This window comes from Lentzea sp. NPDC059081 (genome assembly GCF_042738015.1).
Lineage (GTDB): Bacteria > Actinomycetota > Actinomycetes > Mycobacteriales > Pseudonocardiaceae > Lentzea.
Window position 1 is genome coordinate 55,172 of the sequence record NZ_JBHYGW010000027.1, and the last position, 50,433, is coordinate 105,604.

The 50,433-nt window shown below is 69.3% G+C and carries 42 protein-coding genes, 1 pseudogene and 1 riboswitch (1 of these 44 running past the window's edge); of the genes and pseudogenes, 19 read left to right on the plus strand and 24 right to left on the minus strand.

Annotation, left to right across the window (positions count from 1 at the left end):
* From ACFWV3_RS37200 to ACFWV3_RS37235, 8 genes are all read right to left on the minus strand, one after another.
* Positions 1-23: the 5' portion of a DUF6104 family protein gene (locus ACFWV3_RS37200; protein WP_382418606.1), read on the minus strand. Its footprint begins 157 nt before the window's first position; only the first 23 of its 180 coding nucleotides appear in the window; it begins with the start codon at positions 21-23; its stop codon lies beyond the left edge, outside the window.
* 80 nt (positions 24-103) lie between these two features.
* Positions 104-3,811, minus strand: coding sequence for a multifunctional oxoglutarate decarboxylase/oxoglutarate dehydrogenase thiamine pyrophosphate-binding subunit/dihydrolipoyllysine-residue succinyltransferase subunit (locus ACFWV3_RS37205; protein WP_382418608.1), 3,708 nt, complete (start codon positions 3,809-3,811; stop codon positions 104-106).
* 281 nt (positions 3,812-4,092) lie between these two features.
* Entirely contained in the window at positions 4,093-4,908 is an 816-nt protein-coding gene (locus tag ACFWV3_RS37210; protein ID WP_382418610.1) for a hypothetical protein, read from the minus strand.
* 459 nt (positions 4,909-5,367) lie between these two features.
* Complete coding sequence (locus ACFWV3_RS37215; protein WP_382418612.1) at positions 5,368-9,108, minus strand: ABC transporter ATP-binding protein; 3,741 nt, start codon at positions 9,106-9,108, stop codon at positions 5,368-5,370.
* A gap of 26 nt (positions 9,109-9,134) precedes the next feature.
* A complete protein-coding gene (locus ACFWV3_RS37220) occupies positions 9,135-10,007 on the minus strand; it encodes a hypothetical protein (RefSeq protein ID WP_382418614.1) in 873 nt (290 codons plus the stop codon).
* Complete coding sequence (locus ACFWV3_RS37225; RefSeq protein WP_382418616.1) at positions 10,007-10,966, minus strand: ABC transporter ATP-binding protein; 960 nt, start codon at positions 10,964-10,966, stop codon at positions 10,007-10,009. The genes ACFWV3_RS37220 and ACFWV3_RS37225 overlap by 1 nt, the downstream gene beginning before the upstream one ends.
* Positions 10,967-10,988: 22 nt before the next feature.
* Complete coding sequence (locus tag ACFWV3_RS37230; protein ID WP_382418618.1) at positions 10,989-11,426, minus strand: hypothetical protein; 438 nt, start codon at positions 11,424-11,426, stop codon at positions 10,989-10,991.
* Complete coding sequence (locus ACFWV3_RS37235; RefSeq protein WP_045312139.1) at positions 11,426-11,608, minus strand: hypothetical protein; 183 nt, start codon at positions 11,606-11,608, stop codon at positions 11,426-11,428. The genes ACFWV3_RS37230 and ACFWV3_RS37235 overlap by 1 nt, the downstream gene beginning before the upstream one ends.
* Positions 11,609-11,954: 346 nt before the next feature.
* Here ACFWV3_RS37235 and ACFWV3_RS37240 point away from each other — a divergent pair, with 346 nt between their 5' ends.
* Both ACFWV3_RS37240 and ACFWV3_RS37245 read left to right on the plus strand, forming a co-directional pair.
* The gene (locus ACFWV3_RS37240) at positions 11,955-13,403 is read left to right on the plus strand and encodes an MFS transporter (RefSeq protein ID WP_382418620.1); all 1,449 of its coding nucleotides are present in this window, start codon (positions 11,955-11,957) and stop codon (positions 13,401-13,403) included.
* Positions 13,404-13,412: 9 nt separating this feature from the next.
* On the plus strand, positions 13,413-14,093 hold the full coding sequence (locus ACFWV3_RS37245; protein WP_382418622.1) for a TetR/AcrR family transcriptional regulator: 681 nt from the start codon (positions 13,413-13,415) through the stop codon (positions 14,091-14,093).
* Positions 14,094-14,148: 55 nt separating this feature from the next.
* Here ACFWV3_RS37245 and ald read toward each other — a convergent pair whose 3' ends face one another.
* Positions 14,149-15,261, minus strand: coding sequence for an alanine dehydrogenase (ald, locus tag ACFWV3_RS37250; protein ID WP_382418623.1), 1,113 nt, complete (start codon positions 15,259-15,261; stop codon positions 14,149-14,151).
* Positions 15,262-15,486: 225 nt separating this feature from the next.
* Positions 15,487-15,579: riboswitch (glycine riboswitch) on the plus strand.
* Positions 15,580-15,644: 65 nt separating this feature from the next.
* On the opposite strand from ald, the gene gcvH reads away from it, so the two are divergent.
* Both gcvH and ACFWV3_RS37260 read left to right on the plus strand, forming a co-directional pair.
* Positions 15,645-16,028: a glycine cleavage system protein GcvH gene (gene gcvH / locus ACFWV3_RS37255; protein ID WP_382418624.1), complete on the plus strand. Its 384-nt coding sequence runs from the start codon at positions 15,645-15,647 to the stop codon at positions 16,026-16,028.
* A 1-nt stretch (position 16,029) separates the two neighbouring features.
* Complete coding sequence (locus ACFWV3_RS37260) at positions 16,030-17,394, plus strand: L-serine ammonia-lyase (protein ID WP_382418625.1); 1,365 nt, start codon at positions 16,030-16,032, stop codon at positions 17,392-17,394.
* On the opposite strand, the gene ACFWV3_RS37265 is transcribed toward ACFWV3_RS37260, so the two are convergent.
* The 4 genes from ACFWV3_RS37265 to ACFWV3_RS37280 form a co-directional block, all read right to left on the minus strand.
* Positions 17,381-17,911, minus strand: a complete 531-nt coding sequence (locus ACFWV3_RS37265) for a hypothetical protein (protein ID WP_382418626.1) — start codon at positions 17,909-17,911, stop codon at positions 17,381-17,383. The two genes, ACFWV3_RS37260 and ACFWV3_RS37265, sit on opposite strands and share 14 nt — an antisense overlap.
* On the minus strand, positions 17,911-18,264 hold the full coding sequence (locus tag ACFWV3_RS37270; protein ID WP_382418627.1) for a winged helix-turn-helix transcriptional regulator: 354 nt from the start codon (positions 18,262-18,264) through the stop codon (positions 17,911-17,913). Before ACFWV3_RS37270 ends, ACFWV3_RS37265 begins: the two co-directional genes overlap by 1 nt.
* 78 nt (positions 18,265-18,342) lie before the next feature.
* Positions 18,343-19,932 (minus strand): TROVE domain-containing protein, encoded by a 1,590-nt coding sequence (locus ACFWV3_RS37275; RefSeq protein WP_382418628.1) that lies wholly within the window; start codon positions 19,930-19,932, stop codon positions 18,343-18,345.
* Positions 19,933-20,287: 355 nt separating this feature from the next.
* Positions 20,288-20,938, minus strand: a complete 651-nt coding sequence (locus tag ACFWV3_RS37280; RefSeq protein ID WP_382418629.1) for a TVP38/TMEM64 family protein — start codon at positions 20,936-20,938, stop codon at positions 20,288-20,290.
* Between the two features lie 71 nt (positions 20,939-21,009).
* Between ACFWV3_RS37280 and ACFWV3_RS37285 the strand changes: the two genes are divergently transcribed.
* Positions 21,010-21,414: a hypothetical protein gene (locus ACFWV3_RS37285; protein ID WP_382418630.1), complete on the plus strand. Its 405-nt coding sequence runs from the start codon at positions 21,010-21,012 to the stop codon at positions 21,412-21,414.
* A 9-nt stretch (positions 21,415-21,423) separates the two neighbouring features.
* Here ACFWV3_RS37285 and ACFWV3_RS37290 read toward each other — a convergent pair whose 3' ends face one another.
* The 3 genes from ACFWV3_RS37290 to ACFWV3_RS37300 form a co-directional block, all read right to left on the minus strand.
* Positions 21,424-22,665, minus strand: coding sequence for an AarF/UbiB family protein (locus tag ACFWV3_RS37290; RefSeq protein WP_382418631.1), 1,242 nt, complete (start codon positions 22,663-22,665; stop codon positions 21,424-21,426).
* 96 nt (positions 22,666-22,761) lie between these two features.
* Positions 22,762-23,160, minus strand: coding sequence for an SSI family serine proteinase inhibitor (locus ACFWV3_RS37295; protein ID WP_382418632.1), 399 nt, complete (start codon positions 23,158-23,160; stop codon positions 22,762-22,764).
* Between the two features lie 87 nt (positions 23,161-23,247).
* Positions 23,248-24,114 carry an SGNH/GDSL hydrolase family protein gene (locus tag ACFWV3_RS37300; RefSeq protein ID WP_382418633.1) on the minus strand — a complete coding sequence of 289 codons (867 nt, stop codon included), beginning with the start codon at positions 24,112-24,114 and terminating at the stop codon, positions 23,248-23,250.
* An 87-nt stretch (positions 24,115-24,201) separates the two neighbouring features.
* On the opposite strand from ACFWV3_RS37300, the gene ACFWV3_RS37305 reads away from it, so the two are divergent.
* Complete coding sequence (locus ACFWV3_RS37305; RefSeq protein WP_382418634.1) at positions 24,202-25,479, plus strand: MFS transporter; 1,278 nt, start codon at positions 24,202-24,204, stop codon at positions 25,477-25,479.
* Here ACFWV3_RS37305 and ACFWV3_RS37310 read toward each other — a convergent pair.
* Both ACFWV3_RS37310 and ACFWV3_RS37315 read right to left on the minus strand, forming a co-directional pair.
* The gene (locus tag ACFWV3_RS37310) at positions 25,411-26,262 is read right to left on the minus strand and encodes a hypothetical protein (protein ID WP_382418635.1); all 852 of its coding nucleotides are present in this window, start codon (positions 26,260-26,262) and stop codon (positions 25,411-25,413) included. The genes ACFWV3_RS37305 and ACFWV3_RS37310 overlap by 69 nt on opposite strands.
* Positions 26,259-27,206: an SPFH domain-containing protein gene (locus ACFWV3_RS37315; protein WP_382418636.1), complete on the minus strand. Its 948-nt coding sequence runs from the start codon at positions 27,204-27,206 to the stop codon at positions 26,259-26,261. The genes ACFWV3_RS37310 and ACFWV3_RS37315 overlap by 4 nt, the downstream gene beginning before the upstream one ends.
* Positions 27,207-27,264: 58 nt before the next feature.
* Here ACFWV3_RS37315 and ACFWV3_RS37320 point away from each other — a divergent pair, with 58 nt between their 5' ends.
* Complete coding sequence (locus ACFWV3_RS37320) at positions 27,265-27,942, plus strand: NUDIX domain-containing protein (RefSeq protein ID WP_382418637.1); 678 nt, start codon at positions 27,265-27,267, stop codon at positions 27,940-27,942.
* A gap of 337 nt (positions 27,943-28,279) precedes the next feature.
* On the opposite strand, the gene ACFWV3_RS37325 is transcribed toward ACFWV3_RS37320, so the two are convergent.
* Positions 28,280-29,287, minus strand: a complete 1,008-nt coding sequence (locus ACFWV3_RS37325) for a Gfo/Idh/MocA family oxidoreductase (RefSeq protein WP_382418638.1) — start codon at positions 29,285-29,287, stop codon at positions 28,280-28,282.
* Positions 29,288-29,477: 190 nt separating this feature from the next.
* Between ACFWV3_RS37325 and ACFWV3_RS37330 the strand changes: the two genes are divergently transcribed.
* On the plus strand, positions 29,478-30,764 hold the full coding sequence (locus tag ACFWV3_RS37330; RefSeq protein WP_382418639.1) for a bifunctional o-acetylhomoserine/o-acetylserine sulfhydrylase: 1,287 nt from the start codon (positions 29,478-29,480) through the stop codon (positions 30,762-30,764).
* The gene (locus ACFWV3_RS37335; RefSeq protein ID WP_382418640.1) at positions 30,764-31,819 is read left to right on the plus strand and encodes a homoserine O-acetyltransferase; all 1,056 of its coding nucleotides are present in this window, start codon (positions 30,764-30,766) and stop codon (positions 31,817-31,819) included. Before ACFWV3_RS37330 ends, ACFWV3_RS37335 begins: the two co-directional genes overlap by 1 nt.
* Here the strand turns inward: ACFWV3_RS37335 and ACFWV3_RS37340 are convergent.
* Positions 31,740-32,426 (minus strand): TioE family transcriptional regulator, encoded by a 687-nt coding sequence (locus ACFWV3_RS37340; protein WP_382418641.1) that lies wholly within the window; start codon positions 32,424-32,426, stop codon positions 31,740-31,742. The genes ACFWV3_RS37335 and ACFWV3_RS37340 overlap by 80 nt on opposite strands.
* A 79-nt stretch (positions 32,427-32,505) precedes the next feature.
* Between ACFWV3_RS37340 and ACFWV3_RS37345 the strand changes: the two genes are divergently transcribed.
* Complete coding sequence (locus ACFWV3_RS37345) at positions 32,506-33,618, plus strand: erythromycin esterase family protein (RefSeq protein ID WP_382418642.1); 1,113 nt, start codon at positions 32,506-32,508, stop codon at positions 33,616-33,618.
* Here ACFWV3_RS37345 and ACFWV3_RS37350 read toward each other — a convergent pair.
* Positions 33,590-34,096, minus strand: a complete 507-nt coding sequence (locus ACFWV3_RS37350; RefSeq protein ID WP_382418643.1) for a hypothetical protein — start codon at positions 34,094-34,096, stop codon at positions 33,590-33,592. The genes ACFWV3_RS37345 and ACFWV3_RS37350 overlap by 29 nt on opposite strands.
* Before the next feature lie 120 nt (positions 34,097-34,216).
* Between ACFWV3_RS37350 and ACFWV3_RS37355 the strand changes: the two genes are divergently transcribed.
* The 4 genes from ACFWV3_RS37355 (at position 34,217) to ACFWV3_RS37370 (ending at position 37,771) form a co-directional block, all read left to right on the plus strand.
* Positions 34,217-35,335, plus strand: a complete 1,119-nt coding sequence (locus ACFWV3_RS37355) for a sensor histidine kinase (RefSeq protein ID WP_382418644.1) — start codon at positions 34,217-34,219, stop codon at positions 35,333-35,335.
* On the plus strand, positions 35,332-35,985 hold the full coding sequence (locus ACFWV3_RS37360) for a response regulator (protein ID WP_382418645.1): 654 nt from the start codon (positions 35,332-35,334) through the stop codon (positions 35,983-35,985). Before ACFWV3_RS37355 ends, ACFWV3_RS37360 begins: the two co-directional genes overlap by 4 nt.
* Before the next feature lie 62 nt (positions 35,986-36,047).
* On the plus strand, positions 36,048-36,752 hold the full coding sequence (locus ACFWV3_RS37365) for an alpha/beta hydrolase (protein ID WP_382418646.1): 705 nt from the start codon (positions 36,048-36,050) through the stop codon (positions 36,750-36,752).
* Complete coding sequence (locus ACFWV3_RS37370) at positions 36,749-37,771, plus strand: acyltransferase family protein (protein ID WP_382418647.1); 1,023 nt, start codon at positions 36,749-36,751, stop codon at positions 37,769-37,771. Before ACFWV3_RS37365 ends, ACFWV3_RS37370 begins: the two co-directional genes overlap by 4 nt.
* 1,342 nt (positions 37,772-39,113) lie before the next feature.
* Here the strand turns inward: ACFWV3_RS37370 and ACFWV3_RS37375 are convergent.
* Positions 39,114-39,575, minus strand: a pseudogene (locus ACFWV3_RS37375) (hypothetical protein); the annotation flags it as partial.
* A 41-nt stretch (positions 39,576-39,616) separates the two neighbouring features.
* Positions 39,617-40,189: a TetR/AcrR family transcriptional regulator gene (locus ACFWV3_RS37380; protein WP_382418648.1), complete on the minus strand. Its 573-nt coding sequence runs from the start codon at positions 40,187-40,189 to the stop codon at positions 39,617-39,619.
* A gap of 645 nt (positions 40,190-40,834) precedes the next feature.
* Between ACFWV3_RS37380 and ACFWV3_RS37385 the strand changes: the two genes are divergently transcribed.
* The 4 genes from ACFWV3_RS37385 to ACFWV3_RS37400 all read left to right on the plus strand — a co-directional run bounded on the left by ACFWV3_RS37385 (position 40,835) and on the right by ACFWV3_RS37400 (position 46,445).
* The gene (locus ACFWV3_RS37385) at positions 40,835-41,638 is read left to right on the plus strand and encodes an SGNH/GDSL hydrolase family protein (RefSeq protein ID WP_382418649.1); all 804 of its coding nucleotides are present in this window, start codon (positions 40,835-40,837) and stop codon (positions 41,636-41,638) included.
* A gap of 141 nt (positions 41,639-41,779) precedes the next feature.
* The gene (locus ACFWV3_RS37390; protein ID WP_382418650.1) at positions 41,780-43,372 is read left to right on the plus strand and encodes a carboxyl transferase domain-containing protein; all 1,593 of its coding nucleotides are present in this window, start codon (positions 41,780-41,782) and stop codon (positions 43,370-43,372) included.
* A gap of 2 nt (positions 43,373-43,374) precedes the next feature.
* Positions 43,375-45,288: an acetyl/propionyl/methylcrotonyl-CoA carboxylase subunit alpha gene (locus tag ACFWV3_RS37395; protein ID WP_382418651.1), complete on the plus strand. Its 1,914-nt coding sequence runs from the start codon at positions 43,375-43,377 to the stop codon at positions 45,286-45,288.
* 5 nt (positions 45,289-45,293) lie between these two features.
* Positions 45,294-46,445, plus strand: coding sequence for an acyl-CoA dehydrogenase family protein (locus ACFWV3_RS37400; protein WP_382418652.1), 1,152 nt, complete (start codon positions 45,294-45,296; stop codon positions 46,443-46,445).
* Here the strand turns inward: ACFWV3_RS37400 and ACFWV3_RS37405 are convergent.
* Positions 46,442-47,320 carry a hypothetical protein gene (locus ACFWV3_RS37405; protein ID WP_382418653.1) on the minus strand — a complete coding sequence of 293 codons (879 nt, stop codon included), beginning with the start codon at positions 47,318-47,320 and terminating at the stop codon, positions 46,442-46,444. The genes ACFWV3_RS37400 and ACFWV3_RS37405 overlap by 4 nt on opposite strands.
* A gap of 212 nt (positions 47,321-47,532) precedes the next feature.
* Here ACFWV3_RS37405 and ACFWV3_RS37410 point away from each other — a divergent pair, with 212 nt between their 5' ends.
* On the plus strand, positions 47,533-50,271 hold the full coding sequence (locus tag ACFWV3_RS37410; RefSeq protein WP_382418654.1) for a hypothetical protein: 2,739 nt from the start codon (positions 47,533-47,535) through the stop codon (positions 50,269-50,271).
* The last annotated feature ends 162 nt before the right edge of the window (positions 50,272-50,433 follow it).

The window sequence follows — 50,433 nt, forward strand, 5'->3', positions numbered from 1 at the left end:
ATGCCGCGATCGGTGTGGTACATGGCGAAAACTCCTGTGGGGGCTGGAAAAACGAGCCGCCGGACCCGTGTGGATCCGGCGGCTCGTTTCGTTCAGACGGGGGTTACTCGAACGCGCGCGTGATGATCTCGCGCTGCTCGACCTCGTGCACCTTGCTCGAACCGGCCGACGGGGCTGCCATCGGGCGGCGGGACACGCGGCGGACGGTGCCCAGGTGCTCGGGCAGCAGCTCCGGCAGGGCCAGGCCGTAGAACGGCCAGGCGCCCTGGTTCGCCGGCTCCTCCTGCACCCAGCGGATGTCCTTCGCGTTCGGGTAGCGCTCCAGGGTCTCGGTCAGCTTGCGGGCCGGGACCGGGTAGAGCTGCTCGACGCGCACGATCGCCACGTCGCCGCCGCCGCGCTTCTCGCGCTCGGCGTGCAGCTCGTAGGAGATCTTGCCGCTGCACAGCAGGACCTTCGTGACCGCGTTCGGGTCCTTGATCGTCGGGTCGTCCATCACCGAGTGGAAGCGGTCGTTGATGAACTCGTCCGTGCCGCTGACGGCGGCCTTCAGGCGCAGCATCGACTTCGGCGTGAACACCACGAGCGGGCGGTCGACGCCGTCGAGGGCGTGGCGGCGCAGCAGGTGGAAGTAGTTCGCCGGGGTCGACGGGACGGCGACGGTCATGGAGCCCTCTGCGCACAGCTGCAGCCAGCGCTCGATGCGGCCCGACGTGTGGTCGGGGCCCTGGCCCTCGTGGCCGTGCGGCAGCAGGATCACGACGTCGGAACGCTGACCCCACTTCGCCTCACCGGACGAGATGAACTCGTCGATGATCGGCTGCGCGCCGTTGACGAAGTCGCCGAACTGCGCCTCCCACAGGACCAGCGCCTGCGGGTTCGCGACCGAGTAGCCGTACTCGAAGCCGAGCGCGGCGAACTCCGACAGCACCGAGTCGTAGACCATGAACTTGCCCTGGTCCGGCGACAGGTTCTGCAGCGGCGTGTAGTCGTCGCCGGTCTTGCGGTCGATCAGGGTCGCGTGGCGCTGCACGAACGTGCCGCGGCGCGAGTCCTGGCCGGCCAGGCGGATGTTGCGGCCCTCGATCGCGAGCGAGCCGAACGCGAGCAGCTCCGCGAACGCCCAGTCGATGCCGCCCTCGCGCGCCATCTTGGCGCGGCGGTCGAGCACCGGCTTGACGCGCGCGTGCGGCGTGAAGCCCTCCGGCAGGTCGACGTGCGCGTCGGCGATCTTCTCCAGCACCTCGCGGCTGATGTGCGTGGGCAGCTTCGCCGGGACCTGCTGCTCTGCCTCCACCGACGGGCTGACCGTCACCGGGTGCTTCTCGAGCTCGCGGACCTCGTTGAAGACGTGCTCCAGCTGGCTGGAGAAGTCCTGCAGCGCCTTCTCGGCCTCTTCGACCGTGATGTCGCCGCGGCCGATCAGGGACTCGGTGTAGGTCTTGCGCACCGAGCGCTTCTGGTCGATCACGTCGTACATCGCCGGCTGCGTCATCGAGGGGTCGTCGCCCTCGTTGTGGCCGCGGCGGCGGTAGCAGACCATGTCGATCACGACGTCCTTGGCGAACGCCTGGCGGTACTCGACGGCGAGCTTCGCGACCCAGTAGCAGGCCTCGGGGTCGTCGCCGTTCACGTGGAAGACCGGCGAGCCGATCATCTTCGCGACGTCGGTCGAGTACTTCGACGAGCGCGAGTGCTCGGGCGCAGTGGTGAAGCCGACCTGGTTGTTCACGACGATGTGGACCGTGCCACCGGTGCGGTAACCGCGGACCAGCGCCAGGTTCAGCGTCTCGGCCACGACACCCTGACCGGCGAACGCCGCGTCACCGTGCATGGCGACCGGCAGCACCGGGAAGGAGTCGCCGCCCTTGTCGAGCATGTCCTGCTTGGCGCGGACGATGCCCTCGAGGACCGGGTCGACGGCTTCGAGGTGCGACGGGTTGGCGGTCAGCGACACCTTGGTCTCGCCGTCGCCGAACATGCGGAAGTACTTGCCCTCGGCACCGAGGTGGTACTTCACGTCGCCGGAGCCGTGCGCCTGGCCGGGGTCGAGGTTGCCCTCGAACTCGCGGAAGATCTGCGAGATCGGCTTGCCGACGATGTTCGCGAGGACGTTCAGGCGGCCGCGGTGCGGCATGCCGATGACGACCTCGTCGAGCTCGTGCTCGGCGGCCTTGTCCAGGACGGCGTCGAGCAGCGGGATGACGGTCTCGCCGCCTTCCAGCGAGAAGCGCTTCTGGCCGACGTACTTCGTCTGCAGGAACGTCTCGAACGCCTCGGCCGCGTTCAGCTTGCTGAGGATGTACTTCTGCACGGTGGCCGGCGGCTTCTCGTGCGGAACCTCGACGCGCTCCTGGATCCAGCGGCGCTCTTCGGGCTCGAGGATGTGCATGTACTCGACGCCGACGGTGCGGCAGTACGAGTTGCGCAGCACGCCCAGGATGTCGCGGAGCTTCATCCGCTCCTTGCCCGCGAAGCCGCCGACGGGGAACTCGCGGTCGAGGTCCCACAGCGTCAGGCCGTGGCTGAGCACGTCCAGGTCGGCGTGGCTGCGCTGGCGGTAGTTCAGCGGGTCCGTGTCGGCCATCAGGTGGCCGCGCGTGCGGAACGCGTCGATCAGCTCGATGACGCGCGCGGTCTTGTCGACGGCGCCCTCTGGGATGTCCGCGACCCAGCGGATCGGCTCGTAGGGCAGCCGCAGCGACGCGAAGATGTCGTCGTAGAAGCCGTCCTCGCCGAGCAGCAGCTGGTGGATCCGCTTGAGGAACTCACCCGACTCCGCACCCTGGATGATGCGGTGGTCGTACGTGCTGGTCAGCGTGATGATCTTGCTGACGCCCATGTCGGTGAGCGCCTGCTCGCTGGTGCCCTGGAAGTGCGCGGGGTACTCCATCGCGCCGACGCCGACGATCGTGCCCTGACCCGCGGTGAGACGCGGCACCGAGTGGTTCGTGCCGATCGTACCGGGGTTGGTCAGCGAGATCGTCGTGCCGCCGAAGTCCTCGGCGGTCAGCGCGCCCGTGCGGGCCTTGCGGATCAGGTCCTCGTAGGCCTGCCAGAACTGCGTGAACGTCATGTTCTCGCAGCCCTTGACCGAGGCGACGACCAGCGTGCGGTTGCCGTCCTTGCCGGGCAGGTCGATCGCCAGGCCGAAGTTGACGTGCTCCGGCGTGACGACGAACGGCTTGCCGTCCACCTCGGCGAAGTGGCGGTTCATGTTCGGGAACGCCTGCAGCGCCCGGACGACCGCGTAGCCGATGACGTGCGTGAAGGAGACCTTCCCGCCGCGCGTCCGCTTCAGGTGGTTGTTGATGACGATGCGGTTGTCGGCCAGCAGCTTGGCGGGCACGGCGCGCACGCTGGTCGCGGTCGGAACGGTGAGCGACAGCTCCATGTTCTTCGCGATCGCGGCGGCGGCACCGCGCAGCTGCTTCTGCTCGGGCTCGGCGCTCTGCGTGACCGGCTTGGCCTTGGCGGCCTGCTGCGGCGCGGGCTTGCCGGTGGACGGCAACGAGGCCGCCTGCTTCGGCTGCGCCTGCTTGGGCTGCGGCTGCGCGGCAGGCTTGGGTGCGGCGGCGGGCGCGGGCTTGCCGTTGTCGGCCGCCGGCGGCGTCACGGTCGCGGTCGTGGTCGAACCACCCGCGGTCGCCGTGGCGGCGGCACTGCCGTTGCCGCCCGCACGCTTGTAGTCGGCAAAGAAGTCATGCCATGCCGGGTCTACGGATGACGGGTCCGCGAGGAACTGCTCGTACATCTCCTCGACGAGCCACTCGTTCGGCCCGAATTGTGACGCAGGACTGCTGCTGGACACGGCTGGCGCTCGCCTCTATCCATCTCGCTCTTGGTGTTGACTCATGCGGTCATCAGGTTAGTCCCCCTGGCACGGGCCTTCACACGCTGGAGGCACCTGGCAAGGAGTGCTCGGTCACAGGATCGATCAGGACGGGCCCGACGTCACCCGCAGTTGAGCATTTCTTGATGTGCGTCTCACCCGGTTCCTCGCTTTCTCGGTCTCTTGGACTGGCATACGCACCGAGCGCAGTGATCAGTTCACGATAGGTACACACCTGCCGCGTCGCGGATTGATCTTGTTCAGCCCAGTGAACGCAGGATCGAGCCGGTCATCGCCTCGACGAACCTCGCCCTGGTCTCGTCGGACGTGCGGTCCAGCGACAGGTACGGGTTCAGGTCCTCGAGCTCGACGAGCAGGAGCTCGCCCTCCTGGGTGCGGCAGGCGTCGACGCGCTGGACGCCGTGGTCCAGGTCGTTCCAGTCGATGAACTTCTGCGCGAATTCCAGGTCGTCGTCGCTCGGGGTGTACTGCGCCAGTTCCCACCGCTGCGCCGGGTCGGGGGCGTTGAGGGCGTACTGGAAGTCGTGGTCGACGAAGTAGAACGAGACCTCGTACCGGAAATCGATCTTGGGTTGGATGAGAACGTCTTCTTGCTTTTCTCCGAGGTCCTCGCGCTTCACGAACTTCAGGCCGTGGGAGTCGGCGCCGGCTTTGGGCTTCACGACGTACTCGGTCGTGGGTGGGAGGCGGTCCAGGTGGTCCGGGGTGTCGACGGTGGGGATCACCGGGAAGCCCTCTTCGGTGAGGTCCAGGAGGTACTGCTTGCCGGCCATGTCCGCCTTGCCGGTCAGGGGGTTGTAGACGGGATGGCCGGTGGCTTTCGCCGTTGTGCGGAAGTGGGTGTAGGCCTCCGGGTAGTCGATCACCGGGCCGCTGTTGCGGACCACGACCGTGTCGAACGCTTCCATCAGGTCTGCTGCCTGGGTGGGGTGGCAGATGGCCAGGTCGAAGGTTTGTTGCAGGGCGGCGGTGAGGTGGATGTCCTCGTCGCAGTAGCGGCGGCCTTTTGCGGGGTAGGAGAGGTCGGAGACGTAGAGGATTTTGGGGCGGGGCATGGGGGTCCTTTGGCGAGTTCCAGGGTGATTACGTTGGGTTGGTTCCGTGGCCGTCCCAGCGTGGTCGCCGTGCGAGTTCCAGCGTGGTCGCCAGTGCGGTCTGGTGCCTGTTCCAGCGTGGGCGTGCACCTCGGACGAAGCATCGGGGTACATCGCCGCTCCGCGACGATTGCGATTGGGGCTTGACTTCGGGGCCCTTGCGAGGCGCTCAGTCGGCCGGAAAAGGCCGGATGCTTCGCAACCGGCCGATCCCGAAAGGGGTAGCACCTCGCACCCAAAGTCAAGCCCCAATCGCCAAACCACGAGTGGGCGCACCGCTACCCATCTGGGCAAGGTCTGCACGGCTCGCCTTCGGCATCGCTTGGGCGCCTCGGCTTCGCCGTTGGCGGTGCGGGGGTTGCTCCTGCTCGCCTTCGGCATCGCTTGGCCTCGGCTTGCCGTGTCGTGCGTGTGCCTGCCTCAGGCGGCCTCTTCTGTTGTGCCGTGGCGCCATAGGCGGGCGTAGGTGCCGTTGGCGGCTAAGAGGTCGGCGTGGGTGCCCTGTTCGGTTATCTGGCCGTTGGCCAGGACGACTATTCGGTCGGCTCTGGCGGCTGTGGCCAAGCGGTGGGCTACGACGAAGGTTGTTCTGGCGCCTGCCAGATGGGTGCTGGCTGCCAGTACTGCGGATTCGGTGGCTGGGTCGAGGGCTGCTGTTGCTTCGTCCAGCAGGAGGATGTCGGGGTTCACCAGCTCGGCTCTGGCCAGGGCTACCAGTTGGCGTTGGCCTGCTGAGAGGTGGTTGCCTCGTTCGCCGACTGGTTGGTGGAAGCCGTTCTGGAGGGTGGCGACCATGGGGAGGGCGCCTACTGCCTCTACGGCTTGTTGGATTTCTACTTTTGTGGCTGTGGGGCGGCCGTAGGCGACGTTGTCGGCCAGGTCGCCGCCGAACAGGTGGGCTTCTTGGGGGACCACGCCCAGGCGTTGGCGGTAGGCGGAGAGGTCGTAGGTGCGGATGTCGACGTCGTCGACTGTCACGGTGCCGGTGGTGGCGTCGTAGAAGCGGGCTATGAGTTTGACCAAAGTGGACTTGCCTGCGCCTGTTTCGCCTACCAGGGCGACTGTTTCGCCTGGAGGGACGTGCAGGGTCACGTTGGTCAGGGCCGGGCGCTCGGCTCCTGTGTAGGTGAAGGAGACGTTGTCGAGCTTCACCTCGCCTCGGAGGCGGGGTGGGACCGGGACTGGGGTCTGGGGTGGTTCGACTGTGGTTGGCGTGCGGAACAGGTCGCCTATGCGGCGCAGGCCCACTCTGGCTTGCTGGTAGCCGTCGAAGACGCCGGAGAGCTGCTGGATCGGGCTGAAGAACAGGCCCAGGTAGAGGAGGAAGGCCAGCAGGATGCCCGGGGTCAGGGTGCCGGTGGCCACTCGGTGGGCGCCCACTGCCAGGACCACGGCCTGGGCCACGCCGGAGAGCAGGGCCACGAACGGGAAGTACGTGGCGATGTAGCGCTGGGCTCGCAGGCGGGAGCGGCGGTAGGCGTCGCTGCGGGCGGCGAAGGCCTCCGCTGAGCGGCGTTCCCTCGTGTAGGCCTGGGAGACTCGCAGGCCTGAGACGTTCTCCTGGAGGTCGGCGTTCACCGCGCTGACGCGTTCGCGGGCCTCCGCGTAGGCGGTGGAGGAGAGGCGCTGGAAGACCACCGTCGAGACCGCCAGGACCGGGAGCACCGACAGGGCGATCAGGGCCAGGGAGGCGTCGGTGAGGACCAGGGCCGCGGTGATGCCCACGACGGTGATCAGGCTGATCACGGCTGTGACCAGGCCGGTCTGCAGGAACGTCGAGAGGGCGTCCACGTCCGTGGTCATCCTCGTCATGATGCGGCCGGCCATCTCGCGCTCGTAGTAGTCGAGGCCGAGGCGCTGCAGGTGGGCGTAGCTGCGGACGCGCAGCAGGTACAGCAGGCGTTCGCCCAGGCGGGCGGCGTAGACGGTGCTGCCCGCAGTCGTCAGCCAGCCGATCGCGACCAGGCCGATGCCCAGGCCGACCGCCAGCCACAGCGATGACTCGGTGCCCGTCGTGACGCCGCCGTCGACGCCCAGGCGGACCAGAGCGGGCAGGCCCATGCCGACCAGGGCGTCGAGGACCACGAGGGCCGCCACGCCGGTCAGCGCCCAGCGGACCGGGCGCAGCAGGCGGGCCAGGCGGAAGCCGGGGTCGGGGGCTCTCGGGTCCTCGCCGTGCAGGACCGGGGCCTCGGTCGCGGGCGGGAGCGCGCGGACCTGGGCCAGGAGCTCGGGGGTGGGCGGGCCGCCGGCCAGCGCGGCCATGCTGCCGCCCGGACCCCCGCCGCCGCCACCGCCGCGACGGCCGGCACCGGCGGGCGTGGAGGTCTTGGCCTCGTCGATCAGGCGCTGGTCGAGGTCTTCCTGGGACAGCGTCGGCCACAGCTCGCCGGTGCGTGCGGGGCGCGTGGACTCGATCGCCTCGCCGGGGCCGGCCAGCAGGTCGCGGTAGAGGGAGCACCGGGCGACGAGCTCGTCGTGGGTGCCGACGTCCACCACCCTGCCCTCGTCCAGGACCGCGATCCGGTCCGCCAGCGACAGGGTCGACCGGCGGTGCGCGACCAGCAGGGTCGTGCGGTTCTCCGTCACCGAGGCGAGCGTCGCGTGGATCGCCGCCTCGGTCGCGTTGTCGACCGCGGACGTCGCGTCGTCGAGCACCAGGATGCGCGGATCGGACAGCAGGGCGCGGGCCAGGGCGACGCGTTGGCGTTGGCCGCCCGACAGCGTCAGGCCGCGTTCACCGACCACCGTGTCGTAGCCGTCCTGCAGCGCCTCGATGAAGTCGTGGGCCTCGGCGGCCTTGGCCGCGCGCTCGACCTCCTCGCGGGACGCGTCGGGCTTGCCGTAGGCGATGTTCGCGAACACGGTGTCGGAGAACAGGAACGCCTCCTCGAACACCACGCCCACCGCACCGCGCAACGACTCCAGCCGCAACGTCCGCACGTCCGCGCCGCCGACCCGCACGGCACCGGAGTGCACGTCGTAGAACCGGGGCAGCAGCAACGACACCGTCGACTTGCCGGATCCTGCGGTGCCGACCAGCGCCAGCGTCTCGCCCGGCTCCACGGAGATCGAGAAGTCCCGCAGCACCGGCTCGCTGCGGGCGTACCCGAACGTCACGCCGGAGAACGAGACCCCCAGCGGCCCGGACGGCACCTCGCCGGGCCCGTCCGTCACGTCCGGCTGCGAGTCGATCAGCTCGTACACCCGCTCCACGCCGGCCCGCGCCAACTGCGCCGACACCATCAGGCCCGACAGCAGCCTGGTCGGCCCGATGAGGTTCGCCACGTACGTCGTGAACGCCAGGAACGTGCCCAGCGTGACCTGGCCGTGCAACGCGAGCCAGCCGCCCAGCCCGAGCACCGCGACCTGGCCGACCAGCGGCAGCGCCGTCACGGTGGCGAGCGGCTTCGACGACAGCTGCGCCGCGCGCATCCGTTCCGCGAACAGCGACTTGGCGTGCTTCTCCAGCCGCGCCACCTCGCGCGCCTCCTGGCCGAAGCCCTTCACCACGCGCACGCCGGTGACGGTCTCCTCGACGTGCTGCGCGAGGTCGGCTGCCCGCTGCTGCGCCGACCAGGTGGCCGGGAACAACGTGAGCCGGGTGCGCCCGGCGAGCCATGCCACCAGCGGCAGCACGATCACCGCGATGATCGTCAACGGCACCGACAGGTAGATCATCGCGGCCAGCGCGGCGAGCGCGAACACGACGGTGCCGACGGCCAGCGGTGCCATCATCAGCAACGACTGCACCAGCTGCAGGTCGGTGATCGACCGCGACACGATCTGCCCGGTCCGCAGCTCGTCCTGCTTCGCGCCGTCGAGCCGCTGCACGGCCGAGAACACGCCGAGCCGCAGGTCGTGCTGCACGCCCAGCGCGAGCCGCCCACCCAGATAACGGCGTAAGAACGCCGACCCGAACGTGAGCAGCTCGAGCACGACCAACGCCACCATCAGCGGCCACAACCGGTCCGTGCGGCCCACCGTCGAGTCGTCGATCGCCGTCTTGAGCAGCAACGGCCCCGCCGCTTGGAGACCCACGCCGACGACCGCGGCGACCACCGACAGCACCACCAGGCGGGGGTGCTGCCAGCACGCTGCGGTCAGTCGGCGGATCCAGCCCTTCGTCACGGGACCCACAGTACGTCTGGGGTCCGACATAAAAGTGTGACGTCAGAAACCGCAGGTCAGGTGATGTCCTTGGACTGCGTGACGGCCCAGCCGCCCGCGAACACGATCCCGGCCCAGCCGAGGAACACGAGCCCGGACAGGTACCAGTCCTGGGCACCGGCGGCACCCGCGATGGCCCGCAGCACGTCCTCGATCTCCGGTGGCACGACCCCCGCCGCGGACAGGAACAGCGACACCGCGACCGACCCGGTGAGCCCGTTGATCGACCCGTTCGGCAGGAACCCGATCACCATCGGCACCTCGAGGTACGCGAGCACGCCGTGCAGCACGTTCTCGATCACCAGGAAGTACAGCAGCAGGAGCACGATCGCCCCGGCCACGTTCGGGACCAGCGCGCCGACCCCGACGCCGAACATCGTCATCAGGATCGACGACAGCACGCAGACCAGCGTCAGCATCGCCCAGCCGCCCGCGTCCGGCAGCTGCCCGGACGAGCTCGTGAACACCACGCCGATGCCGAGGAACAGCATGATCGCGAGGCCGTAGATCGCGCCCCAGAAGACGTAGACCAGCATCTTCGCCAGCAACGCGTGCATGCGCGACGGCGAGGTGAGGAACGTCGTCGTGATCGTGCGCCTGCTGATCTCGCTGGAGATCGCCATCGCGCCGAACACCATCGGGAAGATCGTGGAGATGTTGATCGCCCGCGCCATCCCGAACAGCGACACCTTCCACTGGTCGGGCGTCACCCCCAGGAAGTCCGACACGTCGTCGACGTCACTGGACGACGCGAAGTCCACGAAGAACTGCCCCAGCAGACCGGTCGCGAGCCCCCAGCCGAGCGCCAGCACCGCGGTCGGGATCAGCAGACCCCACCACAGACCGGTCGTCGTCGTCTTGCGGAGCTCCGCCTGTACGAGGTTGCCCATCAGGCCCAACCACCCTGCTGCTGCTGGTACGGATTCGGCGCCGGCGCGTACCCGGCGTACTGGCCGCTGGTGAGCTGGAAGAACAGCCGCTCGAGGTCGACCTGCTCCTCCTGGATGCCGTAGATCGAGACGCCCGCCTTCAGCGCGGTGTCCGCGACCTGCCGGGAGTCCACACCGGACACCGCGAGCCTGCCGTCGGGCAGCTGCTCGATCGCCTGCACGCCCTCGGCCCGCAGAGCGGTCGCGAGCGCGTTGAGGTCCGACGGCTGCACGAGAACGCGCTTCTGCTGCGACTGCCTCAGCTGCTGCAACGGCCCGTAGAACATGGTCTGCCCGCGCGAGATGATCACGACCTGGTCGACGGTCTGCTCGACCTCCGCCAGCAGGTGGCTGGAGATCAGCACCGTGCGGCCCATGCGCGCGTAGGACTGCAGGAACGTGCGCAGCCAGGCGATGCCCTCGGGGTCGAGGCCGTTGGCCGGCTCGTCGAGCACGAGCACCTGCGGGTCGCCCAGCAACGCCGTGGCGAGCGCGAGCCGCTGCTTCATGCCGAGCGAGAACCCGCCCACCTTGCGGTCGGCGGCGCTGCCCAGGCCGACCAGGCCGAGGACCTGGTCGGCCTGCGCGTCCGGCACGCCGATGGCCGACGCGTACACGCGCAGGTGGTTGCGGGCGGAGCGGGCGGGGTGGAACCCCTGCGCCTCCAGCACCGCGCCCACCACGCGGCCGGGCTGGCCGAGTTGGTGGAACGGTCGTCCGTTGATCGTCGCCGTGCCGCCCGTCGGCTTCACGAGACCCAGCAGCATCCGCAGGGTCGTCGTCTTGCCCGCGCCGTTCGGGCCCAGGAAGCCCGTCACGCTGCCGGGTGACACGGTGAAGCTCAGGTTCTGCACCGCTGTGACCGGACCGAACTGCTTGGTCAGGTTCTGGACCGCGATGAGGCCGCTGCCGTCATGCATGCGGCCCATCCTGCCTGACTCGTCAGTCCGGCAAGGCGTGCTTGGGCCGAGACACGACGGGAGCGCGGTGCACGACCAGCGGGTCGCCGGACAGGACCGGCAGTTCGGCGGTCATCTCGGCCGGCGTTTCCGGCGGAAGGTCGATAACGCCTGATCGAGTGAACGGGTTGCGCAACGGCCGACGCCGCTCGCGGTGCGGCACCCCTTCGCCGATCAGGTGCTGGTGCGCCATGTTCCAGACCTGGCACGGCCACCGGCGGCGCCGCAGCCAGCCGGGACACGCCCGGCACCGGCCGTCCTCGTCGGGCTGGTGCACCGTGAGCAGCAGGCGCCAGCCGTCCGCGAGCCGGTGGATCTCCGCGCGGGCCAGCGGGACCAGCGCCGCCGCCTCACCCTGCTCGGCCACCTCATCCAGCAGCGCCAGCCGTTGCAGCACCGCGTCGCGCAGGGTCTCGTCCATCACATCTTCGCCGTGGCCTGATCGAGCAAAGAGCCCAGCCGGCGCGTCTGGGTGGCGGACATCACAGCCGTCTCGCCGGGAGGTGTGACCAGCAGGACCCGGTCGTTCTCCACCAGAACGGTCATCGATCTGTCTCGACCGAACGGGTCGTGGCAGTGGATCCAGCCCTGTGGTTCAGCCATGGAATCTCCTATCGAGGGATGCCCGACTCCGTCTTCATCGGCCGTCGTCCCTGCTCGCCGCACCGCGCGACCGGGAATTCACTCGTTTGCTGGACGAGCCCGACACGGGCAGTGGTCCAGTCGGGGAAACTTTTCGGTCGCGTTTGTGCGGGGGTGCTGGGCGCGCCGCGCTCAGGCCCGCTATATTTGGTGTCGGCGGCCCCGCTCCCAGTGACCCCCAGGCTGGTTGAGCGCGGCCGCCCTTTATTTTTCTCCGATCTATTTCCTGGCACCTCCTGTCGAAAAATCTCTTGCGCCCTGCGGTCTCGTACGCTGTAAGTTGCTCGTACACCGTAAGGGGGACGAGATGACTTCGACGACCGAGAAGGTCGGGGTGCGCCCGCACCCGCAGCGCTGGGCCGTGCTGGGCGTGCTCTGCCTGTCCGTCATGGTCGTGGTGCTGGACAACACCGTTCTGAACGTGGCGATCCCGTCGATCTCCACCGGTCTCGATGCCAGCACCGCGGACATCCAGTGGATGATCAACGCCTACTCGCTCGCGCTGGCGGGCCTGCTGCTCACGACCGGGTCGCTGAGCGACCGGTTCGGCCGTAAGAAGGCGCTGCTGGCCGGGTTGCTGCTGTTCGGGGCGGGCAGTGCCGTGGCGGCCTACGCGGGGTCGTCCGAGGCGTTGATCGCGGCCCGCGGCTTCATGGGCGTCGGTGCCGCGGTGCTGATGCCGGGCACGCTGGCCGTGTTGATGCAGTTGTTCGACGACAAGGAGAGGCCCAAGGCCATCGGCATCTGGGCGGCGGTCACCAGCCTCGGGTTCGCTGCCGGGCCGGTGATCGGCGGTGCGCTGATCAAGCACTTCTGGTGGGGCTCGGTGTTCCTGGTCAACGTGCCGGTGGCGGTCCTCGCGATCTCGGCCGTCGCGTTCCTGGTGCCCGAGTCGAAGGACCCGACCGTGCGCAGGCCGGACGTGCTCGGGTCGGTCCTGTCGATCATCGGCATGGTGTCGCTCGTGTACGCGGTGATCTCGGTGCCGGAGCACGGGTTCGGCTCACCGGAGTTCGGCGTGCCCGTCGCGGTCGGCCTGGTGACCATGGCCGGCTTCGCGTTCTGGGAACGGCACACTCCGGAGCCGATGCTCGACCTCGGGTTCTTCGCCGACCGCCGGTTCACCGGTGCGGTGGCCTCGGGGGTGCTGGCGGCGTTCGGCATGGCGGGCTCGCTCTTCCTGCTGACGCAACACCTCCAGGGCGTGCTCGGCTACAGCCCGCTGGAGGCCGGTGTGCGCGTGGCGCCGATGGCGATCGCGTTGCTCGTCACCAGCAACACGTTGGGGCAGCTGGTGATCAGGCTGGGAGCCGGCCGGGCGATGGTGCTGGGCATGACGGTCGTCGCGAGCGGCGTGGCGTTGCTGTCGATCGGCACGACCTACCCGCCGACGCTGGCCGGGCTGGTCCTCATCGGCGTCGGAGTCGGTGTGTCGCAACCGGTTGCCGTCAACGCGCTGATGGGGTCGATCCCGCCGGAACGCGCCGGCATCGCGTCCGGGCTGTCGGGAACGCTGACGGAGCTCGGGTCGTCCTTCGGCATCGCCGTGCTCGGGGCGCTGCTGTCGGCGCGGTTCGCGGCCTCGTTGCCCGAGGGCGTTCCCGGCCGGTCGTTGAGCGAGGCACTGCACAGCGGCGCCGACATCGCCGTCGTGCGCGAGGCGTTCTCCAACGGGATGAGCGTCAGCTTGGTCATCGGCGCTGTCGCCGTGTTCCTGGGAGGTGTGGTCGCCGGTGTTCTGCTGAGGCGTGCCTAGGATCGCGATGTGGAGAGCGTGTGGTTCAGCAAGCCCCGGCCCGGCAGCGGCCAGCCCCTCGGCCTGAGCCGTGAGGCCATCGTCCGCAAGGCGATGGAGATGCTGGACGCCGACGGCCTGCAGAAGCTGTCCATGCGGAAGCTCGCGGCCGCGCTCGGCGCCGCACCCATGTCGCTGTACTGGCACGTGCCGACGAAGGACGCGTTGATCGAGCTCTGCCTCGACGAGATCTACGGCGAGTTCACCCTGCCCGATCCCGAAACCGACTGGGAGACCGCGGTGCGCGCGATGATGCACGAGCTGCGCCGGCTCGCGCTCGAGCACCCGTGGTGGATCCGCGGGATCGGGCAGTTCAACACCATCGGCCCGAACGCGGTGGCCTACGCGGACGCCATGTTCGGGCCGATGCTGCGCGCGGGCCTGAGCACCGTGGCCGCCGCGCAGTCGATCTCCGCTGTGGGCAGCTACGTCAACGGGTACGCGATCGCGGAGGTCAACTTCGTCGGACGCGGCGGGATGGACTCGCCGCCCCCTGACCTGGGCAAGATCGCCGACCTCTACCGCGAGAAGCACCCCCGGTACGTCGCGATGCTGGACGAGAGGGAGATCTGGTCGCTGGACCGCCAGTTCGAGTTCGGGCTGGACTGCGTGATCGACGGCATCAAGGCGCGCGTCAAAGCACTCAGATAGGCGAAACCCCCGCAGCGATTCACGCGTGCGGGGGCCTCATTCATTCGGTTGGTCTTCAGACGACGGACTCCAGCGGCGTGTGCAGCAGGCCGGTCGCGTCAGCCACCGGGCCGTTGGTCAGCAGGCCGGCGTGGACGTTGAGGCCCAAGGCGAGCGAACGGTCGTCCTTGAGCGCCTTCTCCCAGCCCTTGTCGGCCAGCGCGACGGCGTACGGCAGCGTCACGTTGGTCAGCGCGTAGGTGGAGGTGCGCGGGACGGCGCCCGGCATGTTGGCCACGCAGTAGAACACCGAGTTGTGGACCTCGTAGGTCGGCTCGGCGTGCGTGGTGGCGCGGGAGTCCTCGAAGCAGCCGCCCTGGTCGATCGCGATGTCGACGAGCACCGAACCCGGCTTCATCTCGGCCACCAGGGCGTTCGAGACCAGCTTCGGGGCCGCGGCGCCCGGTACCAGCACGGCGCCGATGACCAGGTCGGCCTCGCGGACGGCCTGCTCGATGGCGAACGAGTTCGAGGCGAGCGTGCGCAGACGGCCGGAGAACTGGGCGTCGATCTGGCGCAGGCGGTCGACGTTGGTGTCGAGGATCTGCACGTCGGCGCCCATGCCGACGGCGATGGTGGCGGCGTTGACGCCCGCCACGCCGCCGCCGATCACGACCACGCGGGCCGGGGCGACACCGGGGACGCCGCCGGGCAGCACGCCGCGGCCGCCGGAGGGCTTCATCAGGCTGAACGCGCCGACCTGCGGGGCCAGGCGGCCCGCGACCTCGGACATCGGGGCGAGCAGCGGCAGCGCGCGGTTCGGCAGCTGCACGGTCTCGTAGGCGATGGCGGTGGTGCCGGACGCGAGCAGCGCCTCGGTCAGCGGCTTGTCGGCGGCGAGGTGGAGGTAGGTGAAGAGGGTCTGGCCGGCGCGGAGACGGGGGTACTCCTCGGCGATCGGCTCCTTGACCTTGAGGACCAGGTCGCCCTCCGCCCACACGTCGTCGGCGGTCGCGAGCACCTTGGCGCCCGCGGCGAGGTACTCCTCGTCTGTGATCGCGGAGCCCAGACCGGCGCCCTGCTCGACGAACACGTCGTGCCCGCGGCTCGTCAGCTCGTGCGCACCGGCAGGGGTGAGAGCGACGCGGTACTCGTGGTTCTTGATCTCGCGGGGAACTGCGATCCGCACGATGACTCCTCCGTTCGGTGGCCGACATCTCACAATGTGGGGCAGTGGGAAGGTCATGTCACTGTGCTGATCGCACTATCACGCACCCGTGTGGTTGTTCATCTAGGACAGGGCGACTCGGGCCGCTCTCGCGTGTGACTCGACCGGTTCGCGTTGACACCCGGCGGGGCCCGCACATAGCGTTCGGCCCCGAGAACTGAAGACCGGCCGTGGCGCGTCAGCGCCGGAACCCGAGTGGGAGAGACCTCGACGTCGGAGTCGGGGCGCCGAAGGGGCAAGCTCCCGCACACTCTCAGGCAGCAAGACCGCTCGGGGTAGGCAACTCTGCACGGCGGAGGGGGCGCAAGTGTGTCCTTGACCCGTCACCAGCCAGAGGAGTCGCCGTGCAGTTCCCCGAGAACCTGCTCTACACCACCGAGCACGAGTGGGTCGACTGGACGCCGGGCACCCAGGACCCGCTGACCTGCGGAATCACCGAGTACGCCGCGGACGCGCTCGGCGACATCGTCTTCGTGCAGCTGCCGGAGGTCGGCGCGAAGGTGATCACCAACGAGGTCTGCGGCGAGCTCGAGTCCACCAAGTCCGTCAGCGACCTGTTCTCGCCCGTCACCGGCGAGGTGATCGAGGTCAACGGCGCCGTCGTCGACGACCCGGCGATCGTCAACAGCGACCCCTACGGCGCCGGCTGGCTGTTCAAGGTTCGCGTCGAGTCGGCCGAGAACCTGCTCACGGCGGCGAAGTACGCCGAGCTCACCAAGTCCGACTGACATGGCCATCAGCGTCTTCGACCTGTTCTCCGTCGGCATCGGACCGTCCAGCTCGCACACGGTCGGTCCGATGCGCGCGGCGGCGATGTTCGTCGAGAAGCTCGGCGAGCGCCTGTCCGGAGTGGACCGGGTGCACGTCGAGCTCTTCGGTTCGCTCGGCGCCACCGGGCACGGCCACGGGAGCCCCAAGGCCGTCTTCCTCGGCCTGGAGGGCAACCTCCCCGAGGAGGTCGACCCCGCGGTCGCGGCCGGGCGCGTCGACGAGATCGTCGCGAGTGGACGGCTGCGGCTCGGCGGCACGCACGAGATCGCGTTCCGGCACGACCACGACCTCATCATGCACCGCCGCAAGTCGCTTCCTCTGCACCCCAACGGGATGAGCTTCGAGGCGTTCAGCGGGGGCACTTCGGTCGAGCACGCCGTCTACTACTCGATCGGCGGCGGGTTCGTCGTCGACGAGAACGCCTCGGGCACCGACCGGATCAAGCCGGACACCACGCCGTTGCCGCACCCGTTCCTCACCGGCGACGAGCTGCTCGCGCGCTGCCGCGAGACCGGGCTGTCGATCAGCGAGATCATGATGGCCAACGAGCTGTCGTGGCGCACCGAGGACGAGGTGCGGTCGGGGCTGCTGCACATCTGGCACGTCATGCAGGAGTGCGTCGAACGCGGCTGCACCGAGCACGGCGTGCTGCCCGGCGGCCTGAAGGTCCGCCGCCGCGCCGCCGAGATGCGCAAGCGCCTGGAGGGCGAGCACTTCGTCACCGACCCGCTGCGGGTCATGGACTGGGTGACCCTCTTCGCGCTGGCCGTCAACGAGGAGAACGCGGCGGGCGGCCGGGTCGTCACCGCACCGACCAACGGCGCGGCCGGCATCGTCCCGGCGGTCCTGCACTACTACACGAAGTTCGTGCCGGGGGCCGACGACGACGGCGTGGTCCGGTTCCTGCTGACCGCGGGTGCGATCGGCGTGCTGTTCAAGGAGAACGCGTCGATCTCCGGTGCCGAGGTCGGGTGCCAGGGCGAGGTCGGTTCCGCCTGCTCGATGGCGGCCGGCGGCCTCGCCGAGGTGCTCGGCGGCACGCCCGAACAGGTCGAGAACGCGGCCGAGATCGCCATGGAGCACAACCTCGGCCTGACCTGCGACCCGATCGGCGGGCTGGTGCAGATCCCGTGCATCGAACGCAACGCCGTCGCGTCGATCAAGGCGATCACCGCGGTGCGCATGGCGTTGCGCGGGGACGGGTCGCACTTCGTGTCGCTCGACAAGGTCATCAAGACCATGCGGGACACGGGCAAGGACATGTCGGTCAAGTACAAGGAGACGGCCCGCGGCGGACTCGCCGTGAACGTCATCGAGTGCTGAGCCACTCCTCGACCTCTTCGTGAGGCGTGGGACCGGTCCACCGCAGCCACGTGCCGAACGTGCTGTTCGCGCTGTGGACGTCCGACCACTCCTCGGCGAGGTGCTCGACGACCTCGCCGGGGAGCGTCTCGACCAGGCGCAGCCACGGCGTCAGGCTCTGGTCGAGCTGCGCGGCCGCCTGGACCAGCTCGCTCAGGTCCCGCCACCGCTCCTCGTCCGCGGCCGCGCGCAGGACGACGTCGGTGACCTGCGCGCGCAGCGCCGCGCGTTCGGCTTCCGGCCACTCGGCGAAGCCCGCCCAGGACAGTCCCATGGTGAGCCGGGAGTCGGGGTCGCCGTCCAGCAACCCGACCACGCGGTGCCCGATCCGGCGCCACGCGGGCGCGTACTCCTCGGGTGCGAAGTGGTCCTCGACCTCCCAGGCGAACTGCCACACGACCGCGTCCGGCACCAGCGCCGGGTCGCCGTCGAGCAGCTCCAGCTCAGCCTCGGTCCAGCAGAGTCCGCAGCCCTTCATCAGCGGGCGTCGTAGGCCTGCTGGGCCTCGATCACCTCGGGCATCCGCGCCTGCAGGAGCCGGATCAGCGCGAGCAGCCGCTCGGCCGTGTCGTGCCCGAGCGGCGTGAGGCTGTAGTCGACGCGCGGCGGGTTCGTGGGCTGCGCCACGCGGTGCACCAGCCCGTCGCGTTCCAGCGCCTGCAACGTCTGGGAGAGCATCTTCTCGCTGACCCCGTCGACGCGGCGGCGCAGCTCGTTGAAGCGCAGCGGGCCGTCGACGAGCACGCCCAGCGTCAATCCGCCCCACCTGCCGGTGACGTGCTCCAGCAAGGGACGTGACGGGCACGCCTTCGCGAACACGTTGTAGTCCATGAACAGCATCATAGCTGGTCAAAACGCTAACTGATAGTAAGTGTGAGGGCTCTCCCCGTCAGGAGAGCCCTCATGCCGTCAGAACGGCCAGTCGGCGTTCCGGCCCGCTTCGAGCAGGGGGATCGCCCTGAAGGTCGCGTCGGTCAGGCCGCCGAACTCGTGGCGGTTGCCCCTCCCGGTCGCGTACGCGCCCTTCTCGTACCCGCCCAGGTTGAAGCCGTAGATCGGCACGTGCGCCGGCACGGTGTTGCTGACGGTCCGCCCGAGCCCGCCACCCATCGTCTGCATGTCCGAGATGATGAAGACGCGGTCCTGGCCCCGGTAGGTCCGCCGCAGCGACCCGACGATGTCGGTGCCGTGCCCGACCTCGCCGATCCGCTTCAGGAACCGGTCGACCTCGCGGACGACCGACGCCCCGCGCGGGACCTCGTGCCGGAACACGCCCGTCGCGAAGCCGTGCACGTCGACCTGCTCGCCCTTCGCGCCCAGCGCCACGCCGAAGACCGCCGCGGCCTTGGCCGGGGTGACCTTCGACCGCGCCGAGAGCGTCACGCTCGTCATCGACCCCGAGGAGTCGATGAGGACCAGCGACCGGCCCGGCAGTGCGGGCAGGGTGCTCAGCGACGCCTGGAGCGCCTGGTCCAGGGCGTGGCCCCAGCGCAGGCTCGGCGCCGCCTCGTAGGCGGACAGGAAGCGGAACGGGAACTGCCGCGAGCGGGCGACCTGGCCGGGGTCGGCCAGCCGGGCCGCGACGGCTGCCGCGACCTCGTCGGACATGCCGGCCTCGTCGAAGTTCCTGAGGTTCCTCAACTGAGCCATGTAGCCCATGGACGGTGCCAGCGCCTCCCACACCTCACGGGTGAGCGGACCCTGCAGCCACCCGGCCACCGACTCCCACGTCATCCCGGCCCGGCGCAGCACGTCGGCCGCGTCCGGGCGCGTGAAGAGCGCGCGTCGCTCGGCGAGCGGCCACGCCATCAGCTCACGACGGGCCGCGATGACCCGCAGCTCGGACGGGACCGCCGCGTCGGCCGAGCGGCGCCGGTCCAGCAGGTGCTGGAACAGCGCGCCCTGCCACGAGGCGGCGGGCGAGGGGTGGGCGAGGTTCAGGACGTCGGCCATCCGGAAGCCGCGGGCGTCGCTGTCCCACTTGAGGACCGCGCGCTCGTCGTACAAGCGCCGGACGGCGTCGGCGATGCCGCGCTTGACCGGCTTCGGCACCCGCCGGCCGTTCTGGCCGGTCCAGTACGCGAGGAGCTCGCCGGGCTCGTCCGCCCGCTGCAGCACCGAGTCGATGACCGCGCGGTTGGTGACGCCCGCGTCCGAGGACTCCACGAGCCGGGCCAGGACGAACTCGGCCGCGCCGACGAGAGACGCCGTGCGCATGTTCGCCCCGTCGCGCAGCCACTTCAGCAGGCGCGCCGTCCACTCCGGATCCGCGAGCGCGGTGGTGTGGACGAGCTGCGCGAAACGGGCGTCGCGGCTGTTCCCGGACTCGTAGAAGGTGTCCTCGCCGCCCATGTTCGACACGGCGAGCAGGAACAGCTCGGACTTCGCGTCACGGGCGTAACCGTCGGCGCCCTCATAGGTGCGGCCGGACGGCTTCGCTGCCGTGGCGACCGGGCTGGTGCCCGCCGGACGTGCGCGGAAGATGTTGAACTTCGCCATCGGCTCATTCCCCCTCGAAGCAAAGAAAAGGGAGCCCACCAACCCCACACGTGTCCGAGATCAAGGTCGCGGAAGGTACGTTGCTGCTCTGCCGTTTGAGCTACAGCCGATTTCTCGTCTGGCGGGACTCGAACCCGCAACCCGCCCATTAACAGTGGAAGTAACCCTCTGCTTCGCACCGGACACGTGTGGAGTTGTGCGCTCCCGAGATCAAGTCGCGGAAGGTGACTGCTCACCGAGGTGAGCGAAACCGACCCTCGCCGGTTTTAGGAATCGAACCCAGATTTCACCAGAAGTAACCCTCCGCTGCGCACCGGGCGCACATTCATACAACCACGCCGCGCCAGCGATTTTTCTACGGCGCCGCCTTCACGAGCCGCCGCAGCAGGTAGAAGAGCCCGACGGTGAGCAGGAAACCGACGGCGCTGATCATGACGATCTGTTCGACGGTGTCGGCCTGCGACCCCGCGAACACGTAGGCGGCGCAGATCGGGATGGTGCCGACGAGGGTGAAGAACATGAAAGTGCGGAACGACACCCGCGACACCCCGGCGGACACCGAGACCGTCTCCGCCATCATCGGAATTCCGCGCGCCACCCCGTAGAACCACGGTCCGAACTGACGGCCCCACCGCCGCATCTCGGCCATCTCCTCCATGGTGACGACCCTGCGCACCAGGACCGGGCCCGCGAACCTGCCCAGGGCGTACCCTGCGGCAGAGGAACCCAGGGACCCGACGACCGCGAGTGCCAGCCCGAGGGGCAGGCCGAGTGCCGTCCCCGCCAGCACGATCAGCGGGGTCGACGGCACGGGTAGCAGCACGTCCACGACGAGCAGCGCGAAGATCACCACTGCCGCCCACACGGGGTCGATGCCGCGCACCCACGTCACGACTCCCTCGAAGTCGATGAGGTCGAGTGCCTCGAACACGATCCAGCTCAGCAGCACGAAGCCGAGCACGACGGCCGGTATCCACTTCCACCGAACGCCCGTCTCATAACTCATCGGGTGATGGTCGTACACGTCGATGCGCCGGACAATCCGCCAGTGGCGCAGGTTCCGCGAAGGAGACACACATGGGTGACGACCTCGTGCCGTTCCTCGGTCACTGGGTGCTCGATCCGGCGCGTTCCGCGTACACCGGCGGCACCCCGCCCCGAAGCGGACATTACGACCTGCGGCTCGACGGAGATCGCCTGGTCGTGAGCATCGAGGGCGTCCTGGGGTCCGGCGACCCCATCCGCACCGGGTACACATTGGACCTCTGGCAGGACACGCCGATGAGCGTCGGCGCGGTCGACCGGGTGCGCACGGTCGTCGAGCCGCGCCGGTTCTGCACGATCGCCTACGCGGGGGCGCAAGCGGTTGCGCGGGCGTGGCGGATCCTCGGCAACCTCAACGAGATGACGATCGTCCAGTCCGCACCCGACCACTTCGGCGTGTGGCGCGACGACGTGTCGGTGTACCGCAGGCAGTTCTAGGCGCCCAGGTCAGGAACGGGGCCGGAACACGGTGACGACGACGCGCAGGCCCAGCAGCACGCTGATGATCAGCAGGTTGTAGCCGAAGACCTGGTGGAGGCCGACGTCCGCGGCGACCTGCGGCCCGCCGGAGGACCCGAGGAGCAGCACCGCCATCACCCCCGCGGTCGCGCCCAGGACCGTCAGCATCACCTGGTGCAGCAGGCCGGTGACGAACGACCGGTCGCGCTCGTCCGCGAAGAGCCGCATCGACATGCTCAGCCTGCCCTGCTCCACGGCGCCGGTGATCCGGTCGATCCGCCGCGGCAGCCTGCGCAGCATCGGCAGGACGGCCTGGAGCTCCTCGGTCATCGTGCGCCTCACGGACTCGGGCGTGAGGCGTTCGGTGATCTGCTCGGTCGCGAACGCCCGCGACTCCACCACGATGTTGAAGCCCGGCGACAGCACGCCCAGGGTGCCCTCCAGCGTCGCGAGCGCCCGGAACACCGCCGCGATCTCCGGCGGGATGTCCAGGTCGCCCTCGGCCACGGCCCGCACGTCCGGCCGTTGCACCTTCACCACGACCTCGGCGCCCGTGGCCAGCACGGCCCGGTGGACCTGCGCGATGGAGGCCGCCGCCAGTGGTTGCGGGTCGATCGTCGTGAACGCTCCGGGCCCGAGCTCGGCGTCGAGCAGCGCGCGGACGTCGTCCCACTTCGCGGGCGGCACCTTGTCCTGCAACAGGCTCAGCTCGTCGACGAAGTCACCGGGCAGCAGGTCGGCGCGCGTGGACAGCACCTGGCCGAGCTTCACGAACGTCACGCCCGCGTCCTGCAACGCGAGCCGCAACGACCGCGCGAGACCGATGTCGGACCGTTCGCGGCCGCGCAGGTAGGGGCCGAGCCCGTGGCGGACGGCGATCGCGGTGATGCGCGAGTAGCGGCGGGTGCGGGCGATCCGGCGGCGCGCCATGCCCCACCACTCGGTGGGCGGCGGGATCGAGCCGGTCGGCACGATGATCTCGGCGAACGCCAGCAGGCCGATCACGACGAGCAGCGACAGTCCCAGTTGGATGGTCGCGAGCGAGGTGGTCGGCGACGTCGTCCCGCCGAAGAGGCCGGACGCGATCGACATCGCCAGCAGGCACGCCAGCGCCGTGCGAACCAGGCCGACGCGCAGGCCGAGGATTCGCCGTGCTGCCAGGGACATGCCCAGCACGAGCAGCACGAACGTGACCGGGAAGCCGATCGTGTAGACCAGGAAGTCCCCCATGGCCGCAGCCTAGGCGGACCTCCCTGAGAGTTCAGGCAGAACGCCACCGGTGTTCCAGCACGACGGCGGTGTGCTGGAACACCGGTGGCGCGGTCTCTAGAAGTCGAACACCTTGCCGGTGAACGCGCGCACCACGCACGGGTTCGAGTACACCTGCTGGAAGTCGATCCTCTTCTTGCGCCACTTGCCGCGCAGCGTCGCCTTGGTCGGGTTCAGCTCCATCGTGCACATCGCGCCGGTCGCTTCCAGTCTGCGGAAGTCGCCTTCGACGGGGATGAGCTGGTCGCACGCTTCCTTCGCGTTGCGGTGCGTGCCACCGGCCGGTTCGCAGGTCAGCTGGGTGGTGCTGAACGTGCCCATCTCCGACTGCAGCGACAGCACGAGGCCGGCCGCGGGGACGAGGGGCTCTGCACGGAGGGGCGCTGCCTGGGCTGTCGCGGGGAAGAGCGGTGCGGCGAGCGCGAGACAGGCAAAAAGAAGTCGGGTCCTTGCCATGCCACCACCTTGGCGCGGCGAGGACCCGAACTTCCAATCAACTCAGCGGTAACACCGGATCGTGTACATCGCGATCACACCGTGCAACTAGATGCCGGCGGACGCCGTCCCGAGCGCCGCGGCGACCTGGTTGCCCACCGCGGCCATGCCCTTCGCGTTCGGGTGCACCGGGAACGCGAGGCTCGTCGGGATGATGCCCTCGACCCACTTGTCCCACGGCGCCGCGCACGTGTCGCGGCCCAGGCTGATGTCGTACGGGTTCACGAACGTGGCGCCGGCCGCTTTCGCCTGCGCGCCCAGCATTCCGTTGAGCTGCTGCTGCACGCCGCCGAGGTACGGCACGTCGCCGCGCGAGATCGGCACGACCGGCCAGCAGCCACCCGACGGCGGCAGGATCCTCAGGTAGCCGACGACGACGATCTTGGCGTTGGGGGAGCGCTGCTTGATGCCCGCCAGCACGTCGGCGACCTTCGTGCCGGTCGCGGCGACGCGCTGGGCCAGCGAGTCGCCGTAGCTCGCCTTGCAGGGCGCGCCGTTCGGGTCGGCGATGCTCTTGCCGGCGCAGGTCAGGATGATGTCCGAGAAGCCGATGTCGTTGCCGCCGATGGAGATCGTCACGAGGTCCGTGTCGGCCCTCAGCGCGGAGAACTGCGGCACGGACTGGCCGGGGATGCCGCTCTGCACACCTGCCATGTCCTTCGTCTGCGCGCCACCGCAGGAGATGTCGGTGAAGTTCGCGACCCCGAGCCGCCTCGCGAGCACGGACGGGTAGTTCTGCGTCGACTTGAAACAGCTCAGCGGGTCAAGCCGCTGCAGCGGGATGAACGGCCCGGACACGAACGAGTCTCCGAGCGAGACGTAGTTCCGGTATCGCGGGGCAGCACTGGCGGGCAGGGCCAGCAGGGCCGCGATCATGGCTGTGAGCAGGGAGATGACAGTCACTCGGCGCGTCATTGCTACCTCGTTACTGAGCAGTAGGAACGTAGGACGAAGGGTGACCGGGCCATTGCGCAGTGTCAATCCCTCGACCAGGCTGGAACGATGACGGGGGTGCGGAAAGCAGCGGTGGCGTCCGCGGTCGGCAACACGATCGAGCTGTACGACTTCCTGCTCTACGGCACGGCTTCGGCGCTCGTGTTCGACAAGATCTTCTTCCCGCAGTTCGACTCGCGCGTGGGCGTGCTGCTCGCGTTCGCCACGTTCGGAGCCGGTTTCCTCGCCCGCCCGCTCGGCGGTGCGGTCATCGGCCACCTCGGCGACCGGATCGGCCGCCGCGCGATGCTCGTGATCACCCTGTCGGTCACGGGTGTGGCGACGGCGGCGATCGGTCTGCTGCCGACGTACGCACAGGTGGGCATCCTCGCGCCGTTGCTGCTCGTGCTGCTGCGAGTCGTGCAAGGCTTCTTCATGGGCGGAGAACAGAGCGGTGCGTCGCTGATGGCGGTCGAGCACGCGCCGCCGGGCCGGTGGGGGTGGTACGGCAGCTGGGTGTTCATCGGGTCGCCGGTCGGGCTCGTGCTGGCGAACCTCGCGATGTTCCTGTCGGAGCGTGTTTCCGGCCAGGACTTCCTGTCGTGGGGCTGGCGGCTGCCGTTCCTGTTCTCGGTCGTGCTGGTCGGGATCGGGCTCTACATCCGGCTGCGCGTCTCGGAGTCGCCGCGGTTCGCGCGGGCCGAGAAGTCGCGGCTGCCGATCGCCGAGGTGCTGCGCGACCGGTGGCGCGTGGTGCTGCTGGGGGCCGGGGTGAACCTCGGCTTCACGATCTTCATCTACGTGCTGAGCGTGTTCATGATCGGCTACGGCCGCACGGCGCTGAAGATCCCCGCGGACGGCCTGCTGGTGGCGATCATCGTCGGGTCGGCGGCGCAGGTCGTCGCGGTGCCGGCGTTCGGCCTGCTCTCGGACCGCGTCGGGCGGTTCCCGGTGATGTTCGGCGGTGCGATCTTCCAGACCGCGTTCGCGTTCCCGTTGTTCTGGCTCACGGACTCGGGCTGGTTCACGTTCGCGATGGTGCTGGGGTTCGTGGGCTCGGCGGCGTTGTTCGGCCCCTCGGCCGCGTACTTCGCCGAGCTCTTCCGAACCCGTGTGCGCTACAGCGGCGTGGCGCTGAGCTTCCAGCTCGGTGCCGTGCTGGGTGGCGGGCTCGCGCCGCTGGTCGCGCAGTCGTTGCTGCGCACCGGAATCTGGGCGATCGCGCTGTACCTGATCGCGGGCGCCGTGCTGTCCGGCGGGTGCCTGCTCGTGATCGGCTCAGCGCACGAGGCGGAGCCGGCGGGCGGCGAGGCCGACGGTCAGGCGCTGACCCCAGCCGAGGCGTAGCGCGTCGCTCTCGATGCCGTCGCCGAACGCCACCAGGCCGTCGGACTCGACGTCGATGGTGAGCGCCCGGTCGGTGATCTCGCCCTCGGTGTGGGCGATGCCGGTGCTCGGCGACGGCCAGGCCTCCCGGACGAACCAGGCCAGCCTGCGTTCGGTCGGGGTCGGCAGTGCGATGGCGCTCTTCCTCTCCCGGTGGGCGGAACTGCACCAGCCCGTCGCCCCCGTGCCGCTGCCGATGAGGATGCCGGACGACGCCTGGCGTTCGTCCTCTACGCGGTAGCGGCTGGTCTGGTGGCTCGGGTGGCCGACGTAGATCTCGTTGAGCGCCAACAGGGTCTGGCCGTCGTCCGACCTGGCCTCGACCATCGTGCGGTCCTCGGTGTCGCCGGTGCGGTGCAGGAGGTCGGCCGCGTCGGCGGGGGCGTGCTTCGCGAGCACGCCCCGCTCCGGGTTGATGCCGATCACCGGCTGGCCGTCCAGGTACTTGGCGACGTTGGCCACCAGCCCGTCCTGGCCGACGATGACGACTACGTCCTCGGGCGCGAACAGGAACCGCGACAGGTCTTCCCTCTCGACGACGCCACGGCGCCAGTCCAGCGGGATTGCGGCGCCGACCTCTCCCAACGCTTCTCGGGTCTGCTGGTCACGGTCCACCACCTCGTCCAGGGTTCTGTTGCGGGACTTGAGGAAGAACTCGACCTGCCCTCTCGTCCCGTGCCTCGCCAGCAACTCTGTCAGCTCGGTGCGCCGGTGCACCAGCACAATTCTCGGGGCGAGGCTCATCGCGCCAGCCGGTTCAGGATCGGCTGGATGATGTCCGGGGTGAGGGTGATGCTGCCGATCTCGGGGAGGTTGCCGGCGAGCTCCTTGGCGGCCAGGGCGTACAGGACGGTCTCGGGGACGTCGCGGTAGGCGTCGAGCCGTGCCTTCTCGCCGGCGGCCTCGGCCTCGGCCAGCCGCTGGATGCCCTCGGCCTTGGCCTCGGTGGCGATCCTGGCCGTCCTGGCGTTGTCCTCGGCCTGCTTGAGGGCGTTCGCGCCTCGTTGGACGACCAGCTGTTCCTCGCGCTTGGCGAGCTCGATCTGGTTCTTCAGCTCGTTCTCGCTGATGGCGCGTTCCCGTTCCACCGCGACGGCCCGGCGTTCGTAGGTGGCCTTGTCGGCCTCCTGCTGCACGCGCTCGCGGATGGTGGTCTGCAGGGCCTTCTCCATGTCGGCGTCCGGGCGGATGGCGACCACCCTGACGTCGATGATCTCCAGGCCGATGTGGTCGGCCTTGAGGTTGGTCTGCACCGCAGTCTTGACGCGTTCGACGCCGGTCCTGATGGCCTGGTCCAGGTCGAGGGTGGCGAGGATCTTGAGGGCGTGCTGCTGGGTGCTCTCCGTCAGGGTGTTCGCGATCTGGCTCAGCGGGTCCTGGCGCCACACGCCCGTGTCCGGGTCGATCGAGAAGTCGATCCTGCTCGTCGCGACCTCCGGGTCGGTGCAGCGGTAGGTGACGGTCAGCTGGACCGTGACGTCCTGGTAGTCCTGCGTTCTGGCGTGGAAGAGCATCGGCAGCTCCCGGTCGTCCACCGGGACCTCGCTGATCACCGCGGTCCTGGGGCGGAACCAGAAGCTCTGGCCGGTGCCCTCGTGGACCAGCTCGCCCTTCCTGACGTGTCTGATGTGGACCGTGGGCGTGCCCCTCAGGTGGCGGAGTCCGGGGTAGGTGCTGATGTCTGCCATCGTTCGCAGCCTTTCGAGTACTTGTCGTCTGTCTGACGATAACTCTATACTCGGTGGTGTGTACTCGCCAAGTGATTTCCCTCCCTTCGCGGTCACGGTCGACTTGGTGGTCCTGACCGTGCGGTCCGACGCGCTGTGTGCGCTGTTGGTTCAGCGTGGGGAGGAGCCGTATCTCGGGTCCTGGGCGTTGCCCGGGGGGTTCGTTCAGGTTGCCGAGTCGGTGGATGCTGCTGCTGCTCGTGAGCTTGTCGAGGAGACCGGGGTTTCCGGGCTGCATCTCGAGCAGTTGGGGACTTATGGGGAGCCTGGGCGGGATCCTCGGATGCGGGTGGTGTCCGTGGCTTATCTGGCGTTGGCGGCTGATCTGCCTGTGCCGGTGGCTGGGACTGATGCTGCTGCGGCTTCGTTCGTGCCGGTGGAGTCGGTTTCGTCGTTGGCCTTCGACCACGGTTTGATCTTGAGGGATGGGGTGGAGAGGGCTCGGGCGAAGTTGGAGTACTCGCCGTTGGGGGCTGAGTTTTGTCCTGCCGAGTTCACTGTGGCTGAGTTGCGGCGGGTTTATGAGATTGTCTGGGGGGTTGCGTTGGATCCTCGGAACTTTCATCGGAAAGTTACTGGGGTTGGTGGGTTGTTGGTTGCCACTGGGGAGACGACTGGGCGGGATGGGGGGCGGCCTGCGGCGCTTTTTCGGCGGGGGGACGCTGTTTCGTTGTATCCGCCGTTGGTTCGTCCGTAGGTCCCGTTTTGCTGTTGGGTTCCTGTTTCGGGCGCGGGGCTCTGCCCCGGACCCCGCCAACTGATCAAAGACCGGCCAGCGCCGCCGGCGGGTTGATGGCACGCCTGTTTGGGTTGGGCGGCTTGCTGTTGTGGTGGTGGTGCGGTTCGGGTGGGGTGGTCCCGTCACGAACCGAGGCAAGAGCGAGCCACACCAGGTCAGGGGTGTCAACCCGGCGAAAAGCGTGCCGGGTTGACACCCCTGACCTGGTGCAGCGAGTGCTGGCCACGGCTCGTGACGGGACCACCCCACCGGAACCTCGCGTTTCAAGCCAAGACTGCTCGCCTTCGGCTTCGCGTTAAAGGCGGACCGTGTCGCCTGTTGTTGCCGACTGCTTGGCTGCCTCGATGATTTCCAGGCCCGTCACCGCGTCTTGTGGTGGTACTGGGGTCTTGCCTTGTGCTACGGCTGCGTAGAAGTCCTGGTACGCGCCCGGTTCTGTGCGGTAGGGCTTGCCTGCAACGGTTCCCCAGGACTCCTCCGGGTCCTCGCCCCAGCCTGGGCCGGCTGGGGTTTCGCCTGCTTTGAGGAGGTCTTCCTGGGGGTCCATGCCGTGCTTCACGTAGGCGGCGTCGTGGCCCAGGACGCGGAATCTCGGGCCCAGGTCTGCTGCCAGGGCGCTCATCCACAGGTGGGAGCGGACGCCGTTGTCGTGGGTCAGGGCCAGGAAGACGTCGTCGTCCGCCTTGGCGGTGGGGCGGACGGTGGCGATCTCGGCGTGCACTGAGCGTGGGCGGCCGAAGAGGTCCACCGACTGGTCGATCAGGTGGGTGCCGAGGTCGTAGAGGATGCTGCCGAGGTCCTTCGGGTCGCCTGATTCCTTCCAGGAGTCCTTGATCTCCGGGCGGTAGCGCTCGAAGCGGGACTCGAAGCGGTGGACCTTGCCCAGGGTGTTGTCCCGCAGGAGCTTCTGGACGGTTCTGAAGTCGCCGTCCCAGCGGCGGTTGTGGAAGGGGGCGAGCAGCAGGCCTCGTGAGGAGGCGATGGAGGCGAGGGCTCTGGCTTCGGCCGCTGAGCCGGCGAAGGGCTTGTCGACCACCACGTTCAGGCCGTGGTCGAGGACCTGGCGGGCGTGGGTGGCGTGGAAGCGGTTCGGGGTGGTGATGACGACCAGGTCGTAGTTGCCCGTCCAGACCTCGTCCAGAGTGGACAGCAAGGTCGTGTCGGGGTAGCGGGCGGCCACCTCTGCCTGGCGCTTCGGGTTCGCGGTGACCACGGCGGCCAGGTCCAGGCCGGGGGTCGTGGCGATGAACGGGGCGTGGAAGGCCGCCCCTCCTAGTCCGTAGCCGACCAGAGCTGTGCGCATGCGATCAGCCTAAGCGTTCTCACCTGCTGGACGGGGTGTCGGTGAGGCCGGATGGCCCCCTACCTTGTGTGACCATGACCATGCCGCTGGTTAGCCGACGCCACGTCGATTACGTGCGCGTCACCAGCATGGCCTGTCGTCGCTCCCGTTGATTCGAGCCCACTTCGACGCACAAACCTGGAGCACAGCCATGTCCTGGTCCTTCGAGACTGCCCAGATCCACGCGGGTGCCGCGCCCGACCCGGCCACCGGTGCCCGCGCCACGCCGATCTACCAGACCACCTCCTACGTCTTCCGGGACACGCAGCACGGGGCGGACCTCTTCTCGCTCGCCGAGCCCGGGAACATCTACACGCGCATCAACAACCCCACGCAGGACGTGCTGGAGCAGCGGGTTGCCGCGCTCGAAGGCGGCGTGGCGGCCGTTGCGTTCGCGTCCGGGTCGGCGGCCGGGACGGCGGCGATCCTCAACCTCGCGCGGGCCGGGGACCACCTCGTGTCCAGCGCGTCGTTGTACGGCGGGACGTACAACCTGTTCCACTACACGTTGCCGAAGCTCGGGATCGAAGTGTCGTTCGTGGACGACCCGGACGACCTCGACGCGTGGCAGGCGGCGGTGCGGCCCAACACCAAGCTGCTCTTCGCCGAGACGCTGGCGAACCCGCGCAGCCACGTGCTGGACGTCGAGGGTGTCGCCGGGGTCGCGCACGCCAACGACGTGCCGTTGGTCGTGGACAACACGGTGCCGACGCCGTACCTGCTCAGGCCGTTGGAGCACGGGGCGGACATCGTCATCCACTCCGCCACCAAGTACCTCGGCGGGCACGGGACGGCCATCGCCGGTGTGGTGGTGGACGGCGGCAAGTTCGAGTACGGGGCCGAGAAGTTCCCCGACTTCCACGAGCCGGACCCCAGCTACAACGGGTTGCAGTACTGGCCGGTGCTCGGGCACGGGGCGTTCGCCGCCAAGCTGCGGGTGCAGGGGCTGCGGGACACGGGTGCGGCCATCGCGCCGTTGACCAGCTTCCTCGTCATCCAGGGCATCGAGACGCTGTCGCTGCGGATCGAGCGGCACGTGCAGAACGCGCAAGCGCTTGCCGAGTGGCTGGAGGCGCGGGACGAGGTCGAGAAGGTCCACTACGCGGGCCTGCCGTCGTCGCCGTTCCACGCCAACGCGCAGAAGTACCTGCCCAAGGGCGCCGGTGCCGTCGTCAGCTTCGAGCTGCGCGGCGGGGTGGAGGCCGGACGGGCGTTCGTCGACGGGACCAGTCTGTTCAGCCAGCTCGTGAACATCGGCGACGTGCGGTCGTTGATCGTGCACCCCGCCTCGACCACGCACAGCCAGCTCACGCCGGAGGAGCAGCTCGTCACGGGTGTGGCGCCCGGTCTGGTGCGGCTGTCGGTCGGGCTGGAGGGGCTCGAGGACCTCAAGGCCGACCTGGAGGCGGGCTTCACCGCGGCCAAGTCGGCGCTGTAGTGGGCGGCTGGAGGTTCGGTGACCCGAACGGGCGGCGGAAGTGGTTCAGCCACACCGAACCGTTCGCGGGGCTGCCGGGATTCCAGCTCGCGTACGAGACGTGGGGGACCTTGAACGCGGAGGCCTCCAACGCGGTGCTCGTGCTCCACGCCCTCACCGGGGACAGCCATGTCGCCGGGGGCGTGGAGCCGGGTCACCCGACGCCGGGCTGGTGGGAGCCGCTGGTCGGGCCAGGCCGGCCGCTCGACGGGTTCTTCGTGGTGGCGCCGAACGTGCTGGGCGGCTGCCAGGGCAGCACCGGGCCCTGGCAGTACCCGGAGTTCCCCGCCATCACCATCCGCGACCAGGTCGCCGCCGAGGTGCGCCTGGCCGAGTTCCTGGGCATCGGGCGGTGGGCCGCGGTGCTCGGCGGGTCGATGGGCGGGATGCGGGCCGTCGAGTGGGCGGTCAGCGAGCCGGAGCGCGTGGAGTCGTTGCTGTTGCTGGCGACCACGGCGGCGGCGTCGGCCGAGCAGATCGGGCTGGCGTCGGCGCAGGTGCACGCGATCAGAGCCGATCCCGTGGCGGGACTGGGGATCGCGCGCCGGATCGCGCACATCAGCTACCGCAGCGAGCAGGAGCTGCAGACGCGGTTCGGGCGGCAGGTCCAGGAGGACGGGCGGTTCGAGATCGAGTCCTATTTGGACCACCACGCGGCGAAGCTCACCCGCAGGTTCGACGCGGAGAGCTACGTGACGCTGACCGAGGCGATGAACTCGCACGACGTCGGACGCGGGCGGGGCGGGACCAAGGCGGCGCTGGCCCGCGTGACGGCGCGGACGATCGTGGCCGGGGTCGACTCGGACCGGCTGTACCCGTTGGGACAGCAGCGAGAGCTGGCGGCGGGCATCTCCGGGGCGGATGGGCTGCGGGTGATCGAGTCGCCGTACGGGCACGACGCGTTCCTGATCGAGAGCGAGCAGGTCGGCGCGCTCGTCACGGAACTGGTGCCCGCGCACGCAGGTAGTCGTCGAGCCGCGCGGAGGCCGCGAGCATCGCCAGGCCCCGCGCGGTGAGGCGGCGGCGCCAGTCCGCGAGGGCGGCACCCAGCGTCTCGGTGCCGCCCGCCGTGCGGACCTGCTCGACCACCAGAGCTATGCGCGCCAACGGATATCCGCCGCGCCGCAGCAGGTGCGCCAGCTCGGCGTCCCGGACGTCCTCCGCCCGGAACACGCGGTAGCCCGTGCGTTCGCGGGACGGCGTGAGGATTCCGGCCTCCTCCCACGCGCGCAGCGTCGCCGGCGTGACGTCGAGACGCCGGGCCAGCTCGCCGATCGTGCGCGGTTCCAGGACGGGGTCGAAGTCGGCCAGGTCCCGCGTGGCCCTGCTGACCGAGCCGAAGGTCTCGCGGTCGCGCAGCAGCTGCTCGTGGCCGCGGTCGATGGTCAGCAGCACGTCGTCCAGGTCGTCCGCGTGGATCGCGTTCATGATCTGCTCGGCCCGCGCGTGCCCGAACGCGGGGATCAACGCGAGGAACGCGCGCAACGCGGCGGCGTGGACCTCGGTGTAGACGCGGTAGCCGGACGGGGTGCGCTCCGCCGGCGGGAGGAACCCGGACCGCTCGTAGTTGCGCACGGCCTGGGTCGAGATGCCATGCTCGTCAGCGAGGTCGGATGGACGCACGGTTGAGACTTTAAGGGCACTCACTAGTGCTTATCGAACCAAAGTCTCAACGGAGCTTTCAATGTTACGGTCGAACCACATGAGCCAGGACATCCGCGACTTCATCAGCCCCTTCACCGAGCTCTTGGCGTTCGGCGAGCCGACGCACCGCGAGCACGCCCACACCTGGATCCGCAACGAGCTCTTCGAGCAGCTGGCCGGGCTCGGCTACCGGTCGATCGCCCTGGAGACCTGCCGCGTCCGAGGGTTTCTCGTCGACGACTACGTCCAGGGCGGGCCGGGCGACCTCGACGAGGTGATGGAGGAGGGCTTCTCCCACACGTTCGGCCGGTGGCCCGCCAACCGCGAGCTGGTCACGTGGATGCGGGAGTACAACTCGGACAAACCGGCGGCGGAACGCCTGGCGTTCCACGGCTTCGACTTCCAGACCGAGACCGTCAGCGCGCCCAGCCCGCGCCCGTACCTCGAGCACGCCCGCGACTACCTCGGCGAGGACGTCGACCTGACGACCGACGACGAGAAGTGGAGCCGGACCGAGGCCGTCATGGACCCCGCGATGTCGCCGGGGCAGTCCGAAGAGGCCGTGCGGTTCCGCGAGATCGGCACGGGCATGCTCAGGCGGCTGCACGAGCGCAGGACGGTCGACGCGGCCTGGCAGCGCGCGGAGACCCACCTGGTCGCCGGGCTGAGCCTGCTCCGGTACCACCGGGAGTGCGCCGAGCCGAACCCGCTGGGCGTGCGCCTCAACCGCCTCTGCCAGATGCGGGACGGCGTGATGGCGCGCGCCCTGCTGGAGATCCGCCGCGCCGAGGCGTCCCGCGGACCGACGTTCGTCTTCGCGCACAACGCCCACCTGCAGCGCACCACCAGCTCGATGGAGATGGCCGGCGAACGGATCGAGTGGTTCTCCGCCGGCGCGCTCGTGGCGCCGATCCTCGGTGACCAGTACACGGTCATCGCGGGCACCCTCGGCCGCAACGACTCGTTCGGTCTGGGCGAACCGGACAAAGCGACGCTAGAAGGCCGGCTGCAGAGCCGGTTCACGACCTGGGGCGTCACGAGCGACAAGCCCCAGGGCCCGACCCGCACCGACACCAGCCCGGAGATGGGCTACTTCCCGCTCGACCAGCACCTGATGGACGGTGCGGACGCGCTGCTGCACGTCAGGGTTGGTCGTCCAGTGACGCCGTGATCCACGGCGCGACGGGCAGGTCGCGCGTCTCGCACTCGATGGCCAGCTTCAGGGTCCACCGCAGGGCTTGCAGGACGACGGTCGCGAGCTCCTGCGGTGCCCCGTTGGCCAGGGCGATCTCGATCTGCTCCGAGGCCGCGTCCTGGTCGCCGTGCACCTCCGCCAGCAACGCGCGGATCGCCGTGCGGACGGGCGGGTCCGCGTCGTCGATCTGGACCTCGTTGCCCTCCTCGTCGAAGACCTGCATCTTGACCGGTGTCGCACCGCCGGACCCGAGCGCGCCGACCATGCTGCTGCACTCGGCGAACAGCAGCAGCACCAGCTCGCGGATCTCCTCGTTGCCCTCGGGGGAACCGCTGAGATACCCGGTCACGAGGTCCACCGCCACAGCGTCCTCACCGGCCCTGGCCGCGGCCAGCGCCTCACCGGCCACGGCCGTCAGCCGTGACCAGCGATCAGGGTCCTGTGGTGGTCTCACAGGTACTGCCTACCGCGCGGCGTCACGCATTCGCAATGCCCCATCTTGATCAGAGTCATACCCCGGTATGTCACTCCGCAGGTCAATGTGCGAATACGCGAATCCACCTAGCATCGGGTGGTGTTCCGCACGTTGTACCGGACAGTCCTCGGTCCCGACCACACGCGAGTTCTTCCCAAAGCACTCGGCAGGCTGCGGGTGCCCGTCCTCGCGGCGCTGATCGTCTACGCGTTCGTCTGGGCGGTCGTCGCGAGCTCCAACTACGTTCGTCAGGCCGATTCGGACGGCTGGTGGGTCATCGTCTTCGCGTTGACGCTCGGGCCGTACGTCCTGCTGTTCTGGTCGCCGCTCTACGCCTGGCGGTTGATCGCGGCCGGCTTCTTCCCCGTCAGCGTGCTCGTGGTGGGCGACGGCGCTGGGGTGTTCCAGTACTGGACCGCGGCGCCGCTCTTCGTCGCCGTGGCGGCCTTCTACTCGCGCTGGGTCGTCGTGTCGGCCACGTTGATCAGCACGTTGCTGGTCGCGTTCTCCGAACCGCAGGCCGCGGACATGGCGCTGTTCGTGCCGATCATCGCCGCGGTCGTCTACCTGTTCGGTGCACGTGGCCGGGCCGAACGCGATCTCGAAGAAGAACGCGACGCCAAGGCCGCTTTGGAGGAACGAGCGCGCATCGCACGCGAGATGCACGACGTCGTGGCGCACCACATGTCGATGGTGGTGGTGAGGTGCGAGACCGCCCCGTACCGGCTGAAGGGCCTCAGCGAGGAAGCCGAGAAGGAGCTCGCGGAGATCGGTGAGGCGGCGCGCGAGGCGATCACCGACATGCAGCGCCTGCTCGGCGTGCTGAGGACGAACGGCCAGCAGCCGGAACGCGAACCGCAGCCCGGCATCAGCCGCATCACGGAGCTCGTGCGGCCGGGGGACGAGGCCGAGGTCGGCGTGGACGACGTGCCGGAGGCGGTCGGGCTGACCGCGTACCGGATCGTGCAGGAGGCGCTCACGAACGCCACCAGGCACGCGCCCGGCTCCAAGGCGTCCGTCCACGTGCACGAGAACGGCGGCGTGCTCGAGGTCGTCGTGGTCAACACCCCCGGCGGCCCGTCGAGGGGCGGCGGCAGCGGGCAGGGTCTGGTGGGGATGAGGGAACGCGTCGCGGTGCACGGTGGCACGCTGACCGTGAAGTCGACCGAGGACGGCGGGTTCCTGGTCAGAGCGAGAATTCCGTTGGGGGACAAGTGATCAGGGTGGTCGTGGTGGACGACCAGGAGATGGTGCGCGAGGGGTTCTCGGCGCTGCTGAACGCCCAGGAGGACATCGAGGTCATCGGTGCGGCGGGCAACGGCGTGCAGGGCGTCGCGCTGGCACGTACGGTCAGACCCGACGTCGTGCTGATGGACATCCGCATGCCCGAGATGGACGGACTCACCGCCACCCGGCTGCTGCTGGACGGTTCCGACGACGTCAAGGTCCTCGTGCTGACCACGTTCGACCTCGACGACTACGTCTACGAGGCGTTGCAGGCCGGCGCGAGCGGGTTCCTGTTGAAGCACGCGCCCGCCCGTGAGCTGCTCAACGCCGTGCGGGTGGTCGCGGCCGGGGAGGCGCTGCTGGCGCCGTCGATCACCAAGCGGTTGATCGAGGACTTCGTGAAGGCCCGCCGCAGCGACCGGGTGCGGCCCGCGCAGCTCGGCGTGCTGACCGAGCGCGAGACCGAGATCCTCGTGCTGGTCGCGCAGGGCATGTCGAACGCGGAGATCGCCGCGCACCTCGTGCTGGCCGAGCAGACGGTCAAGACGCACGTGAGCCGCGTGCTGACCAAGCTGGGGCTGCGCGACCGGGCCCAGGCCGTCATCGCGGCGTACGAGAGCGGGCTCGTGGTACCGGGGTAGCGCCTGCGAAACGGCTCCACGGCGGGACGATTCGCGGTGCGTGGTCTTCCTAGCTTCGGTTCATGCGCCGAGCCGTCCTGTTCCTCCTGCTGATCGCCGTTCCCGCGATCGCGCCGTCGATCGCCCAGTGGCGTGCCGACGTCGCCCGCCGGGTCGCGGTCGTCGGTGATCTCGCGACCGCCCGTGACGTCGTGGTCGTCGTGCCGGGGTCCGACGTGGACGTCGACCGGTTCGACCGGACCGTCGGGAGGATGGCGGCGAACCTGTACGAGCAGGCCCACCGCGACGACCTCGCGGTGATCGCGTGGCTCGGGTACCGGACGCCGCAGGGGCTCGGCGTGGACGCGGTGACCGGTTCGCTCGCCCGTCAGGGAGCCTCCGCACTGGTCGACTTCGTGCGCGCGCTGCACACCAGCGCGCGTGTCCACGTATTCGGGCACAGCTACGGATCGGTCGTCGTCGGCCTCGCGGCGCACGACCTGGACGTCGCGGACATCGTGTTCACCGGCAGCCCCGGTGTGCGGGCGGGGTCCGTGGCGGAGCTCGGGACGTCCGCGAAGGTCTGGGCGATGCGATCGAGCGGCGACTGGATGCGGTTCGTGCCCCACGTGCGGCTGTTCGACCTCGGGCACGGCACGGATCCCACGTCGGACGGGTTCGGCGCGACGGTGCTGCGGTTCGAGGGTGGCAAGCACGACACCTACTACGAGCCGGGCACGGAGACCTTGCGCGCGCTCGTCCGGATCGCTTCGGGGGAGAAGCTGTGAGGAACCCATTTATCGACGCCGTTCGTGCTCTGGCCGTCGTCACGGTCGTGCTGGGGCACTGGCTGGTCACCGCGCTGGTCGACACGCCCACCGGCATGTACATCGACAGTCCGTTGAAGCACATGGCCTCGCTCACGCCGGTGTCGTGGGTGTTGCAGACGCTCGGGTTGTTCTTCTTCGCCGGTGGTTACGCGGCGGCTCACTCGCAGACGCCGTTCGTCGTGCGGCTGAAACAGCTGGCTGTGCCGACGTTCCTGATGCTGGGCGCGTGGGCGGCCGTCCTCTTCGGACTGATGATGCGCGGGGTCGACCAGGGAACCGCCTACAACATCGGGTTCCTGGTCACGACGCCGTTGTGGTTCTTCCTCGCCTACCTGGTGCTGCTGGCGCTGAAGCCGTTGGTGCGCAAGCTGGACGAGCACTCGTGGGGTGTGCTCGTGCCGGTCGTGCTGGTGCTGGTGGTGCCGTACGCGGTGTGGTGGGCGGCCTGGCAGCTCGGGTACTCGTTGGCACGGCGGAGGATTCCCGGTCCGCCGCTGCTGGTGGCCGGCGTGCTCGGGTACGCGCTGCTCACGTCGTTCGGCGGCTATCCGGTCTCGGCCGTCGGCATTCCCGGTGAGGCGGTCTCGAACCTCAACCCGCCGAACTACGCGACGCTCGCGCTGGCGTTCGCCCAGATCGGCCTGGTGCTGACGATCGCGCCGGTGCTGACCAGGCTCGGCACGACGAGGCCCGTGGCGTGGCTGAACAAGCGGGCGCTGGGGATCTTCCTGGCGCACCAGAGCGCGCTGATCACCGTGACGCTGGCGCTCAGCGCGTGGGGACCGCTACCGGGGCTCCAACAGCCACCAGATCATCCGGGCTGGGTGTGGCAGCGGGTGCTGTGGCTGCCGGTGTGCGCGGCCGTGACCTGGGGATGGCTGCGAGCACTGCGAGGCCGATCGCCGCGGCGTGCAGCGCCACCACCGCCGGTGCCGGGTCCAGCGCCAGCATCGGCGGCACGCACGCCAGCGCCGTGAGCAGCCACGGGTGGCGGGTGTCGCAGCTGCCCGTGCGGGCGGTGTGGACCAGGTACCAGCCGAGCAGGAGGTGGATGAGGTTCTGCAGCGGGTCGACCGGCAGCAGCACCAGCACCCCGTCGCCGAGGAACCCGCTCACCACGAACCCGAGCACGCCGAGCGTCCCGAACACGACACCCGCCGCCGTCGCGAGCCGCGTGCGGTGCGACTCGTGCGACAGGCGCGGGAACCGGACCAGCCGCCGTTCGAACCGGTGGAACACCAGGGTGAGCGGGACGAGCAGCAGCACCAGCCAGATCGGCGCCTGGGTGAGCCCGAGCAACCCGACCAGCGCGCCGACACCGGCGAGGTAGGCCAGGTAGACCGTCATCGGCGCCTGGCGGGCGAAGTCGACGACGTGCCACGAACGGCCGTTCAGCCACGCCGTGACCCGTCCCCGCGCCAGCAGCGCCAGGCACACCTGCGCGATGCCGAGCACCATCATCGAGCGCGGGTAGTCGCTGAAGAACACCAGCGCGGGCAACGTGACCGCGCCGACCGCCGCCAGCACGCGCCGCGAGACCTGCTGCACCGTGCCGTCGGCGTAGAAGAAGCCGATCTGCTGCATCAGCAGCGCGCCCACGATCAGGTTCACGTACCCGCCGGTCTTCCAGTCCGTCGACGTGCGCGCGACCTCGACCATCAACGTGAGCAGCATCAGCACGAACGGTGCCGTGCGGCGCATGTGCCGGTGCATCCACGCGGCGGCGGGCGTCGCGGCCACCGCGAGCAGGTAGACCCCGAGGAACCACAACGGATGCGTGATCAACCGGCTGTACGCGTCGACCTTCACGTCGAGCAGGTTGAGCGCGGCGAACACCACCACCCACAGCAGCACGAACGCGAGCACCGGCCGCAGCAGCCACGACGTCCGGCTCGACACCCAGCAACCGAAGCCGCCCTCGTGCGCCTGCCAGCTGCGCAGGTTCGCGTGCCCGCCCGCGAAGAAGAACAACGGCACCGCCTGCAACGCCCACAACCAGGGCGTGCCGACGTTCTTGAGGTGCGCGAGCGTCGCGACCGTCTCACCGAGGACGAGCAGGGCGAGGCTGAAGAGCCGCAGGAACGTCGCGTACCGGTCCTGCTCGACGGGCTTCGGGGCGGGCAGCTCGTCCCGCTTGCGCCCGTGCAGCCGCGCCAGCAGCAGGAACACCACGACCGCACTGCCGAACGCCCAGGCCACCACGGGCTCGTGACCGGGCGGCCCCCACCGCTGCCGCCACGAGTTGAACTTCAGCCCCAGCGCATAGGTCTCGGCCACCGCGTGACAGCTCGACTCGGAACCGCGCGGGTTCACCCGGCACTGCGCGTGCAGGTCGGTGGTCAGCCGGTCGTCCAGCGCCTTGCGCGCCCCCGGCCCGAGCGGGTCGCCCTTGTGCTCCGCGTACCGCAACAGGTCGTACCCGAGGTCGTGCGCGCGGCAGGCCGTGCTGAAATCCCACTCCGTGTCGCCCGCGGGCCCCGAGCACCCACCGGAGGCGTCGACGACTCTGAGGGTCCCGTCGGTCGCCATCACGGTCTTGGGATCGCGCCCCATCTCCCGCGCGAAGTCCGACGGCAGGTTGATGTGCGGATCGTGAGTCGGCGAAGGCGACACGAACGCCTCGACGGCGTTGCCGGCCGCGATCACGTCGGCACTGGGAGGAGCCCCGTCACCACCGGTGGCGGGCCGCGAGGCGATGACCCCGCACACGAACACCGCGAGGGTGATGACCGTGAACCGGAACCAGGCCGGGAGCCGGAGGAGGAGTTTGCGAGCGCCCATTGAGGGTAAAGGTTACGGAAGCATCTCGGCGTACCGCCAATTCACGAGGTCACGACGGCCGGCGTGAGCGACGCGAGCGCCATCCGGGACAGCAACGCGGCCATCTGGTCCCGATCGAGATGCGCGCTGTGGGGCGTGGAGTTGATCAACCCGAACACCGCGTGAGCCGCCGCCCGCGCAGTCGGCTCGTCGAAGTCGGCCACCGTCCTCCGAATGGCCTCGACCCACACCTCGACGTACCGCCGCTGCAACGCCCGCACCCGCCGCCGGTCCGGATCCGTCAAGTTCGCCAGATTGCGAGCCTGCACGGTGATCAGCGCGGGATCGTCCAACGCGAAGTCGACGTGCCACCCGACGAGCTCGCTCAACGCCTCCTCGGCACTGGACGCCGCTTCCACCCGCCTCTGCCCACCGTCGAGCAACCGCTCGGAGATGGACGTGAGCATCTCGCCGAGCATCGCGTCCTTGCTGCGGAAGTGCCGGTACAGAGCAGGCCCGGAGATCCCGACGGCCGCACCGATGTCGTCGATGCCCACCCCGTGGAAGCCGTGCCGCGCGAAGAGCTCGGCCGCGGCGTTGAGGATCTGGTCCCGACGTGAGGGTTTCTCGGCCACGGGAGGAGGTTAGCAGCCGTTCACTTACCGGTAGGGCCCGAAATCGGCCCGCTCCGGGGCGGGGGCGTGGGGGCCGGGCGAACTGCCGATGCGAAGCGAGGCGAGCCAACCCCCGCACGCACCGCCAACGGCGAAGCCGAGGCCCCAAGCGATGCCGAAGGCGAGCCGGAACAACCCCCCACGCACTCGCGACCGCGATGCCGAAGGCGAGCCGGAAAGACCTTACGCCGATGGGTAGCGGTGCACCCACTCGTGGTTTTGCGATTGGGGCTTGACTTTGGGTGCGAGGTGCTACCCCTTTCGGGATCGGCCGGTTGCGGAGCATCCGGCCTTTTCCGGCCGACTGAGCGCCTCGCAAGGGCCCCGAAGTCAAGCCCCAATCGCGGATCGTCGCGGAGCGGCGATGAACACCCTCGCTTCGTCCGAGGTGCACGCCCACGCTGGAACAGGCACCAGACCGCAATAGGCGACCACGCTGGAACCAGCACAGTCCCAAGACGACCCCCGCAAATCGTCCGATGGGTGGAATTTCCGCAGGTGCAACCCCCATCCGTTGACTATTGACCAATACTTCACACAGCTCTTACTCCTGAGTAACCATTGACCGGCACTGCATCAACCCTGCGGCCCCTTCGGGAGTCTTCGATGCGTACTGCTCACCTCATCGCCTCGGCACTGACCGCCGCCGCGGCAGCACTCACCCTCACCGCCACCGCCGCGAGCGCAGCCCCCGTCAACGCAGCCGCCGTCAACTACGTGGCTCTCGGCGACTCCTACGCGTCCGGCCTGGGCACCGGCACCTACGACAGCGCCAGCGGCAGCTGCAAGCGAGGCCCCCTCGCCTACCCGGCCCTCTACGCCCAGGCGACAGCCCCGGCCAGCTTCAAGTCCGTGGCCTGCTCCGGCGCGCGAACAGGCGACGTCATCACCCAGGCCAACAACCTGACGTCCGCCACCAACCTGATCACCGTCCAGGTGGGCGGCAACGACGCCGGCTTCACCGACGTCATCACCACCTGCACGTTCGGCTCGGACCAGGACTGCATCAACCGGGTGAACACGGCCAAGGCCTACGCCGCGAACACGCTTCCCGGGCTGCTGAACAACGTCTACGGCACGATCAAGTCCAAGTCGCCGAGCGCGCGTGTGGTCGTGCTCGGCTACCCGCGCATCTACAAGGTGCCCGGCTCGTGCAACGTCGGTCTGAGCGACACCAAGCGGGCTGCGATCAACTCCGGCAGCGATGCCCTGCACGCCACCATCAGTGCGCGGGCCGGTGCTGCCGGGTTCGGCTACGTCGACGTGCGCGGGGCGTTCACCGGGCACGAGATCTGCTCGTCGAGCTGGTGGCTCAACAGCCTGAGCTGGCCGGTCGAGGAGTCGTACCACCCGAACAGGGCCGGGCACGCGAGCGGCTACCTGCCCGCTCTGCGGAGTGTCATCGGCTGACGCGAAATTCCGGAACGTGAGAGTGCTCCAAACGAGGGTTGACCTGCGTTCGGGTCACTCTCGAGCGGTGCTGGTGGACCGCTAGGTTAGCGGGCGCTAACATGAGGATGTTAACGCCCGCTAACCTGAGGTCTGGGGAGCATGGACGCACCTGTCCTGCGCAGCGCCGCCGAGCCGTCGGACCGCTACGCCAAGGAGCACACCGCGCTCGTCGACGAGCTGCGGAGCAAGCTGGCCGCCGCTGCCCAAGGCGGTCCCGAGAAGGCGCGCCAGCGGCACGTCGACCGCGGGAAGCTGTTGCCGCGTGACCGTGTGGACACGCTGGTCGACCCCGGTTCGCCGTTCCTCGAACTGTCGCCGTTGGCGGCCAACGGGATGTACGGCGACGACGCGCCCGCCGCGGGCATCATCACGGGTGTCGGGCGGGTGTCCGGCCGTGAGTGCGTGATCGTCGCGAACGACGCCACGGTCAAGGGCGGCACCTACTACCCGATGACGGTCAAGAAGCACCTGCGCGCGCAAGAAGTGGCGCTGCAGAACAACTTGCCGTGCATCTACCTCGTCGACAGCGGCGGCGCGTTCCTGCCCAAGCAGGACGACGTGTTCCCCGACCGCGAGCACTTCGGGCGGATCTTCTTCAACCAGGCCACCATGTCCGCCAAGGGCATCCCGCAGATCGCGGCGGTCCTCGGCTCGTGCACCGCGGGTGGTGCGTACGTGCCGGCGATGAGCGACGAGGCGATCATCGTCCGGAACCAGGGCACGATCTTCCTCGGCGGTCCGCCGCTGGTGAAGGCCGCGACGGGCGAGGTCGTCAGCGCCGAGGACCTCGGTGGCGGCGACCTGCACTCGCGGACGTCGGGCGTCACGGACCACCTGGCCGAGAACGACGCGCACGCCCTCAAGATGGTCCGCTCGATCATCTCGACGCTGGGCCCGCGGACGCAACGGCCCTGGGACGTCACGAAGACCGAAGCGCCGGTGGTCAACCCGGACGACCTCTACGGGGTCGTGCCCACGGACTCCCGGACGCCCTACGACGTGCGCGAGGTGATCGCGCGGATCGTCGACGGGTCGAAGTTCCAGGAGTTCAAGAAGGAGTACGGGCAGACGCTCGTCACCGGCTTCGCGCGCATCCACGGGCACCCGGTCGGGATCATCGCCAACAACGGCATCCTGTTCGGCGAGTCCGCGGTCAAGGGCGCGCACTTCATCCAGCTGTGCGACAAGCGGTCGATCCCGCTGGTGTTCCTGCAGAACATCACCGGCTTCATGGTCGGCCGCGAGTACGAGGCGGGCGGCATCGCCAAGCACGGCGCCAAGATGGTGACGGCGGTGGCGTGCGCGCGCGTCCCCAAGTTCACCGTGATCATCGGCGGCAGCTTCGGCGCCGGCAACTACTCGATGTGCGGCCGGGCGTACTCGCCGCGGTTCCTGTGGATGTGGCCGAACGCGCGCATCTCCGTCATGGGCGGCGAGCAGGCGGCGTCGGTGCTCGCGACCGTGCGCCGCGACCAGCTCGGCGACGAGTGGTCCGCCGACGACGAGGAAGCCTTCAAGGCGCCGATCCGCCAGCAGTACGAGGACCAGGGCAACCCGTACTACTCGACCGCGCGGCTGTGGGACGACGGCGTCATCGACCCGCGTGACACCCGCATGGTGCTGGGCCTCGCGTTGTCCAGCGCGGCGAACGCCCCCATCGACGATGTTTCCTACGGCGTCTTCCGGATGTGATCATGTTCGACAGCGTTCTGGTGGCGAACCGCGGGGAGATCGCGGTCAGGGTGATCCGCGCGCTCAAGGCGCTCGGGATCCGGTCCGTCGCCGTGTACTCCGACGCGGACGCCGAGGCGTTGCACGTCAGGCTGGCCGACGAGGCCGTGCGCATCGGACCGGCGGCCGCTCGCGAGAGCTACCTGTCCATCGAGAAGATCGTCCGGGCGGCCGTCGACACCGGCGCGCAGGCGATCCACCCCGGTTACGGCTTCCTGGCCGAGAACACGGCGTTCGCGAAGGCGTGCGACGACGCCGGGATCGTGTTCGTCGGACCGCCCGCGTCGGCGATCGACGCCATGGGCGACAAGATCCGCGCGAAGCTGACGGTGTCAGCGGCGGGCGTGCCGGTGGTGCCGGGACGCACCCGCGAGAACATGTCCGACGACGAGATCGTCGACGCCGCGGGCGAGATCGGCTTTCCCGTGCTGCTCAAGCCCTCCGCGGGCGGTGGCGGCAAGGGCATGCGGCTCGTGCACGAGGAGTCCGCGCTGCGCGAGGCGATCGAGTCGGCACGGCGGGAGGCGCGCGGGTCGTTCGGCGACGACACGCTGCTGATCGAGCGGTTCGTCACGAACCCGCGCCACATCGAGATCCAGGTGCTCGGCGACGCCCACGGCAACGTCATCCACCTCGGCGAGCGCGAGTGCAGCCTCCAGCGGCGGCACCAGAAGATCATCGAGGAGGCGCCCTCGCCGTTCCTCACCCCCGAGATGCGCGAGGCGATGGGCTCGGCGGCGGTCGACGCGGCCAAGTCCGTCGGTTACGTCGGCGCGGGCACCGTCGAGTTCATCGTGGACGGTGCGTCCGGCGACTACTTCTTCATGGAGATGAACACCCGGCTGCAGGTCGAGCACCCGGTGACCGAGATGGTCACGGGCGTCGACCTCGTCGAGTGGCAGCTCCGCGTGGCTTCCGGTGAGGAGCTCGACCTGACCGTCGAGCTGAGCGGCCACTCCGTCGAGGCGCGCGTCTACGCCGAGGACCCGTCGCGCGGCTTCCTGCCGACCGGCGGCCGGGTGCTCAAGCTCGGCGAACCGACGTCCGTCCGGGTGGACTCCGGTCTGTACGAAGGACTTGTCGTCGGTTCGGACTACGACCCGATGCTCGCCAAGGTGATCGCGCACGGCCGCACCCGTGAGGAAGCGCTCCGGCGCTTGGACCACGCGCTCGGCCAGATGGTGCTGCTCGGCGTCACGACGAACATCCCGTTCCTGCGGGCACTCCTGCGCGACGAGGACGTGCGGTCCGGCGCGCTCGACACCGGCCTGGTGGAACGCAAGCTCGACGCGCTGACCACGGCCGAGGTCCCGGACGACGTGTACGTGGCGGCCGGCCTGGAGCGGTCGCTCGACCCGCACGGCGACGACCCGTGGGACCAGCCGGGCGGCTGGCGCGTCGGCGAGCACGCGTGGACGACCTGGCGGATCAACGACGTCGACGTGCGTGTGCGCGGCGACGAAGTCGTTGTGGGCGCTGGAGAACCGGTCAGGGCGCGGGCCCGCCGCGAAGGCACCGACCTGCTCGTCGGTTCACGCCGTTACGCCACGGCCCGCGACGGCGACGTGTTGTGGCTGGGCCACGACGGTGCCTCGTGGGCGCTGGTCGAGGCCGAGTTCCTGGTCGGTGCCGCCGGGGGAGCCGCGGCCCAGGGCGGCCCGGTCAAGTCGCCGATGCCCGGCACGGTGCTGGTCGTGCGCGCGCAGCAGGGCGAGGAAGTGACCGCCGGTCAAGCGTTGTTCGTGGTCGAGGCCATGAAGATGGAGCACACCGTGACCGCACCGGTCGACGGCGTGCTCGCCGAAGTGAACGTTCAGGCAGGCCAGCAGGTCGCACTCGACCAAGTGCTGGCTCTCGTCGTCTCTCACGAGGAGTGACACCGATGTTGGACTTCAGACTCCCGAGCGAGTACGAGGACCTGCGCAAGACCGTCGAGGAGTTCGCCCGTGACGAGGTTGCCCCGGTCATCGGCGACTACTACGAGCGCGGCGAGTTCCCGTACCCGATCGTCGCCAAGATGGGGCAGATGGGCCTGCTCGGCCTGCCGTTCCCCGAGGAGCACGGCGGCATGGGCGGCGACTACTTCGCGCTGTGCCTGACGCTGGAGGAGCTCGCGCGCGTCGACTCGTCCGTCGCGATCACCGTCGAGGCCGCCACCTCGCTCGGCGCCATGCCGATCCACCGCTTCGGCACCGACGAGCAGAAGGCCGAATGGTTGCCGTCGCTCACGTCCGGCCAGAAGCTCGGCGCGTTCGGCCTCACCGAACCGGGCTCCGGCTCCGACGCGGGCGCTTTGACCACCACCGCGCGCCTCGACGGCGACGAGTGGGTCATCAACGGCACCAAGGCGTTCATCACGAACTCCGGCACGGACATCACCGGCCTGGTGACGGTCGCCGCCGTGACGGGCACGCAGCCCGACGGCCGCAAGGAGATCTCGTCGATCATCGTCCCGTCCGGCACCCCGGGCTTCACGGTGTCGAAGAAGTACTCCAAGGTCGGCTGGTGCGCCTCGGACACCCGCGAACTGTCCTTCCAGGACTGCCGCGTGCCCGCCGCGAACCTGCTCGGCACCCGCGGCCGCGGCTTCGCCCAGTTCCTGCGCACGCTCGACGAGGGCCGCGTCGCCATCGCCGCGCTGTCCGTCGGCCTGGCCCAGGGCTGCGTGGACGAGTCGGTCCGCTACGCCCACGAGCGCGAGGCGTTCGGCGCGAAGATCGGGACGTACCAGGCGATCCAGTTCAAGATCGCCGAGATGGAGGCCCGCGTCCACACGGCACGGCTGTCCTACTACGAGGCGGCGTCCCGGATGCTGCGCGGCGAGCCGTTCAAGAAGCAGGCGGCCATCGCGAAGCTCGTGTCGTCCGAGGCAGCCATGGACAACGCCCGCGACGCCACGCAGATCTTCGGCGGCTACGGCTTCATGAACGAGTACCCGGTCGGCCGGTTCTACCGCGACGCCAAGATCCTGGAGATCGGCGAGGGCACCTCCGAGGTGCAGAAGATGCTGATCGCCCGCGAGCTCGGTCTCTAGCTGAAGAACACCCCGACCACGAACCCGATGATCACGACCAGGCCGATCAACCCCATGACGGCCGGGTAGGCGACGCAGCCGGCGGACACCCCCGGCTGCGTCCACGGGACGCCGTGCCGCGCGAAGACCGGCCGGAGGGCGAAGACCGTCATCGGCCGGTACACGTTGATCAGCCCCCGCCGCAGGAGGGGACCGGACAGCGGCAGGAAGCCCGGCTTCCACTCGGGTGAGAACCGGATGAACCCGCCGCGCCGCGGACGCCGTTCCGGCATGGTGTAGCCGAACTTCGCCATGGCACGGACGGCCTCCCGGTACCGGCGGCCGGACAGCCCGCGCACCTCGATCAGCAGCCGGTCGGCGGGGACGATCTCGCGCGCCCTGGCCAGCTCCCACAGCACACCGGGGTTCACGGCAGGCCTGATCACCACCAGCCGGGCGGTCAGCATCATCTCCTGCACGACCTGCTTCCAGGCCGCGTCGCCCGAGTAGACGGTCTTCCCGCCGGGACGGGGCAGGCCTTCGCCAGGCCGGCCGATCACGTGCAGGCGGCCGAACGGGCGCAGTGCCCGCGCCAGGCACTCCACGTCGGTGCTCATGGTCGCGAGTCCCGCCCAGAACATGCTCTGGACCGTTCTCCCGAGCGCACTCGGGTCGGTGCTGAACGCCCTCAGGTACAGGACGGAGTCGCCGCCGTCGTACGGCTGGCGGGAGAGCCGGCGGGCGGCGTTCTGCCCGCCGCGGAAGTAGAGGTACCCGCCGAGGAACATCACCGGGAGCGGCAGGAAGTCGACGACGGACAGCGGTTCCTGGCTGAAGCGGAGGACGAGCGAGCCGATGACCCCGGTCACCAGCAGGAAGACGCCGAAACCGCGCACGATTCCCCCTCCTCGGATCCGCCGACCTATCGGAGCCCTGCCAGGACGCGTTACGCGCCAGGGGATTTCGCGGCGCGCCGTTAGTCCATTCCACCTAATGCGAGCCCAAACCACCGGTCCTGCCGGCGCCGTCCGGTTAGCGTCGACTCTCCTGCCGCACGAGCGTGAGGGTGCAGATGACAGGCAGTCGGACAGAGCCGGTTTTCCCCGGTTTGCGCGTTCTCCTCGAGGTGATCCACGGGCTGTGCGATCGGCCGGGCTTCTTCTACCGGAGCAAGACCGAGGAAGTCGTCGGGGACCAGCCGCTGCCGTTGCTCTACCTGGAGAGCGAGGCCAGTCCGACGCCGTTCCTGCGGGCGCTGGAGCACAAGCTCGACGAAGGCCGTCCCGCCATCCCGCACGCTTACGTCGACGTGTCCTCGGTGCGCGCCGAAGTGGACAAGAGGTGGCCGCCGGAAGCGCGGGAGACCCAGCCGCTGCTGCCGTTGCTGGACGTGCTGAGCCACCAGCTCTCCGAGGTCCACGTCGGCAGCGAGCGCCTCACCCGGTTCGACCACTACCGGCTCGTCGACTGGCTCACCAGCAAACGCCTGCCGCGCAAGCCGGGACGCGACGACCGGGCGAGCGTCATCGAGCTGCTGCGCCAGTGGACGGGCAGGACCACCGAGAACGGCGAGGCGCTCAACCGGGCGGTCGACGCGTTCATCCCCAACCTCGTGACGCGGCTGGGTCTCGGGCTCGTCGCGTGGGTCGGCAGCAAGGCGGGGTTCCGCTGGCTCGCCCGGCGGGTGCCGGGGCTCGCGCGCGAGTCGAGGTGGTTCATGCGCGGGCAGAACTTCGCGCTGCCCAACCACTCCATCGAGTTCCTCGGGTTCGCCGAACGGCTGACGCTGGGCCGGCGGGAGTCCGAGAACACCGAGCAGATCAAGCTGCTGCTCGTGCACGCGTTCCTGGAGGACCTGCGGATCGCGTACCGGCGGCGCAACCGGTTCCTCCCGCGCAGGGCCGGGTGGCGGCGCACGGCCTACATCCCCGTGCTGCTCGACGGCGTCACCAAGGACAACGGCGGCTGGGAGCTGCTGGAGCTGATCAACGACGTCCGCAACGAGACCGGTGAGCTGGACCCGTTGCTGGTGATCGCGGCCAGCTCGGTCCAGCCCGGCCTGTCCGAACGCCTCGGGGTCGAGCCGGTCGCGCCGGACGAGACCGCGGAGGCGTTGACGACCTGGCGCGAGGAGCTGCCGCGCAAACGGCAGATGCTCGCGCCGGACGCCCGCTACCTGATGATCAGGCTGCCGTTCCCCAGCCCCGACAAGAAGAAGTGGAAGGGCACGCCCGCGTTCCGGGCGGCGCCGGTGCGGTGGCTCGCGCGGTCGCGGCGGCTGGAGGCGATCATCGCCGCGGTGGTCGTGGTGCTGCTGCTGCCGGCGTTCGTGACCGTGCAGAACCACATCCGGGCCAACTGCTCGATCATCGGCTCCGCGACCTCGGCCGGGGTGTCGACCCGGCTGATGGACGTCGAGGGCAACGTCGAGTGCGTCGGCTACAGCGACAACAGCAGCCAGGTCTTCGGTTCCAACGAACGGCTGCGGTGGACGCAGCAGGCGGTGTTCGCGCAGAACGAGGAGGCGGAACGGCTGCACGACGCCGATCCCGGCCGCCCGTTCGTGTCGCTGATCTACTTCTCCAGCCTCACGCACAAGGACACCAACCCCGACGCCGACCACTCGCGCGCCGAGGAGCTCGAGGGCATGCTGCTCAAGCAACGGCAGCAGAACGACAGGTCGCGCTCGGAACCGTTGCTGCGCATCGTGATCGCGAACGGAGGCGCGATGATGAAACGCGCGCCGGAGGTCCTGCGGGACATGCTGACGTCGTTGCTGGAGGACGACCCCGGCATCATCGGCGTGGTCGGGCTCGACCGCAGCGTCGCGGAGACCAAGGACGTGATCACCGAGCTGGGCGCGCTGGGCGTGCCGACCATCGGCACCACGCTGACCGAGGCCTCGCTGCCGACCAAGTCCTCGACGTACTTCCAGCTGATCCCCGGCAACGTCCGGCAGGCCGACCTCGTCCGCCGGTACGCGCAGTACGCCGGCTCGACCAAGGTGACGATCTACCACCCGCCCCTGAACAAGGGGGACGTCTACCTCGACGACCTGGTCAACGTGCTGGGCAAGGAGCTCGCGACCGCGGGCGTGCGCTACCAGGCAGTGCCGTGGGCCAGGAGTCCGCAGGAGGTGCCGTCGCAGTGCGTCGAGGACCACTCGGGCGAGATGGTGTTCTTCGCGGGTCGTGAGGAGGACTTCGGCGAGTTCCTGCGGGCGATCGGACGCGACTGCTACGACAAGAACCGGCTGCCGCGCATCGTCGCCGACGACGCGATCATCCGGTTCATCGCGCAGAAGGCCAGCCGGGTGCACGACTCGCTGGCCGGGATGCGCGTGTCGTACGTGAGCATGGCCGGTCTCGTCGTGCTGGCCGGGAAGTCGTGCGTGGAGGGCAAACCGGACTCCAAGGCGCGCGGCGGGCTGCCGCTCGACGCGTTCTGCGCCGGCTACAGCAGGCTGAACCAGGAGATCCAGGAGTCGCCGCTACCGCCGGAGGACAAGCCGATCAAGCCGTGGCCCGGTGAGCACATGGGCGTCGCTTATGACGCGGCTGGGCTCTTCCTGGACGCTGTGCGCAACGCGCAGTCGCGGCTGGCCGGGTTGCCGGTTCACACGCCGCACCGTGGGGCGATTGGTGGGGAGTTTCGGGAGTTGGAGTTCTTCGGGGCTACTGGGCGTACGGACTTCAGTGCGTCTCGGATTGGTGAGCAGCGCAACTTCACGATTCTGGAGTTGACTGATATTCATGACTTTGAGCAGCAGCCGGTTTGTGTGTTTTTGACTGGGGACCTCTATGGACCGGATTCGCAGCGTCAGGCGAATGGGTGTCCTGTTGGGTAGGGGTTGGCTGCTTGGTCGCTCGGGTTGGTCGGGTGGTTGCGTTGTTGCGTGCGGGTGCCTGTTTCGTGCGCGGGGCTCTGCCCCGGACCCCGCCAACTGATCAAAGACCCCCAGCGCCGTTAGCGGGTTGATGGCACGCCTGTTTGTGTTGGGCGGCTTGCT

Excerpts from the sequence above, each read along its gene's own strand:
- ACFWV3_RS37210 (WP_382418610.1), bottom strand. The coding sequence starts at position 4,908 with ATGCCCCGCCCCAAAATCCTCTACGTCTCCGACCTCTCCTACCCCGCA.
- ACFWV3_RS37215 (WP_382418612.1), bottom strand. The coding sequence starts at position 9,108 with ATGTCGGACCCCAGACGTACTGTGGGTCCCGTGACGAAGGGCTGGATC.
- ACFWV3_RS37220 (WP_382418614.1), bottom strand. The coding sequence starts at position 10,007 with ATGGGCAACCTCGTACAGGCGGAGCTCCGCAAGACGACGACGACCGGT.
- ACFWV3_RS37225 (WP_382418616.1), bottom strand. The coding sequence starts at position 10,966 with ATGCATGACGGCAGCGGCCTCATCGCGGTCCAGAACCTGACCAAGCAG.
- ACFWV3_RS37230 (WP_382418618.1), bottom strand. The coding sequence starts at position 11,426 with ATGGACGAGACCCTGCGCGACGCGGTGCTGCAACGGCTGGCGCTGCTG.
- ACFWV3_RS37235 (WP_045312139.1), bottom strand. The coding sequence starts at position 11,608 with ATGGCTGAACCACAGGGCTGGATCCACTGCCACGACCCGTTCGGTCGA.
- ACFWV3_RS37240 (WP_382418620.1), top strand. The coding sequence starts at position 11,955 with ATGACTTCGACGACCGAGAAGGTCGGGGTGCGCCCGCACCCGCAGCGC.
- ACFWV3_RS37260 (WP_382418625.1), top strand. The coding sequence starts at position 16,030 with ATGGCCATCAGCGTCTTCGACCTGTTCTCCGTCGGCATCGGACCGTCC.
- ACFWV3_RS37265 (WP_382418626.1), bottom strand. The coding sequence starts at position 17,911 with ATGAAGGGCTGCGGACTCTGCTGGACCGAGGCTGAGCTGGAGCTGCTC.
- ACFWV3_RS37270 (WP_382418627.1), bottom strand. The coding sequence starts at position 18,264 with ATGGACTACAACGTGTTCGCGAAGGCGTGCCCGTCACGTCCCTTGCTG.
- ACFWV3_RS37275 (WP_382418628.1), bottom strand. The coding sequence starts at position 19,932 with ATGGCGAAGTTCAACATCTTCCGCGCACGTCCGGCGGGCACCAGCCCG.
- ACFWV3_RS37280 (WP_382418629.1), bottom strand. The coding sequence starts at position 20,938 with ATGAGTTATGAGACGGGCGTTCGGTGGAAGTGGATACCGGCCGTCGTG.
- ACFWV3_RS37285 (WP_382418630.1), top strand. The coding sequence starts at position 21,010 with ATGGGTGACGACCTCGTGCCGTTCCTCGGTCACTGGGTGCTCGATCCG.
- ACFWV3_RS37290 (WP_382418631.1), bottom strand. The coding sequence starts at position 22,665 with ATGGGGGACTTCCTGGTCTACACGATCGGCTTCCCGGTCACGTTCGTG.
- ACFWV3_RS37295 (WP_382418632.1), bottom strand. The coding sequence starts at position 23,160 with ATGGCAAGGACCCGACTTCTTTTTGCCTGTCTCGCGCTCGCCGCACCG.
- ACFWV3_RS37300 (WP_382418633.1), bottom strand. The coding sequence starts at position 24,114 with ATGACGCGCCGAGTGACTGTCATCTCCCTGCTCACAGCCATGATCGCG.
- ACFWV3_RS37305 (WP_382418634.1), top strand. The coding sequence starts at position 24,202 with ATGACGGGGGTGCGGAAAGCAGCGGTGGCGTCCGCGGTCGGCAACACG.
- ACFWV3_RS37310 (WP_382418635.1), bottom strand. The coding sequence starts at position 26,262 with ATGAGCCTCGCCCCGAGAATTGTGCTGGTGCACCGGCGCACCGAGCTG.
- ACFWV3_RS37315 (WP_382418636.1), bottom strand. The coding sequence starts at position 27,206 with ATGGCAGACATCAGCACCTACCCCGGACTCCGCCACCTGAGGGGCACG.
- ACFWV3_RS37325 (WP_382418638.1), bottom strand. The coding sequence starts at position 29,287 with ATGCGCACAGCTCTGGTCGGCTACGGACTAGGAGGGGCGGCCTTCCAC.
- ACFWV3_RS37330 (WP_382418639.1), top strand. The coding sequence starts at position 29,478 with ATGTCCTGGTCCTTCGAGACTGCCCAGATCCACGCGGGTGCCGCGCCC.
- ACFWV3_RS37345 (WP_382418642.1), top strand. The coding sequence starts at position 32,506 with ATGAGCCAGGACATCCGCGACTTCATCAGCCCCTTCACCGAGCTCTTG.
- ACFWV3_RS37365 (WP_382418646.1), top strand. The coding sequence starts at position 36,048 with ATGCGCCGAGCCGTCCTGTTCCTCCTGCTGATCGCCGTTCCCGCGATC.
- ACFWV3_RS37385 (WP_382418649.1), top strand. The coding sequence starts at position 40,835 with ATGCGTACTGCTCACCTCATCGCCTCGGCACTGACCGCCGCCGCGGCA.
- ACFWV3_RS37390 (WP_382418650.1), top strand. The coding sequence starts at position 41,780 with ATGGACGCACCTGTCCTGCGCAGCGCCGCCGAGCCGTCGGACCGCTAC.
- ACFWV3_RS37395 (WP_382418651.1), top strand. The coding sequence starts at position 43,375 with ATGTTCGACAGCGTTCTGGTGGCGAACCGCGGGGAGATCGCGGTCAGG.
- ACFWV3_RS37400 (WP_382418652.1), top strand. The coding sequence starts at position 45,294 with ATGTTGGACTTCAGACTCCCGAGCGAGTACGAGGACCTGCGCAAGACC.